The organism is Pseudomonas sp. TUM22785 (genome assembly GCF_028198105.1).
Classification (GTDB): domain Bacteria; phylum Pseudomonadota; class Gammaproteobacteria; order Pseudomonadales; family Pseudomonadaceae; genus Metapseudomonas; species Metapseudomonas solani.
On the sequence record NZ_CP116239.1, the window covers coordinates 3088475 to 3146145 of the forward strand.

A 57671-nucleotide genomic window follows, 5' to 3' on the forward strand; every position below is an offset into this window, starting at 1 on the left:
GGCGCAGCTGCGGGTGCAGCGGGTCGCTGCTGTCCATCTCCACCGTCACTTCGATGCCGCCCCGGCGGGCATGGCGCGCCGCTTCCTCGAACAGCGGCAGGGCCTGGCTGGCGACGGCCGTTTCGAAGTCGCGGAGAAACTCATGGGTCTTGCTGGGCGAGGGCAGCGAGGTCGGCTCGGGTGCGGCTGGGTTCATGGCAAGGCTCCATCGGGTTGCGAATACAGGGCCGACCACTCTTCCAGCAGCGCGGGCCCCAATTCGAATAGAGCCTCCTGGTTGCCATAGGTTGCACGGGTAATGCCCACCACCGTCAGCTGCCGTTCGCCATCGTGCAGGTGAATGGTCAGGGTGCCATCCGCCTCCATCACGCAGTGGCCATGGGTGCTGGGCCGCAGACGCTGGTTGAAGTGGATTTCGATATCGCGGGCACTGGGTTGGCTGCTGGGCACGGTGACTACCTCCGGTCGCAGGATAGGGGGCGGCAACTCCGCTCCGGTGTCTTGCCTGTTTTCACCTTAAACCCCTGCCGACACGCGTAAATACTGGCCAACGGCCCAGGTACGGCATGGACCCGGAATTGCCCGTGATTACATCAGCCTGCGCCCGCGAAATATGTCCCGGCAGTTAATTGACGACGATCTCTCTGATTGGCGCTCGCTATCGACGCCCCAGTCGTGGCCATAGCCGTACTCAATCGACAGCCCCGCAACCTGCGCCGAACGGGGCGCAAATAGTTAGAACCTCTGCGCAATGCTGCCCTCAGACCTACTAGGCGCCGGTTTGGCGCCTGCTCCACGACAACGTCAGATCAACGACCAGAGAGGACCTGTGCAATGGCTCAACATCGAGGCGGCAAAGGCAACTTCGCAGAAGACCCACAACGCGCATCCGAAGCCGGTAAGAAGGGCGGACATGTGAGTGGTGGCAATTTCAGGAACGACCCGGCACGCGCATCCGCAGCCGGCCGCAAGGGAGGACAGCGCAGCCACAGCAACAACAGTGACTGACGCCCAACGGGGGGCGGCGGCATGCGGCCGTCGCTCCCCACCCTTGCCGGATTACCTGCCACACCCGTGATTACCTGCGCACGCGCAATGCGTCGTCAGGCCCGGCGCCTGTCTGGGCGTCGATTCCAAGCCAGGAGAAAGCCCGATGCCCACCCAGAAGAAGACCGGCAGCCAACTCGCCGGTACCGACACCCCTGACCGTGAAAACAGCAACCGCAAGCTCGACCAACTGGAGGGCTTTCGCGAAGACGCCACCGACCAGGCCCTGACCACCAACACCGGCACGCGCATCGCCGACAACCAGAACAGCCTGAAGGCTGGCGAGCGCGGCCCCTCGTTGCTGGAAGACTTCATCCTGCGGGAGAAGATCACCCACTTCGACCACGAGCGTATTCCCGAGCGCATCGTCCATGCCCGTGGCGCTGCGGCCCATGGTTACTTCCAGGTCTACGAGCCGCTGGCCGAGCTGACCAAGGCCGACTTCCTCAACGAGCCGGCGAAGAAAACCCCGGTGTTCGTGCGCTTCTCCACCGTGCAGGGGCCGCGTGGCTCGGCCGATACCGTGCGCGATGTGCGCGGCTTCGCGGTGAAGTTCTACACCGACGAGGGCAACTTCGACCTGGTGGGCAACAACATGCCGGTGTTCTTCATCCAGGACGCCATCAAGTTCCCCGACTTCGTGCACGCGGTGAAGCCCGAGCCGCACAACGAGATCCCCACCGGTGCCTCGGCCCACGACACCTTCTGGGACTTCGTCTCCCTGGTGCCCGAGTCGGCGCACATGGTGCTCTGGACCATGTCCGACAGGGCCATACCGGTGGGCTACCGGGGCATGCAGGGCTTTGGCGTGCACACCTTCCGCCTGATCAACGCCGAGGGCCGCAGCGTCTTCGTCAAGTTCCACTGGCGGCCCCTGTCGGGCGTCTACTCGCTGGTCTGGGACGAGGCGCAGAAGCTCGCCGGCAAGGACCCGGACTTCCAGCGCCGCACCCTCTGGGAAGACATCGAAAAAGGCGACTACCCGGAATGGGAGCTGGGCCTGCAGGTGATCCCCGAGGAGGACGAGCATAAGTTCGACTTCGACCTGCTCGACCCCACCAAGCTGGTGCCCGAGGAACTGGTGCCGGTGCGCAAGGTGGGCAAGCTGGTGCTCAACCGCAACCCGGACAACTTCTTCGCCGAGACCGAGCAGGCCGCCTTCCACCCCGGCCACCTGGTGCCCGGTATCGACTTCAGCAACGATCCGCTGCTGCAGGGGCGGCTGTTCTCCTACACCGACACGCAGCTCTCGCGTCTTGGTGGGCCGAACTTCAACGAGATCCCCATCAACCGCCCGGTTTGCCCGTTCCACAACAACCAGCGCGACGCCCTGCACCGGCAGACGGTGAACAAGGGGCGTGCTGCCTACGAGCCCAACTCCATCGACGGCGGCTGGCCGAAGGAGACGCCGCCCGCTGCGCGCAGCGGTGGCTTCAGCAGCTACCACGAGCCGCTGTCGGGCACCAAGCTGCGTAAGCGCGCCGACTCCTTCGCCGACCACTTCTCCCAGGCGCGGCTGTTCTACAACAGCCTCAGCGAGACGGAGAAGGGCCACGTGGTGGCGGCCTACAGCTTCGAGCTGGGCAAGGTGGAGCGGGTGCACATCCGTGAGCGCCAGGTGAAGGAAATCCTCGCCAATATCGACCTCGACCTGGCCCGCCAGGTGGCCGAGAACCTCGGCCTCACACCGCCCCAGGCGCCCACGGTGCAGGTGCCGGAGATCGGCCTCAAGGCCTCGCCCGCACTGAGCCAGATGAACCTGCTGCCTGGCGATATCAAGTCGCGCAAGGTGGCCATCCTTATCGCCAATGGCGTGAAGGGCAGTGATGTGGAGTTCATCCAGGGCGAGCTGAAGAAGGCCGGCGCCAGCGCCAAGCTGCTGGCACCGAGTTCGGCACCGGTGAGCACCGCGGAGGGCAAGCAACTGGTGCCCGATGCCACCATCGCCGGGCTGCCTTCCATTGCGTTCGATGCGGTGTTCGTGCCCGGTGGCGACAGTGCGGTGAAAACCTTCGGCGGGGATGGCGATGTGCTGCACTACCTGCAGGAGGCCTACAAGCACCTCAAGGCCATCGCCCTGTGCGGCGCGGCGGGCGATCTGGCCAGCCAGCTGCACCTTGAGGCGGACGAAGGACTGCTCAGCGGTGCCTCCGCCAAGGACGTCGCCAAGCCGCTGTTCGATGCCATCGCCAAGCACCGGGTCTGGGCGCGGGAGCCCAAGGCCAGGAAGGTACCGGCCTAAGCCATGCGGGGCGCCAGGGAGGGCGCCCCGGTGTGGCCGATGTTTATGATGGCTGTCGACGTTTGCCAGCGCGGGTTCGAGAGAAGCTCTCAAAATAAGGCGCACATCGATCGATGAAAGCGGGCATCAATGTTGGAGCAGCTGCCAAACGCCCCTTTCAGGAGGCCGAGCGAATCGTCGTGTAAGGGGTTGAGCGACATGGATGTCGCGAGAGCCGCGATGGGCCAGGGATGGCCCTTCGCGGCGTGCCCCTGGAACGATGATAGAGCGAGGGAAGTCTGGCGAAGCCAGACCCGTATGCAGGGGCAAGCCCTTTTGGTTCCTTTTAAGTGGTTCGGCATTCCGACGATTGTTAAAAGGGACTCGCCCGGGTGGGCGAAACCAAAAGCACCAGCAACGCTCGGCAATCAGCTGAGCTCGAAACCTTCAGGCAACACCTATCGGAGACCTGGGCTGGCCGATCAGCCCTGGATGCGTACCCGCTGGTGCCGGTGGGCCGCCAACTGGCATTCATCCAGCACGGCCGCGGCGAAGCGGCGCAGGGCGGTCACGGCGTCTGGCTCGTTGCTGTGGGTAGGGGTGAGGAAGTCGTCCAGACCGAACAGGTCCTCACCGCCCACGCTCGGCGCGTCCACCAGGGTCCAGTCCAGGGTGCTGTCCAGCAGGCGCTGTTGCAATTGCACACCGGGTTCGGGCCGGTAGCCGACCTTCTCATCCAGCCAGCGGAAGTCACCGATCACCAGCAGGCGCTTGACCCTGGCCATCGCCAGGCCGTCGAGCAGGGCGGTGATGGCGCGGAACTCCACCTCGAACTCTGTCGTCGCCTGCTGCCGGGCGCTGGCCAGCAGCGGCTGGCTGCACAGGTTGCACAGCACGGCGTCCATGCCCGCCACCGCGTGGCTCACAGCCAGGGCATCGAAGGGCTCGCCGGGCTTGGCGCGGATGCCGGGGCGCGAAGGAATGGCGTTGAGGTCGTCGAGCAGTGCGGTGGCTTCCCATTGCCGGCTCAGGGCTTCCACCAGCGTGGCGCTGCCCAGGCTGCCGAGGGCGCCGAACAGGGCCAGTTTGTAGGCGGGTGATTCGAGGTTCTTCATGGGGGCTCCTTGGCAGCGTCGTGGGGCTTTCCCGCGTGGGGTTCTCCATCTAGACAGGGTGCGCGACGAAAATGGTTCAGCAAATGCTCCCGGTGGACGGAGCACCCGCCCGGCGCAAAAAACAGCAAACCTTTGGCGAAGTGCCACAGTCGAAAAACATGAGTCCGGTATTCATACGGCACCCGCCGGTGGAGGTGACATGACGCTCTTCTGTCTGATCGGTGGTTGTTCCTGGTCGCCCAGCACCTCGGTGCACATCGGCAAGGAAGACCTGCTCTGCCAGGTGTGCGCCCGCTGCGGTGCCTATCGCTACCTGCCCCTGACGGGCGCCCTGGAGCGCGGTGGATCGTGACCTGGTGGGACCAAGTCCTGGCGACCCTCGCCAGCGAGTTTTCCGACCTTGATGACCCCACCCAGGCGACCCGGGTGACCTTGCGCGTGCTGCTGGCCGCGTTGCTCGGCGGCCTGCTCGGCTTCGAGCGCGAGCAGCACGGCAAGGCGGCCGGCATCCGCACCCACATGCTGGTGGCCCTGGGCGCCGCGCTCTTCGTCCTGGTGCCGCAAATGGCCGGCGCCGAACACGATGCGATGAGCCGGGTGATCCAGGGCATAGTCGCGGGCATCGGCTTTCTCTGCGCCGGCACCATCCTCAAGCGCGACAGCGTGGCCGAGGTGAAGGGCCTGACCACCGCCGCCGGTCTCTGGCTGACCACCGCCATCGGCGTCACCGTCGGCCTCGGCCGCGAAGCCACGGCGGTTCTCGCGACCCTGGTGGCGCTGGTGATCCTCAATCTGGTGCCGCACCTGGTGTCCCGCCTGGAAAAGCTCGACAAGCGATAGGCGAAACTCTTTTCCGCCGACGCGACTCAGAACCTTGTGTGGCAGTCAGCAACAAGGAGCTTTTCGCCATGTTCAGAGACTTCAAACACTGCACCGCATGGACCGATGCCATGAGGGAAGGGCAGAACTACGTCGGCCTCATCGAGTACCAGCCCAAGCGCGAAGGCGCCGGCGTGCGCGTGCTCTGGGTGCTGACGCCGGGCTGTGTGTGCGAGAACGAGGCGGAGACCGCCGCCGACAACATGCTGCGACAGATCCGCGACATCACCGTGGAAGGCAGCGTGATCTACAGCGACGGCGTGGCGCTCTAGGCCCGCTCGTGAGGTGACCCGTGGCACGTGCGATCTGGAAGGGCGCCATCAGCTTTGGCCTGGTACACATCCCGGTGGGCCTGGTTTCGGCCACCTCGTCCCAGGGCGTGGACTTCGACTGGCTGGACAAGCGCAACATGGACCCGGTGGGCTACAAGCGGGTCAACAAGCGCACCGGCAAGGAAGTGACCAAGGACGACATCGTCAAGGGCGTGGAGTTGGAGAAGGGCCGCTACGTGGTGATCAGCGAGGAGGAAATTCGCGCCGCCCACCCCGAGGCGACCCAGACCATCGATATCTTCGCCTTCGTCGACAGCGCCGCCATCCCCCTGCAGAACATCGATACCCCCTACTACCTGACACCGGTCAAACGCGGCGAGAAGGTCTATGCCTTGCTGCGCGAGGCGCTCTCGGGCACCGCGAAAGTGGCCTTGGCCAATGTGGTGCTGCACACCCGCCAGCACCTGGCGGCGGTGATGCCGCTGGAGTCCGCGCTGGTGCTGGTGATGCTGCGCTGGCCCGCCGAGGTACGCGGGCTGGACAGCCTGGAGCTGGGCAGCGCGGTGACCGACGCCAAGCTGGCCAAGGCCGAGCTGGACATGGCCAAGCGGCTGATCAAGGACATGAGCGCCGACTGGCAGCCTGACGAGTACGTCGACAGCTTCACCGACCGCATCATGGAACTGGTGGAGCGCAAGGCCAGCCAGGGCCGCATCGAGGCGGTGGAGTCGCCAGCGGGCGAGGAGGAGCGGCGCAGCGCCGATGTCATCGACCTTACCGATCTGCTCAAGCGCAGCCTCGGCGGCAAGCCCGCCGGCAAGGCCAAGCCGGCCAAGGCCGCTGCCAAACCGGCGCGCAAGAGCAGCGCCAAGCCATCCCGGAGCAAGGCCAAGGCTGGCTGAATCCGCATCCACGCCGAGGTGATCCGCCATGGCCCGCCGTTCCAGCGAATACAACCGCAAGCGCAATTTCGAGGTCACCTCCGAGCCCCATGAGGCTGGGCGGCCCAAGAGCCGGTCCAGAGCCGGCGCGCTGGGTTTCGTGATCCAGAAGCACGACGCCCGCCATCTGCATTACGACTTCCGGCTCGAACTGGACGGCACCCTGAAGAGCTGGGCGGTGCCCAAGGGGCCGAGCCTGGACCCCAAGGACAAGCGCCTGGCCGTGCATGTGGAGGACCACCCGCTGGGCTACGCCGAGTTCGAGGGCAGCATCCCGGCCGGGCAATACGGCGCGGGCGATGTGATCGTCTGGGATCGCGGCATCTGGCAGCCCCATGGCGACCCGCGCGCCGCCTACGCCGCCGGCAAGCTGACCTTCACCCTGGTGGGCGAGAAGCTCAGCGGCGAATGGAGCCTGGTGCGTACCCGCCTGCGTGGCAGTGGCGACAAGGAGCAGTGGCTGCTGATCAAGCAGGACGACGAGGTGGCGCGCCCGGCGGACGAGTACGACATCGTCTCCGCCGAGCCGGCCAGCGTGATCAGTGGTGCCGATGTGGGCAGCGATGCGCCGGCCGCTCGGCCGCGTGCTTCCAGGGGGGCTGGCAAGGCGGCCAAGGCGCGCAAGGGCGAGGGTGCCGAACCGGGCATGCCCGACACCCTGGCGCCGCAGCTGGCGACCCTGGTGGATGCGCCACCCTCGGGCGACTGGCGCTACGAGATCAAGTTCGACGGCTACCGCATCCTCGCCCGCATCCGCGACGGCGAGGTGCGCCTCTACACCCGCAACGGCAACGACTGGACCGCGCGACTGCCGCTGCAGGCCCGCGACCTGGCGGCGCTGGACCTGGGCGACAGCTGGCTGGACGGCGAGGTGGTGGTGCTCGACGAGGACGGCCTGCCGAGCTTCCAGGGCCTGCAGAACGCCTTCGAGATCGGCCGCAGCCACAGCATCCTCTACTACCTGTTCGACGCGCCGTACCTCGACGGCCGCGACCTGCGCCAGCAGCCGCTGGAGGACCGCCGCGCCGCCCTGGAGCAGGTGCTCAAGGGCCACAAGCGCAGCCTGCTGCGTTTCTCCCAGGATTTTGCCGCCAGCCACGAATCGATCCTGGAAAGCGCCTGTTCCATGTCCCTGGAAGGGGTGATCGGCAAGCGCGCGGGCAGCCCCTATCGCTCGGCCCGCAGCCCGGACTGGATCAAGCTCAAATGCCGCCGGCGCCAGGAGTTCGTCATCGTCGGCTACACCGCGCCCAAGGGCAGCCGCAGCGGTTTCGGCGCCTTGCTGCTGGCGGTGCACGACGAGCCGGGCGGGGCGGAGCTGCGCTACGCCGGCCGGGTGGGCACCGGTTTCGACGAGGCACGGCTGGCCGACATTCTCGGCCGCCTGCAGGCCATCGCCCGCAAGGACAGCCCGCTGACCAAGGCCCTGACCGCCAGCCAGCGCCGGGGTGTGCACTGGGTGGAGCCGCAACTAGTGGCCGAGGTGGAATTCGCCGAGTGGACCGGTGACGCCATCGTGCGCCAGGCGGCGTTCATCGGCCTGCGCAGCGACAAGCCGGCGGAGCAGATCATCCGCGAGCAGCCACGTAGCGCCTCCAGCCTGAGGAAGGCGCCTGTGGCGGCCGCCGAGACGGCTGGGCAAGCCGGGGAGGGGGGGCGCCAGACCCTGGCCAAGGTGTCCATCAGCCATCCGCAGCGGGTGATCGACGACCAGAGCGGCACCCAGAAACTGGAACTGGCGCGCTACTACGCGGACGTGGCCGAGTGGGTGCTGCCGCATCTGAAGGGGCGCCCGGTGTCCCTGTTGCGGGCGCCGGAGGGCGTCGGCGGCGAGCTGTTCTTCCAGAAGCACGCCGAGCGCCTGGCGATTCCCAATATCCGTCACCTCGACCCGTCGCTGGACCCCGGGCACGCGCGGCTGATGGAGATCGACACGCTGGAGGCCCTGGTGGGCGCGGTGCAAATGGGTGCCATCGAACTGCACACCTGGGGCGCCACCAGCGACCGCATCGAGCGACCCGACCGCCTGATCCTCGATCTCGACCCGGACCCCAAGCTGCCCTGGAAGACCATGCAGGAGGCCACCCGCCTGACCCTTTCGGTGCTCGATGAACTGGGCCTGCAGGCCTGGCTGAAAACCAGCGGCGGCAAGGGCATGCACCTGGTCGTCCCGCTGGCGCGCCATGCCGGCTGGGACGAGGTGAAGGGGTTCGGCAAGGCCATCGCCAGCTTCCTTGCCCGCCAGTTGCCGGAGCGCTTCGTCGACAAGATGGGGCCGAAGAACCGTATCGGGCGCATCTTCGTCGACTACCTGCGCAACCAGCGTGGCGCCAGTACCGTGTGCGCCTACTCGGTGCGGGCACGGCCGGGGCTACCGGTGTCGGTGCCCATCGAGCGCGATGAGCTGGAGCGGCTCAAGGGCTCGGCGCAATGGACCCTGGGCAACCTGCGCCAGCGCCTGGACGGCCTGGATCGAGACCCCTGGCACGACTACGTCGCCCGCCAGCGCATCACCCGCGCCATGTGGGAGCGCCTGGAAGCGGTGCCGGAGGACTGAGGCCGCTGGGTGAATTTCCCTGAACCGGCCGCGCCAGGGCCAGTCCTGTTGAGTAACAGGCACTGATACGGGAGACGACCATGAGCGACGAACAGACCCTTCCGCCCCAGCACCAGGACCAGCAACCGGGCCAGGAAACCGAGATGCGCCCGCAGCCGCTGACCATTGGTGAGTACTACCAGGCCGCCGGCAAGCTCGACGGCATGACCGCCATCGTCACCGGGGCCGACAGTGGCATCGGCCGTGCCGTTGCGGTGCATTACGCCCGCGAGGGTGCCAACGTGGCGGTGCTTTATCTGAACGAGGTGGAAGATGCCGAGCGCACGCGCCTGGAGGTGCAGGCAGCCGGGCGCGAGGCGCTGCTGTTCGCCGGTGATGCGGCCGATGGCGAGTTCTGCCGCCGGGTCATCGACGCGGTGATCGAGAAGTGGGGCAGGGTGGACGTGCTGGTGAACAACGCCGGTGAGCAGCATCCTCAGGAACGCCTGGAAGACATCACCGAGGAGCAGTGGGAGCAGACCTTCCGCACCAACATCTTCGCCATGTTCCAGCTGACCAAGGCCGTGCTGCCACACCTGCGCCCGGGGGCCAGCATCATCAACACCAGCTCGGTGACCGCCTACAAGGGCAACCCGACGCTGCTGGACTATTCCTCAACCAAAGGCGCGATTACGTCCTTCACCCGCTCCCTGGCGCTGAACCTGGCCAAGCGCGCCATTCGCGTCAACGCCGTAGCCCCGGGGCCGATCTGGACGCCGCTGATCCCGTCCACCTTCGATGCCGAGAAGGTCAGCCACTTCGGCGCCGAAACACCCCTCGGCCACCCCGGCCAGCCGGCGGACGTAGCCCCGGCCTATGTCTACCTCGCCAGTGCCGATTCCGCCTATGTCAGCGGCCAAGTGCTGCACGTGAACGGCGGCATCGTGGTGAACGGCTAGGGCGTCACGCGGCGATGTTCGTGTGGGAGCGGCTTCAGCCGCGAAAGACCTGCAGCAGGCACGGTGCCGGATCCGAGCATCGCAATGTTGGGTTTCGTACCTCTACCCAACCTACAGACCGTGCACATGCAGAGGGCCGATGTAGGTCGGGTGAAACCCGGCGGTTTCTGGTGCTCGAAAATTGCGGGTTTCACCCGCCCTACGACTTGGCACCGACTCGCCCGTAGGTTGGCGCCGAGCGCAGCGAGGCCCAACGCAGCGATATCCGGCCCCGCTACAGGCCCTTCCCGTGGGAGCGGCTTGAGCCGCGAAAGAGCTGACGCAGGCACCGGGCCACGAGTTGGCCGGACACTCCATCGCGAATGAATTCGCTCCTACAACAAGTGGTGCCACACCCGACGGCACCAACCGTGGTAAATCGCAGGCAAGAAAAAGCCCCGCTTATGCGGGGCTTTGGGTCGACGTGCCTGGCGTCAGGCGGCGAGGGCGCGTTGGGCGCGATCGATCACCTGCTGAAGCTGGCTGGAGTTGCTGTACTGCTCCGGGTAGATGCGCTGGCTGTGGCAGGCGACACCGTACTCGCTGACGATGGTGAAGCTGAAGCCGCCCTTGCGGGAAGGCGCGGTGATCTGACACTGGAGCGGCGCAAATGCGCGGGTAAGGGTGGTAATGGCTTGTTCGGCCTGGTGGTGGATAGTCATATTGTTAGGTCCTGCAAAGTGCGGCAATCAGGCCGCGTAATAAAACTCCGAATCCGTCGCCCACCTTGGGCACACCGGATGATCCTTATCGGAGCGAATGAGCTGGCGGAAAGTTCCGCCTGTGAGCGGAGCGTGCCAGCCAAGTACTTTGGATGCCAGGTTGTAATCGTGGGCAAGGTTCCGGCCCGGTGATTGTCCTGATCAGACTTCTGGATGGGAGGCCAAGACGAATGCGCTGCCAGTGATTGGCGGGAGGCATGGGTCAGGTAACCATCGAGGAGACCGGCGTCGCGATGCGCATGAGAAGCGCTGGCTGCGACTGGCCGGATTGACTTACAGCTTGGTACTAGGTGCGCGATCATACGGCAAGCTCCGTTGATTGGATAGGGCCACCCGGGCCCAGATGTATCCGAATCTTTCCTTTTTCTACCCCTTCTTCATGACAATCCGTCGATTCTGCTTCCCGCTCCTGTGACCGCCCAGCGGACGCGTCCGATTCGCGGGCAAAAAAAAGCAGCTCGGGGGTGAGCTGCGTATTGGCCAAAGGGGGGGAGTGGCCATGGGAGGAGCATGCAATCTGGGGTGACTCAGCCCTTGCTCGGCTGCACGTCGCGGATGGCGTTGGACATCCGTTGATCCTGTTTCAGCAGCGCCCGGCGGACCTTGGCCAACTGCTCGGGCGGCAGGCCGCTCTTGCCGAACATCTCCAGGGCGAACTGGCGGACCTGCGCATCGGTGTAGGGTGTTTCCTCGCTGTGTTGCGGCGAGGTGCAGCCAGCGAGCGCGAGGGTGGCGAGCAGGGCGATGAGTGCGATCGACTTGTGCATCTGGCCCTCCTGTTCGGCTGTCTGCGTTGCGATGGGCGCAGATTAGCCAAGCGGCGGTCGGGGCAGAAATCATCAGGCTTGATAGTGATTATCGGGGCAGCGCATCGTGCGCCGCAGAGGGCGCCGCCAGGCTGGCGGCGCCAGGCTGGCGGCGCCCGGAAGGGTCAGCGGTTGACGTCCACCACCACGCGGCCACGCACGCGGCCTTCGAGCAGTTCGCTGGCGCTGAGCACGGCCTCGCCGAGGCCGATCTCGCTGGTGATCTCGTCCAGCAGCGCCAGGTCGAGGTCACGCACCAGGCGGTCCCAGGCCTCGATGCGGTCGGCGCGTGGGCGCATCACGCTGTCGATGCCCGCCAGGGTCACGCCGCGCAGGATGAAGGGCGCGACGCTGGCGGGGAAGTCCATGCCCTGGGCCAGGCCACAGGCGGCAACGGCGCCGCCGTAGCGGATGCCGGCGCAGACGTTGGCCAGGGTGTGGCTGCCCACCGAGTCGACGGCGCCGGCCCAGCGTTCCTTGCCCAGCGGCCGGCCGGGCTCGGAGAGGCTGGCACGGTCGATGATCTCAGCGGCGCCCAGGTGCTTGAGGTAATCCGCTTCCTGGGGCCGGCCGGTGGAGGCCGCCACCTGGTAGCCGAGGCGGGCGAGCAGGGCGATGGCGAAGCTGCCGACACCGCCGTTGGCGCCGGTCACCAGCACCGGGCCCTTGTCCGGGGTCACGCCGTTGCGCTCCAGGGCCAGCACCGAAAGCATCGCGGTGTAGCCGGCGGTGCCGATGGCCATCGCCTGGCGCGGGGTGAAGCCAGCAGGCAGGGGGATCAGCCAGTCGCCGTTGAGGCGCGCCTTCTGCGCCAGGCCGCCCCAGTGGGTCTCGCCCACGCCCCAGCCGTTGAGCAGCACGCGGTCACCGGCCTTGAAGGCGGGGTTGTCGCTGGCTTCCACGGTGCCGGCCAGGTCGATGCCGGCGACCATGGGGAATTTGCGTACCACCGGGCCCTTGCCGGTGATGGCCAGGCCGTCCTTGTAGTTCAGGGTGCTGTAGTCGACCTGCACGGTGACGTCGCCCTCGGGCAGTTGCGCCTCGTCCAGCTCGGCCAGCGTGGCGCGGTAGCCCGCGTCGTCCTTGTCGATCAGGATGCCTTTGAACATCGGTTGTCTCCTCATGGCAAGCAGTGGAAAGGGACGGGCTAGCGGGGCAGCCCGGCGATGAATCCTTGGATGAAGCAGTCCAGTGGCCCGTTGTCCCGCACCAGCCGGGCGCGCAGCACGGCGCCTTCCCAGCCGATCCAGAAGAACGCCGCCCAGTGCGCGCAATCCGTGTCCGGGGCCAGCTCGCCCTCGGCCTTGGCCGCCTCCAGGCACAGCGCCAGGCGTTGTTGCCAGCTGAGCAGGATGGCCTCCAGGGATTCGCGGAAGGCCTCCGGCAACTGGGTCACCTCCTGGCCCAGGTTGCCCACCAGGCAGCCACGGCGGTACTCGAAGCGCTGCATGCCGGCCTTGGCCTCCTCGACGAAGGCGGCGATGCGCGCCAGGGGCTGGCGCGACGCGTCCAGCAGGCAGCGGTCGAGCTTGCGCGCGAAGTAACCGGCGTAGTTCTCCAGCACCGCGTGGCCGAAGTCCTCCTTGCTCTGGAAGTAGTGATAGAACGAGCCCTTGGGCACGCCGACGCGGCTCAGCACCGCGTCGATGCCGGTGCTGAGAAAGCCCTGTTCGGTGAGGATCTCGGTGCCGCAACGCACCAGGGCGTCGCGGGTGTCGAGGTTGTCGCGGGCGACCTTGGGTGGCCGGCCGCGACGGGGCGGGGGAGTGGAATCGGTCATGGCGGAGGATATTAGACCGATCGTCTATAAAATCAATGGTGCTGCGCGAAGGCTTCTATTCCGCGGCAACGAGCTGGCGGATCGCCTGCTCGAAATACTCCGCCGGCTGGCCGCCGCTGATCAGGTGGCGACCATTGAGGATCACCGAGGGCACCGAGCGGATGCCGTGGCTGGTGTAGAAGTTCTCCTCCTCGCGCACCTCCTCGGCGAAGCGGCCGGATTCCAGCACCTCGCGCGCCGCCTCGGCGTCCAGCCCAGCGGCAGCGGCCACCTCAACCAGCACCGCGCGGTCGCTGGGGTTGCGCCCCTCGGTGAAGTAGGCGGCCAGCAGGCCCTGCTTGAGTTCCAGCTGGCGCCCCTCGAGCTCCGCCCAGTGCAGCAGGCGGTGGGCGTTGAAGGTGTTGTAGATGCGCCCGCGCGCCTGCATGTCGAAGCGGAAGCCCACCTCGGCGCCGCGTTGGCGGATGTGCTCACGGTTGGCGGCCACCTGTTCCGGCGTGCTGCCGTACTTCTGCTGGATGTGCTCGACGATGTCCTGGCCCTCGGGCGGCATATCCGGGTTCAGCTCGAAGGGCTTGAAGGCCAGCTCCACCCGCACCTCGTCGCCGAGGTTGGCGATGGCCTGCTGCAGCGCGCCCAGGCCCACCGCGCACCAGGGGCAGACCACGTCGGATACGAAGTCGATGCTGATGGTCTTGCTCATGGGAAATGCTCCGGTGATGGAAAGATGCCGCCCAGTCTATGCCTCGAACGCGTGCACGGCGACGCATCGCACGACTGTCATCGGCACGGGTTAAAAAAACACCGCTCCGGCAGCGCCTCACGGCTTGCGTCGGCGGCATCTTCAACCATGCTTGGTAATCCACCCCGGCTGCTCCGCCGCTCGTGTCCCCGAGCGGCCGTGCCGTTCCCGTCCGATCCCATCCCCGACCATTACGAGGTGTAGACAATGGCCCGCGCGACCCCCATCAACCGCTACCGCAACATCGGCATCGTGGCCCACGTGGATGCGGGCAAGACCACCACCACCGAGCGGATCCTGTTCTACACCGGGGTCAACCACAAGATGGGCGAAGTGCACGACGGCGCCGCCACCATGGACTGGATGGTGCAGGAGCAGGAGCGCGGCATCACCATCACCTCGGCCGCCACCACGGCCTTCTGGTCGGGCTCGGCCAAGCAGTTCGACAAGTACCGCTTCAACATCATCGACACCCCCGGGCACGTCGACTTCACCATCGAGGTGGAGCGCTCCCTGCGCGTGCTCGACGGCGCGGTGGTGGTGTTCAGCGGCGCAGATGGCGTCGAGCCGCAGTCGGAGACCGTGTGGCGCCAGGCCAACAAGTACGGCGTGCCGCGCATCGCCTACGTCAATAAGATGGACCGCGCCGGCGCCAACTTCCTCTGGGTGGTCGGGCAGATCAAGCAGCGCCTCGGCCACACCCCGGTGCCCATCCAGCTGCCCATCGGCGCCGAAGAGAACTTCGAAGGCCAGATCGACCTGCTGAAGATGAAGGCCATCTACTGGAACGACGCCGACCAGGGCACCAGCTTCCGCGAGGAAGAGATCCCTGCCAACCTCCTGGCCGAAGCCGAGGAGTGGCGCGAGAAGCTGGTGGAGGCCGCCGCCGAGGCCAGCGAAGAACTGATGAACAAATACCTCGAAGGCGAGGCGCTGAGCATCGAGGAGATCAAGGCCGGCCTGCGCCAACGCACCATCGCCTGCGAGATCGTCCCTGCCGTGCTCGGCTCCTCCTTCAAGAACAAGGGCGTGCCCCTGGTGCTGGATGCGGTGATCGAACTGCTGCCGGCACCCATCGAGATCCCCGCCATCAAGGGCACCCACCCGGACGACGAGGAGCGCCACGACGAGCGCCACGCCGACGACGACGAGCCGTTCTCGGCCCTGGCCTTCAAGATCGCCACCGACCCCTTCGTCGGCACCCTGACCTTCACCCGTGTGTACTCCGGCGTGCTCAGCTCCGGCGACTCGATCCTCAACTCGGTCAAGGGCAAGAAGGAACGCGTCGGCCGCATGGTGCAGATGCACGCCAACACCCGCGAGGAGATCAAGGAGGTACGCGCCGGCGACATCGCCGCACTGATCGGCATGAAGGACGTCACCACCGGCGACACCCTCTGCGACCTCGACAAGCCGATCATCCTCGAGCGCATGGACTTCCCCGAACCGGTGATCTCGGTGGCGGTGGAGCCCAAGACCAAGGCCGACCAGGAGAAGATGGGCATCGCCCTCGGCAAGCTGGCCCAGGAGGACCCTTCCTTCCGTGTGCGCTCGGATGAGGAATCCGGCCAGACCATCATCTCCGGCATGGGCGAGCTGCACCTGGACATCCTCATCGACCGCATGAAGCGCGAGTTCAACGTTGAGGCCAACATCGGCAAGCCCCAGGTGGCCTACCGCGAGAAGATCCGCAACAAGTGCGAGATCGAAGGCAAGTTCGTCCGCCAGTCCGGCGGTCGCGGCCAGTTCGGCCACTGCTGGATCCGCTTCGAACCGGGTGAGGACGGCAAGGACACCCTCGAGTTCGTCAACGAAGTGGTGGGTGGCGTGATCCCGCGCGAATACATCCCGGCGATCCAGAAGGGCATCGAGGAGCAGATGAAGAACGGCGTGCTAGCCGGCTACCCGCTGCTCGGCCTCAAGGCCACGGTGTTCGACGGCTCCTACCACGACGTCGACTCCAACGAGATGGCGTTCAAGATCGCCGCCTCCATGGCCACCAAGCAGCTGGCGCAGAAGGGCGGCGCGGTGCTGCTGGAGCCGATCATGAAGGTCGAGGTGGTCACCCCCGAGGACTACATGGGTGATGTCATGGGCGACCTCAATCGCCGTCGCGGCCTGATCCAGGGCATGGACGATGCCCCCGCCGGGCGCATCATCCGCGCCGAGGTACCGCTGGGCGAGATGTTCGGCTACGCCACCGACGTGCGCTCCATGTCCCAGGGCCGCGCCAGCTACTCCATGGAGTTCTCCAAGTACGCCGAAGCCCCCGCCAACATCGCCGAGACCATCGTCAAGAAACAGGGCTAGCCCCTGCGCACGGCCCTCTCTCCATGAGAGGGCCGCCGTAGCCCGGGCTTCAGCCCGGGAATTCCCCGCAACAATCCCCTAATTTTCCCTCGCGCCCCGACGTCATCTGTTGCACAGACCTCCCATTTCGCGAGCCGCCCATGCCCCAGCACAACCCCCTGTCGAACCTCCCGCTGCCCGATGGACGCAGCCTTGGTGCCGACGAAACCGACACCCGCCTGCACCTGACCCTCGATGGCCAGCCGCTGATCGACCTGGCGCTGCAGCACGGCGCCGAACCGCGCTTGCAGGTGCTCGGCGCCCAGCCTTCCGTGCAGGCCCTGCACGCCGCCTGCTACTGGTTGCTGGCCCGCGATCCGGTCTGCCAACGGCTGCACTGGCAACTGCCGCAAGCCCCCGCCGAAGCCCTGGCCAGCGGCCTGCTGGTGGCGGCCGGGGCAGGGGAGTACCGCTGCGAGCGCGGCCAGTTCTGGCAACTGCCGGCACCCTGGATCACTGCAGCCAGTCCTTACCCGGAGCGCATGGTCATCAGTGACGGCAAGCGCCACCCGCAGCGTCCGCCCAAGCCCACCGGCGAGCTTTACCGTCGTTTCGATGCGCGCCTGGGCAGCTGGATCTCCCTGCGCGCGCTGGATATCGACAGCGACCTGGAGCGCTTCAACCGCTGGCAGAACTCGCCCCGCGTGCTGGCGTTCTGGCAGGAGGGCGGCGACCTCGACCAGCACCGCGCCTACCTGCAGAAGCTGCACGACGACCCCCATACGCTGACCCTGATCGGCTGCTTCGACGACCAGCCCTTCGCCTACTTCGAAGCCTACTGGGCCAAGGAAGACCGCATCGCGCCCTTCTATGCGGTGGACGACTACGACCGGGGCATCCACATGCTGGTGGGCGAGGACAGCCACCGCGGCCCGCACAAGGTGGCCAGCTGGCTGTCGGCACTGACCCATTTCCTGTTCCTCGACGACCCGCGCACCCGCCGCGTGGTGGCCGAGCCCCGTGCCGACAACGCGCGGATGATCGGCCACATGCAGAACCTGGGTTACTACCGGGAGAAGGAATTCGACTTCCCGCACAAGCGCGCCGCGCTCATGGCCATCGGCCGCGAACGCTTCTTCGATCATTGCGTGCTGGTCTGAGGCCGAGCCGCGTTCTCAATGCGTAGCCCGGGCTTCAGCCCGGGATCGGCGTCGAAGGAATCCCCGGACTGAAGTCCGAGCTACCAGGTAGGGGTTCGCCCCAGGCGCGAGTCGCGCCCGGGGCGGAAAACGGGGGAGAGGTCAGGCGGATTTTTCGCTGCGTTCCTGGTCGTTGCCGGCGGCCTTCTCGGCTTCGGCACGGGTCACCTTGCGGCAGTGCACCAGGGCATCGCGGATCATGAAGTTGACCAGGGTCGGCGAGACGCCCAGCTCCTTGGCGATGTCCTTCTGCGGCACGCCGTGCAGGCGGTACATCTCGAAGGCATAGCGGGTACGCGCCGGCAGCTCAGCCAGGGCATCGGCGATGTGCTCGAGGGTCGCGTAGTTGATGTGCGAGGTCTCGGGCGAAGCACCCTGGGTGACCACCACGTTGAGCCCTTCCTCCTCGGTGCCGGAATACTTCTGCTCCAGCGCCTGCTTGCGGTAATGGTCGATGGCCAGGTTGCGCACGATCTGGAACAGGTAGCTGAGCTGCGCCTTGAACGACGAGGTGATCTGCGGAGCCGACTGCAGCCTGAAGAACGCATCCTGCACCACATCCTCGGCGCGGGAGCGGCATCCGGTGATACGCGCGGCGATCTTCACAAGGATCGTGCGGTTATCGATGAATGCCTGGAGTAAGGGTGAATCGCACCTGCTTGTGGACAGTTGATCCGTCATGGAAATCACCTTGCGCTTGGGTAGGCAAAGGGCGCCGGAAAAAGGGCGACCTGTTCAGCGGGGTAACAAATTATGTCCAATGATAATCATTGTCAAATGCGATGAATAATTAATATGCATATATTCGAAGAAGAGCACGGAAAGGCTTCAGGGCTGTTGCAGCCCCGCCCCGCGAAGACCCTTCCGATCGACGGTGAAAGCGCTCCCGGCCCCGGGAAATTCCGTTAATTATTTTCCGTCTCCATCCGTTCTCCTCTGTGAAAGCGCGGGCAGTTGGCCCCGCTGCAACGGTTTCGCAGACAGGAGAACGACATGGTTTTCGATCGTGACGATGTGATCTTCCAGGTGGTCATCAACCACGAGGAGCAGTACTCGATCTGGCCGGACTACAAGGCCATCCCCGCCGGCTGGCGCGCTGCCGGCAAGAGCGGGCTGAAGCAGGAGTGCCTGGCGTACATCGAGGAGCACTGGACCGACATGCGCCCCCTGAGCCTGCGCAAGCAGATGGAACAGGCCGAAGGGGTGGCCTGAGGTGAGCGCGCCGATCAGCCTGCGCCTGTTCTGCCTGCCGTATTCCGGCGCCAGCGCCATGGCCTACAACCGCTGGCGGCGCATCCTGCCCGCCTGGCTGGTGGTGCAGCCGCTGGAGCTGCCCGGGCGCGGCATGCGCATGGACGAGCCGCTGCACACCCGGCTCGACACGCTGGTGGCGCAGCTCGCCCGCGAAGTCGCGCCCCAGGTGCAGCAGCCCTACGCGCTGTTCGGCCACAGCCTCGGCGGGTTGCTCGCCTTCGAGCTGGCCCACGCCCTGCGTGACAAGGGGCTGCCCGAGCCCCTGGCGCTGTTCCCCTCGGCCACCGCCGGCCCAGCCCGGCGCAATGTCGATGACTACCGCGAAGCCAAGAGCGACGCCGAACTCATCGCCAAGCTGCGCAACCTCCAGGGCACCCCCGAGGAGGCCCTCGCCAACGAGGAGCTGCTGCGCCTGACGCTGCCCATCCTGCGCGCCGACTTCCTCGTTGCCGGCAGCTACGCCTACCGCCGGCGCGAGCCGTTGCGCTCGCCCATCCACGTGCTCGGCGGCAAGGCCGACGAACTGCGCGTGGACGAACTGCTGGACTGGCAGGAAGAGACCGCCACCGGCTTCTCCCTCGACATGTTCGAGGGGCACCACTTCTTCCTCCAGCAACAGGAAGCCGCCGTGCTGCGCACCCTCAAACGCTACGCCGAGCAGCACCTGTTGCGCCTGCGCACCCGCCCCCTGCGCCAGGTACCGCTGGCGGCCGGCTGAGCCGCCTGGCGTGGCCGTCTGCCGGCTGCGCCCCTTCGCTGTTCCGAACCCCGAATTCAAGCCGCACTAGGCAGGACGACAACATGATGGACGCCTTCGAACTCCCCAGCACCCTGGTCCAGGCCCTGCAGCGCCGCGCTGCCGAACAGCCGGAGCGCCTCGCCCTGCGCTTTCTCGAAGGCGAGGGCGACGGCGTGGTCATCAGCTACCGGGAGCTGGACCGGCGCGCCCGCGTGATCGCCGCTGCCCTGCAGGCGGAAGCGGAGTTCGGCGATCGCGCCGTGCTGCTGTTCGACAGCGGCCCCGATTACGTCGCGGCGTTCTTCGGCTGCCTCTATGCCGGCGTCATCGCCGTGCCGGCCTACCCGCCGGAGTCCGCGCGCCGCCATCACCAGCTGCGCCTGCTGTCGATCATCGACGACGCCGAGCCGGCCCTGGTGCTGACCAGCGCCGCCCTGCGCGAACCCCTGCAGCAGATGAACCAGGAGCTCGGCGCCGCCGGCCCGGCGCTGCTCTGTGTCGACGGCCTGCAATCCGAGCTGGCCGCTGCCTGGCGCGAGCCGGTGCTGGCCGCCGACGACATCGCCTTCCTGCAATACACCTCCGGCTCCACCTCGCTGCCCAAGGGCGTGCAGGTCAGCCACGGCAACCTGGTGGCCAACGAGCTGCTGATCCGTCGCGGCTTCGGCATCGGCGCCGACGATGTGATCGTCAGCTGGCTGCCGCTCTACCACGACATGGGCCTGATCGGCGGCCTGCTGCAACCCATCTTCAGCGGCGTGCCCTGCGTGCTCATGTCGCCGCGCTACTTCCTCGAACGCCCGGTGCGCTGGCTGGAAGCCATCGCCCAATACGGCGGCACCGTGAGCGGCGGTCCTGACTTCGCCTACCGCCTGTGCTGCGAGCGGGTCAGCGCGGCGGCCCTGGCGCGCCTCGACCTCAGCGGCTGGCGCGTGGCCTTCTCCGGCTCCGAGCCGATCCGCCAGGACAGCCTCGAACGCTTCGCCGGCCAGTTCGCCGCCTGCGGCTTCAACGCCGCCAGCTTCCTCGCCTGCTACGGCCTGGCCGAGGCCACCCTGTTCGTTACCGGCGGCGTGCGTGGCCAGGGCATTCCGGCCCTTGGCGTGGACGGCGCCGCGCTGGCGCAGAACCGCATCGAACCAGGCGCCGACAGCCTGCTGCTGAGCTGTGGCTTCGGCCAGCCCGAGCACGGCGTGATGATCGTCGAGCCGGCCACCGGCGCCGCGCTCGGCGAGAACCAGGTGGGCGAGATCTGGGCCAGCGGCCCGAGCATCGCCCACGGCTACTGGCGCAACCCGGAAGCCACCGCCAAGGCCTTCGTTGACCGCGATGGCGTGAGCTGGCTGCGCACCGGTGACCTGGGCTTTTTGCGCGACGGCGAGCTGTTCGTCAGCGGCCGTCTCAAGGACATGCTCATCGTCCGTGGCCACAACCTCTACCCGCAGGACATCGAGCGCACCGTCGAGACCGAGGTCGAGCTGGTGCGCAAGGGCCGCGTCGCCGCCTTCGCCGTCGAACAGGACGGCGAGGAGGGCATCGGCATCGCCGTGGAGATCGGCCGCAGCGTGCAGAAGGCCCACGCGCCGGAAACCCTGATCCGCATGATCCGCCAGGCCGTGGCCGAAGCCTGCCAGGAGGCGCCGCGCGTGGTGGTGCTGCTCAACCCCGGCGCGCTGCCCAAGACCTCCAGCGGCAAGCTGCAACGCTCCGCCTGCCGCAGCGGCCTGGAAGACGGCAGCCTCGACGCCTACGCCTGTTTCCCCGCCATCGACTCCACCACAGCATCCACTGCCCCGGCCGAAACCGCCGGCGAGCTGCAACAGCGCATCGCCGCCATCTGGGCCGAGCAGTTGCAGGTGCCGGCAGTGAATGCAGACGACAGCTTCTTCCTGCTGGGCGGCAACTCCATCGGCGCCGCCCAGGTGATGGCGCGCCTGCGTGATGAACTGGGCCTGGAGCTGGAACTACGCCAGCTCTTCGAAGCCCGCTCCCTGGCCGAATTCACCGCTGCCGTGCAGGCCCAGCAGGCCGCCGGTGTGCCGCGCCAGGGCGCCATCCCGCGCCTGCCGCGCAACCAGGACCTGCCGCAATCCCCGGCGCAGAACCGCCTCTGGTTCCTCTGGCAGCTGGACCCGCAAAGCGCCGCCTACAACATCCCCGGCGGCCTGCGCCTGCGCGGCGAGCTGGACGAAGGCGCCGTGCTGCGCAGCTTCCAGCAACTGGTGCAGCGCCATGAAGCGCTGCGCACGCGCTTCCGCGAACGGGACGGCGTCGCCCTGCAACGCATCCTGCCGTCCCTGGAGCTGGGCCTCTCGCGCCTCGACCTCGGCCACCTCGACGGCGCCGAGCGCGACGCCCGTGTCATCCAGCTGCGCGAAGAGGAGGCCCAGGTGCCCTTCGACCTGGAGCAGGGCCCGCTGCTGCGCCTGACCCTGGTACGCCTGGACGATGAACAACACCAGCTGTGGCTGACCCTGCACCACATCGTCGCAGACGGCTGGTCGCTGCACCTGCTGCTGGACGAATTCTCCCGCCTCTACGGCGCCGCCTGCGGTGGCCCGGCGGCGGACCTGGCGCCCTTGCCCCTGGGCTACGCCGACTTCGCCGCCTGGCAGCGCCAGTGGCTGGCCGACGGCGAGGCCGAGCGCCAGCTGGCCTGGTGGCGCGAGCGATTGGGCGACGAGGCCCCGGCCCTGCAACTGCCCACCGACCGCCCGCGCACCGCCCAGCGCAGCCACGCCGCCGCGCGCCACAGCCTGCGCCTGGACGACGACCTGGCCAAGGCCCTGCGCGCGCTGGCCCAGGCCGAGCATTCGACCCTGTTCATGGTCCTGCTGGCGGCCTTCCAGGGCCTGCTGTTCCGCCTCAGCGGGCAGGCGGACATCCGCGTCGGCGTGCCCGGCGCCAACCGCCAGCGCCTGGAAACCCAGGGCCTGGTCGGCTTCTTCATCAACACCCTGGTGCTGCGTGGCCAGCTCGACGGCCGCCGCACCTTCAGCGCACTGCTGGCCCAGGCCCGCGAAGCCACCCTCGGCGCCCAGGCGCACCAGGACCTGCCCTTCGACCGCCTGGTGGACGCCCTCGGCGGCGAGCCGTTCCAAGTCATGTTCAACCATCAGCAGCGCGACCTCTCCGCGCTGCGCCGCCTGCCGGGCCTGCTCGCCGACGAGCTGCCCTGGCACAGCCGCGAGGCCAAGTTCGACCTGCAATTGCACAGCGAGGAAGACGCCCGTGGCCGCCTGACCCTGGCCTTCGATTACGCCACCGAACTGTTCGACGCCGGCAGCGTGCGCCGCCTGGCCGAGCGCTTCGTCAGCCTGCTGCGCCAGGTGGTTGAGCAACCTGAGCGGGCCCTGGGCGATATCCAATTGCTGGACGAGGCCGAGCGCAGCCAGCTGGCCGGCTGGGCGCGTGCGCCACAGCCCGCCGCCAGCCGCTGGTTGCCTGAGCTGCTGGAACGGCAGGCTGCCGCCGACCCGCAGCGCATCGTCCTCAGGTGGGCCGAGGGGCAACTGGACAGCGCCACGCTGCACCGCCGCGCCAACCGTCTGGCCCACCGCTTGCAAGCCCTGGGCGTCGGCCCCGACGTGCCGGTGGCCATCGCCGCCGAGCGCTCGCCGGAGCTGCTGGTCGGCCTGCTGGCCATCATCAAGGCCGGCGGCGCCTATGTGCCGCTGGACGTGGACTACCCCCGCGAACGCCTCGCCTACATGCTGCAGGACTGCGGCGCGCGCCTGCTGCTGACCCAGTCTCACCAGATCGAGCGCCTGCCGATTCATGAGGGCGTGCGCGTCATCGAGCTGGACCGGGAGGAGGGCGACTGGCCCGACAGCCCGCCGACCGCCGCCGTGCATGGCGACAACCTCGCCTACGTCAACTACACCTCCGGCTCCACCGGCCAGCCCAAGGGCGTCGGCAACACCCATGCCGCCCTGGCCGAACGCCTGGCCTGGATGCAGGCGCAGTACCGACTGGATGCCAGTGACGTGCTGCTGCAGAAGGCGCCGGTAAGCTTCGATGTGTCCGTCTGGGAATGCTTCTGGCCGCTGATCACCGAGGCACGCCTGGTGCTGGCCGCGCCCGGTGAGCACCGCGACCCGCGCCGCCTGGTGCAGCTGGTGCGCGAACACGGCGTGACCACGCTGCACTTCGTGCCGCCGCTGCTGCAGCTGTTCATCGAGGAGGAGGGGGTTGGCGAATGCACTTCCCTGCGCCGCCTGTTCTCCGGTGGCGAGGCGCTGCCCGCAGCCCTGCGTGATCGGGTACTGGAACGCCTGCCGGCAGTGCGCCTGGACAACCGCTACGGCCCCACCGAAACCGCCATCAACGTCACCCACTGGCACTGCCGCATCGAAGACGGCGAGCGCTCGCCCATCGGCCAGCCCCTGGGCAACGTGCTCTGCCATGTGCTGGATGCCGAACTCTCGGCATTGCCGGTGGGCGTACCGGGCGAGCTGTGCATCGGCGGCTCGGGCCTGGCCCGTGGCTACCTGGGCCGCGCGGCGTTGACCGCCGAACGTTTCGTACCCGACCCATTCGGCGAACCCGGTGCGCGCCTGTACCGCACCGGTGACCGCGCCCGCTGGGGCACCGACGGTGCGCTGGAGTACCTCGGCCGCCTCGACAGCCAGGTCAAGCTGCGTGGCTTCCGTGTGGAGCCCGAAGAAATCCGCGCGCGCCTGCTGGCCCAGCCCGGCGTCGGCCAGGCCGTGGTGGTGCTGCGCGACGGCCCCGGAGGCCCACGCCTGGTGGGCTACTACTGCGCCAATGGCGCCATCGAGGATGAAACCCGGCAGACCGAGCGCCTGCTGCAGGCCCTGCGTGACGAGCTGCCGGACTATATGGTCCCCGCGCAGCTGATGCGCCTGGAGACGCTGCCCGTCGGCCCCAGCGGTAAGCTGGACCGCCGCGCACTGCCCGAGCCCGCCTGGCAGCAGGCCGAGCACCGCGAGCCCGCCAGCGCATTGGAACAACGGGTCGCCGCCATCTGGCGCGAGGTGCTGGGCATCCAGCGCATCGGCCTGGACGACGATTTCTTCGCCCTCGGCGGCCACTCGCTGCTGGCCACCCAGATCGTCTCCCGCACCCGCCAGGCCTGCGACGTCGAGCTGCCGCTGCGCGCGCTGTTCGAAGCCAGCACCCTGGAAGGCTTCTGCACCGAGGTGGCGCGCATCCAGGCCAGCGGCCAGGTGGACAGCCAGGGCGTGATCGCCCGCGTCGACCGCAGCCGCCCGGTGCCGCTGTCCTATTCCCAGCAGCGCATGTGGTTCCTCTGGCAGCTGGAGCCGGACAGCCCCGCCTACAACGTCGGTGGCCTGGCACGCCTCAGCGGCCCGCTGGATGTGGCCCGCTTCGAGGCCGCGTTGCAGGCCCTGGTACAGCGCCACGAGACCCTGCGCACCACCTTCCCCAGTGAGAACGGCGTGGCCCGCCAGCAGGTGGCCGAGCAATCGAACCTGATCATGGGCTGGGAGGATTTCTCCGCCCTCGATGCCGACACCCGCCAGGCCCGCCTGCAGGCCCTGGCCGATGACGAGGCCCATCGCCCGTTCGACCTGGAAACCGGCCCGCTGCTGCGGGTGGTGATGGTCAAGGGCGGCGAGCGTGAGCACCACCTGGTGGTGACCCTGCACCACATCGTCACCGAAGGCTGGGCGATGGACATCTTCGCCCGTGAACTGGGCGCGCTCTACGAAGCCTTCCTCGATGACCGCGAGTCGCCCCTGGCGCCGTTGCCGGTGCAGTACCTCGACTACAGCGCCTGGCAGCGCCAATGGCTGGAAGCCGGCGAACGCCAGCGCCAGCTGGACTACTGGACGGCCCAGCTGGGCCACGAGCACCCGCTGCTGGAACTGCCCTCGGATCGCCCACGCCCGCCGGCCCAGAGCCACCGGGGCGAGCTGTACCGCTTCGACCTGCCGGCTGCACTGGCCGAGCGTGTGCGCGCCTTCAACGCGGCCAACGGCCTGACCCTGTTCATGACCATGACCGCCACCCTGGCCGTGCTGCTGCACCGCTACAGCGGGCAGCAGGACCTGCGCATCGGCGCGCCTGTGGCCAACCGCATCCGCCCGGAAAGCGAAGGGCTGATCGGCGCCTTCCTCAACACCCAGGTGCTGCGTTGCCAGCTCGACGGGCAGATGAGCGTCGCCGCGCTGCTGGAGCAGGTGCGCCACACCGTGATCGAGGGCCAGTCGCACCAGGACCTGCCCTTCGACCAGCTCGTCGAGGCCCTGCAACCGCCGCGCAGCAGTGCCTACAACCCGCTGTTCCAGGTGATGTGCAACGTGCAGCGCTGGGAGTTCCAGCAGACCCGCGAGCTGGCGGGGATGAAGGTCGAGTACATCGCCAACGACGCCCGCGCCACCAAGTTCGACCTCAACCTGGAAGTCACCGACCTCGACCATCGCCTCGGCTGCTGCTTCACCTACAGCTCCGACCTGTTCGACGAGCCGCGCATCGCGCGCATGGCCACCCACCTGTGCAACCTGCTGGAGGCGCTGCTGGGCGATCCCGAACAGCGCCTGGCCGAGCTGCCACTGCTGGGTGAAGGCGAGCGCCTGGCGCAGCTCGCCAGCCTGGGCGAGGAGCCCGGCGAGCACCGCCTCGACGGCTGCATCCATCGGCTGTTCGCTGCGCAGGCCGCGCGCACGCCCACGGCACCGGCCCTGACATTCGCCGGCGAAACCCTCGACTACGCCACCCTGGACGCCCGCGCCAACCGCCTGGCCCATCTGCTGCGCGAGCGCGGCGTCGGCCCCGAGGTGCGCGTCGGCCTGGCCCTGGAGCGTTCGGCGGCGATGGTGGTCGGCCTGCTGGCCATCCTCAAGGCCGGCGGCGCCTACGTGCCGCTGGACCCGGAATACCCCACCGAGCGCCTGCACTACATGATCGAGGACAGCGGCATCGTCCTGCTGCTGGGCCAGGCTGCGCTGTTCGACACCCTCGGCGAGCTGCCGGCCGGCGTCGGCTGCTGGTGCCTGGAGGAGGACGAGGCCGCGCTGGCCGCTTACCCCGCCAGCGCGCCGGTCGACCTCGCACGGCCGCAGCACCAGGCGTACCTCATCTACACCTCCGGCTCCACCGGCAAGCCCAAGGGCGTGGCCGTGAGCCACGGCGAGATCGCCATGCACTGCCAGGCGGTGATCCGTCGCTTCGGCATGCGCGCCGACGACTGCGAGCTGCACTTCTATTCCATCAACTTCGACGCCGCCAGCGAACGCCTGCTGACGCCGCTGCTGTGTGGCGCGCGCCTGGTGCTGCGGGCCCAGGGCCAGTGGGGCGCCGAGGACATCTGCCAGCTCATCCGCGAGCAGGGCGTCACCATCCTCGGCTTCACCCCCAGCTACGGCAGCCAGCTGGCCCAGTGGCTCGGCGCGCGGGGCGAGACCCTGCCGGTGCGCCTGGTGATCACCGGGGGCGAGGCGCTGACCGCCGAGCACCTGCAACGCATCCGCGCGGGCTTCGCGCCCCAGGCCTTCTTCAACGCCTACGGCCCCACCGAGACGGTGGTCATGCCCCTGGCCGCCCTGGCCCCGGCGCAGCTGGAGGAGGGCGCCGCCAGCGTGCCCATCGGCCGCATGGTCGGTGCGCGGGTGGCCTGCATCCTCGACGCCGACCTGGCCCTGGTGCCCCCGGGTGCCATCGGCGAGCTCTATGTCGGCGGCGCCGGGCTCGCCCGTGGCTACCACCAGCGCCCGGGCCTCACCGCCGAGCGCTTCGTGCCCAACCCCTTCGCCACCGACGGCGGGCGCCTGTACCGCACGGGCGATCTGGTGCGCCAGCGCGACGATGGCCAGCTGGAATACCTCGGCCGCATCGACCAACAGGTGAAGGTGCGCGGCTTCCGCATCGAACTGGGCGAGATCGAAGCGCGCCTGCTGGAACACCCGACCGTGCGCGAAACCGTGGTGCTGGCCCTGGACAGTCCCAACGGCAAGCAACTGGCCGGCTACGTGGCCTGTGCCGCCGCAGAAGAGGGTGCCGATGCGCAGCAGGCGCTGCGCGAAACCCTCAAGGCGCACCTGCGCACCCAACTGCCGGAGCACATGGTGCCCGCGCACCTGGTGCTGCTCGCCAGCCTGCCGCTGACCCCCAACGGCAAGCTCGACCGCCGCGCGCTGCCCGCGCCGGACCCGGAGCACAACCGCCAGCAGTACCTGGCGCCGACCAGCGAGCTGGAGCAGAGCCTGGCGGCCATCTGGCGCGAGGTGCTCAACGTCGAGCAGGTCGGGCTCGCCGATAACTTCTTCGAGCTGGGTGGCGATTCCATCCTCTCGATCCAGGTGGTCAGCCGTGCGCGCCAGCAGGGCATCCACTTCAGCCCGCGCGACCTGTTCCAGCACCAGACGGTGCAGACCCTGGCCGCCGTCGCCCGCCGCGAGGCGCTGACCCAGGTGGACCAGGGCCCGGTGACCGGCAGCATGCCGCTGACGCCCATCCAGCACTGGTTCTTCCAGCAGGCGCCGGAGAACGTCGCCCACTGGAACCAGTCGCTGCTGCTGGAAGCGGGCGAGCGCCTGGAGGCGGGTCATCTGGAGCAGGCCCTGCAAGGCCTGGTGCAGCACCACGACGCCCTGCGCCTGTCCTTCACCCGTGAAGGCGACACCTGGCACGCCGAACACCGCGCAACCGCCAGCGAGGCCGATGGCCTGCTGTGGCAGGCGCGGGTGGGCGATTTCGCCGAGGCGGAAACCCTGCTGGCCGATGCCCAGCGCAGCCTCGATCTGGCCCACGGCCCGCTGCTGCGTGCCCTGCTGCTGGAAGGCCCGGACGGGCGCCAGAAGCTGCTGCTGGCCATCCACCACCTGGTGGTGGACGGTGTCTCCTGGCGCGTGCTGCTGGAAGACCTGCAAGCCGGCTATCGCCACCTGCAGGCCGGGCAGCCCCTGGCGTTGCCGGCGCGCACCAGCGCCTTCAAGGCCTGGGGCGAACGCCTGGCAGCCTACGCCGGTAGCGAACCGCTGCGCGAAGAGCTGGGCTGGTGGCAGGCGCAGCTCGGCGGTGAGGATGCGCCGCTGCCCTGCGACCGCGACGCCGAGCAGGACCTGGAACGCGACGCCCAGCGCATCACCCTGCGCCTGGACGCCGAGCGCACCCGCCAGCTGCTGCAACAGGCGCCCGCCGCCTACCGCACCCGCGTCGACAACCTGCTGCTCACCGCCCTGGCCCGCGTGCTGTGCCGCTGGGCCGCGCGTGATTCGGTGCTGGTGCAACTGGAAGGCCACGGCCGCGAGCCGCTGTTCGACGACATCGACCTCAGCCGCACCGTGGGCTGGTTCACCAGCGCCTATGCGCTGCGCCTGGCGCCCGCCGACGGGCTCGGTGCCTCCATCAAGGCGATCAAGGAGCAGCTGCGCCAGGTGCCCCACAAGGGCCTCGGCTTCGGCGTGCTGCGCCACCTGGCCGACCCGGCCACCCGCGCCACCATGGCGGCGCTGCCGCCGGCGCGCATCACCTTCAACTACCTGGGCCAGTTCGACGGCAGCTTCGCCGAGGGCGCGCTGCTGCGCCCGCTGGAAGAGAGCGCCGGCCCGGCCCACGACGCCGACGCCACGCTGCCCAACTGGCTGAGCGTGGACGGCCAGGTATTCGGCGGCGAGCTGCTGCTGAACTGGACCTTCAGCCAGGCGCGCTACGACCGCGCCACGGTGCAGGGCCTGGGCGAAGCCTTCATCGCCGAGCTGCAGGCGCTCATCGCCCATTGCCTGGAAGAGGGCGCCGGTGGCCCGACGCCGTCGGACTTCCCCCTGGCGCACCTGAGCCAGGAGCAGATCGACCAGCTGCCGGTGCCGGTCGCCGCCATCGACGACATCTACCCGCTGACGCCGATGCAGGAAGGCCTGCTGCTGCACACCCTGCTGGAGCCGGGCACCGGCATCTACTACATGCAGGACCGCTACCGCATCAACAGCGCGCTGGACGTGGAGCGCTTCACCCGCGCCTGGCGCGCCGTGGTGGCGCGGCACGAGGCGCTGCGCGCGTCCTTCGTATGGAACGCCGGGGAAACCATGCTACAGGTGATCCACAAGCCCGGCGCCACCGAGGTGGACCTGCTGGACTGGAGCGACCTGCCCGAGGACGGCCACGAGGAGCGCCTGCAGGCACTGCACCGCACCGAGCGTGAGGCGGGCTTCGACCTGCTGCACCAGCCGCCCTTCCACCTGCGGCTGATCCGCCTGGGCGAGGCGCGCTACTGGTTCATGATGAGCAACCACCACATCCTCATCGACGCCTGGTGCCGTGGCCTGCTGATGAGCGACTTCTTCGAGGTCTACGCCGCCCTGGGCGAGGGCCGCGAGCCGCAGCTGCCATTGGCGCCGCGCTACCGCGACTACATCGGCTGGCTGCAGCGCCAGGACCTGGGCCAGGCCCGTGCCTGGTGGCAGGGCAACCTGGCCGGCTTCGAGCGCACCACCCACCTGCCGAGCGACCGGCCGATCCTCCGCGAGCACGCCAACGACAGCGGCGGCATGCAGGTGGGCGACCGCATCACCCGCCTGGATGCCGCCGACGGCGCCCGCCTGCGGGAACTGGCGCAGCGTCACCAGCTCACCGTCAACACCCTGGCCCAGGCGGCCTGGGCCCTGGTGCTGGCGCGCTACAGCGGCGAGCGCGACCTGGTGTTCGGCGTCACCGTGGCCGGGCGCCCGGTGGGTATGCCGGAGATGCAGCGCACCGTCGGGCTGTTCATCAACAGCATCGCCTTGCGGGTGAAGCTGCCCGCACCGGGCCAGCGCCTGGGCGTGCGTGATTGGTTGCAAGGGCTGCTGGCCAGCAACCTGGAGCTGCGCGAGCACGAGTACCTGCCGCTGGTGGCCATCCAGGAATGCAGCGAGCTGCCCAAGGGCCAGCCGCTGTTCGACAGCCTCTTCGTGTTCGAGAACGCACCGGTGGAAGTCGCGGTGCTGGACCGGGCGCAGAGCCTCTCCGCCAGCTCGGATTCCGGCCGCACCCACACCAACTTCCCGCTCACCGTGGTCTGCTACCCGGGGGATGACCTGGGCTTGCACCTGTCCTATGACCAGCGCTACTTCGAGGAAGCGACCATCGACCGCCTGCTAGGCGAGTTCAAGCGCCTGCTGCTGGCCCTGGGCGAGCGCATCGAAGGCGACATGAGCGAGCTGCCGCTGCTGGGCGATGCCGAGCGCGAGCTGCTGCTCAAGGGCGTCAACCACAGTGCCCGCGACTACCCGCTGGAGCAGGGCTACGTGCGCCTGTTCGAGGCCCGCGTCGCCGCGCACCCAGCGCGCATCGCCGCCCGCTGCCTCGACCGCCAGTGGAGTTACGCCGAGCTGAACCGCCATGCCAACCGCCTGGGCCACGCCCTGGGCACCGCCGGCGTCAGCCTCGACCAGCCGGTGGCGCTGCTGGGTGAGCGTGGGCTCGACCTGCTGGGCATGATGGTCGGCACCTTCAAGGCCGGTGCCGGCTACCTGCCGCTGGACCCGGCGCTGCCCACCCCGCGCCTGACGCGCATCCTCGAACTCAGCCGTGCCCCGGCGCTGGTGGCCACCCGTGCCTGCCGCGAGCAGGCGATGGCGTTGCTGGAGGAGCTCGGCTGCGGCCAGCGTCCGCGCCTGCTGGTGTGGGAGGACGTGCTGCAGGGCGCCTGGCCTGAGCAGGACCTGGGCATCCATAGCGGCCCGGCCAACCTCGCCTACGTGATCTACACCTCCGGCTCCACCGGCCTGCCCAAGGGCGTGATGGTCGAGCAGGCCGGCATGCTCAACAACCAGCTGAGCAAGGTGCCGTACCTGGATCTCACCGAGGCGGACGTGATCGCCCAGACCGCCTCGCAGAGCTTCGACATCTCGGTCTGGCAGTTCCTCGCCGCACCGCTGTTCGGCGCCTGCACCGAGATCGTCCCCAACGTCATCGCCCACGATCCGCAGGCGTTGCTGGCCCATGTTCGCGAGCGCGGCATCACCGTGCTGGAGAGCGTGCCCTCGCTGATCCAGGGCATGCTCGCCGAGGACCGCGCCGTACTCGGCGCCCTGCGCTGGATGCTGCCCACCGGTGAAGCCATGCCGCCGGAGCTGGCGCGCCAGTGGCTGGAGCGCTACCCGGCGGTGGGACTGGTCAACGCCTACGGCCCGGCCGAGTGCTCCGATGACGTGGCCTTCTTCCGCGTCGACGCGGCCTCCACCGAGGGCACCTACCTGCCCATCGGCAGCCCCACCGACAACAACCGCCTGTACCTGCTGGACGACGCCTTCGAACTGGCCCCCCTGGGCGCCGTGGGCGAACTCTGCGTCGCCGGCACCGGCGTTGGCCGTGGCTACGTCGGCGACCCGCTGCGCACCGCCCAGGCCTTCGTGCCCAACCCCTTCGGCGCGCCGGGCGAACGCCTCTACCGCACCGGCGACCTGGCCCGGCGTCGCGCCGACGGCGTGCTGGAATACGTCGGCCGTGTCGACCACCAGGTGAAGATCCGTGGCTACCGCATCGAACTGGGCGAGATCGAAGCCCGCCTGTTCGAACGCCCCGACGTGCGCGACGCCGCCGTCAGCGTGCAGGAAGGCCCCACCGGCAAATACCTGGTGGGCTATCTGGTGCCACGCGAGGCCGAGCGCTTCGCCAGCGCCAGCTCGCCGGCCAGCCGCCTGGCGGAAGAGGGCGCCTGGTTCGAAGCCATCAAGCAGCAGCTGCGCAGCGACCTGCCGGACTACATGGTGCCGCTGCACTGGCTGCTGCTCGACCGCCTGCCGCTGAACGCCAACGGCAAGCTCGACCGTAAGGCCCTGCCTCCCCTGGAGTTCGGCCCGCTGCAGGCTCAGGACTACCTGGCCCCGCGCAACGAGCTGGAAACCACCCTGGCCGGCATCTGGGCCGAGGTGCTCAAGGTCGAACGGGTCGGCGTGCGCGACAACTTCTTCGAACTCGGCGGCCACTCCCTGCTCGCCACCCAGATCGCCTCCCGCGTGCAGAAGACCCTGCAACGCAACGTGCCCCTGCGGGCCATGTTCGAGTGCAGCACGGTGGAGGAGCTGGCGAGCTATATCGAGTCGCTGGAAGGCAGCGTCGTCACCGAGGAGAAGGCTGCGCGCCTGGAAGACCTGATGGCCAAGCTGGAGATGCTGTAACGGCAGCAGGGCACGCGGAGCGGGGAGGGCTCCGCGTGCCCCGGCTGCAGGGGGTGGCGCAGCGGCATTTCACCCAATCCCTGAACGCACGCACATAAAGGCCTGAAAAACCTACTTAAGTAGAACCCGCCGCCGCCGATACCAGAGGACGGCCCAGCGTTCGTGTCCGGTCCATTGCCGACCGGGCCGACAACGCCTGTGGCCACCTCATGTATCTGCACCTTTTTGAGCGAGTTCCTCCATGCGAACCCTGAAATTCAGCCACAAGATCATGGTGGCAGCCTCCCTGGTGGTGATCGCTGCCTTCGCGTCCTTCGCGCTGTACAACGACTACCTGCAGCGGAACGCCATCCGCCAGAACCTTGCCAACTACCTCAACGATGTCGGCCAGGTCTCCACGGGCAACATCCAGCACTGGCTGGTGGGCCGCATGCAATTGCTGGAGAACCTGGCCGAATCCATCGAGGACGACGCCAGCGAGGCGGCGTTGGCCAAGAGCCTGCAGCACCGCAGCATCGCCGCCGCCTTCCTCTATGCGTACTACGGCCAGGCGAGCGGCACCTACACCCAGTTCCCGCCCAGTGAACTGCCCGCCGGCTACGACCCGCGCCAGCGGCCCTGGTACATAAAGGCGGCGCAGACCAGCGGCCCCGGCCTGACCGAGCCCTACCTGGCCGCCGACCCGCGCGACGGCCTGCTGATCACCATCACCCGCCCGGTGAACGCCTCGGGCGCCCTGCAGGGCGTCGTCGGCGGTGACCTCAAGCTGAAGACGGTCGACGAGATCCTCAACTCCTTCGACCTGGGCGGCATGGGCTACGCCTTCCTGGTGGACGACAAGGGCACGGTGCTGGTCCACCCCGACCAGCAGCTGGTCCTGAAGAAGCTGCCGGACCTGTTCGCCGGCACTGCGCCGCGCCTGGAGTCTGCCCTGCAGAGCGTGAGCGACCGCAACGGCGAGGCGCGGATCGTGACCTTCCTGCCGGTGGAAGGGCTGACCGGGGTGCGCTGGTACGTGGGCCTGTCCGTCGATGAGTCCAAGGCCTTCGCCGCCCTGCAGGAGTTCCGCGTTTCCGCGCTGATGTCGACCATCATCGGCGTGGTCGCCATCCTCCTGCTGCTGGGCGGGTTGATCCGCATCCTGCTGCGCCCGCTGCACGTGATGAGCCACGCCATGAGCGGCATCGCCGAGGGCGAGGGCGACCTGACCCAGCGCCTGTCGATCGACTCCCGTGACGAGTTCGGCGAGCTGGCCGATGCCTTCAACCGCTTCGTCGAGCGCATCCACAAATCCATCCGCGAGGTGGCGTCCGCCACACGCGAGGTGCACGAGCGGGTGAGCACCGTGGTGCAGGCGTCGAACGCCTCCATGACTAACTCCAGCGAGCAGGCCGCCCGCACCGACAGCGTGGCCGCCGCCATCAACGAACTGGGCGCTGCCGCCCAGGAGATCGCCCGCAACGCCGCCGATGCCTCGGAACAGGCCAGCGACGCACGCCGCGATGCCGAGGAAGGGCAGGGCATGGTCGAGCGCACCCTGGTGGCGATGGGCGAGCTGTCGGAGAAGATCCAGGCGTCCAGCAACCACATCGAAGTGCTCAGCCAGAAGAGCAACGACATCGGCCAGATCCTTGACGTCATCAAGGGCATCTCCGAGCAGACCAACCTGTTGGCACTCAACGCCGCCATCGAAGCCGCCCGCGCCGGCGAGGCGGGACGCGGCTTCGCCGTGGTGGCCGACGAAGTGCGCAACCTGGCCCAGCGCACCCAGAGCTCGGCGCTGGAGATCCAGCAGATGATCGAACAGCTGCAGACCGGCGCCCGCGACGCCGTGGCGACCATGGGCGAAAGCCGCCACTTCAGCGACGACAGCGTGCGCATCGGCGGCCAGGCCGGCGAAAACCTGCGCGGCGTCACCCGCCGCATCGGCGAGATCGACGGCATGAACCAGTCCGTGGCCACCGCCACCGAGGAACAGACCTCGGTGATCGAAAGCCTGAACATGGACATCACCGAGATCAACGTCCTCAACCAGGACGGCGTGCACAACCTGCAGGCCAGCCTGAAGGCCTGTACCGAGCTGGATCAGCAGGTCAGCCGGCTCAAGCAACTGGTGGATACGTTCAGGATTTGATGGGGCGGTACCGTTCTTTCCTGGCCTGAGTGGATGCCGACTCAACGCGGATAGACATCTGCCTCGATGGGGTCATGGCCCAGGCCAGAGAACCCTTGCCTGAACCCGTAGGGCGTGACGTGACAGACCGGCTGGGTGCCGGTCTGCCGCTTCGCTGATAAAGGCGGAACGCTCGGTGTTCCGCAGCCCTCTGTATCTAAAAGCCCCTGCAATACCGAAGAAAAAGCCGTGTGCCCTGGCGACCCTAGATGACCTGTTCCAGCGTCTCTTCCGCCTGGGTCAGCCCCCGTGCCAGCAGTGACAGCAGGCAATGCAGGTTTGCGCAGTCTGGCCCGTGGGTATCGGCGTCGAGGAGCAACCCCAGCAGCAGTTCCAGGGCGCCGCTCACCCGAGCCAGTTCGTGTCCGACACCGGGCAGGCGTGCCAGCTCCACGCGGATGGCATGCAGTTCATCGAGCCGTGTATCGAAATCATTGGATCGGAGCAGGGCGCTGTCGGCACCGCGCAAGGGTTCGAGGTGGTCTTGCAGATCGTCCAGACGCCTAAGCGTGCAGCTGAGCATGGTGAGACTCCTGTGAAACGGTGCGTTCTCCGCTACCCAAACGCCAATTTGGGTGGGCGAAGCCGTGCGGGTTGGCGTACCGGTACACAGGAAACCGGCGTGCCCGAAGGCACCCACGCACGGCCCGCCCATTGAGAGCCAACCATGCCGGGGACACAAAAAACCGCCGAGTGGCGGTTTGAGTGTCCGCCTGTGTTCCGGGACGCCAATCCCAGGCCGCTGGCTAGCAGCGGCGGGCGAACGATAACGAGGGTGAGGAGAGGGGTCAACTACGTGGGGGCCAGGTGTATCTGCTGCTAGCCCCCTGGGCATGACCTAGTGCGAAGCATGCTTGAAAGGCTCTGGAATGGGGTTTTCAAGTAGAATTTGTGGGATTTCAGGGTTCCCTGAACGGCTTCACAAAATCTTCATCGGGCCAATTGACGCTGATCTGTCAAAGGCGTTTTCTACGTCATCTCCCCGGAAGCCGACAGGATCGTCGGCGAACATTCCGCTTCAAGGATGAGCATGCCAACCCAAACGCTGTCTCCAGTAAATATCAATACCTGCATCGGCTCAATTAAGTTGATGTGCTCCGTCTCGTTATTCTTTGTGATGGCTGAGATGTGCTCTGGCGTCGGGTCTATATATCTTTAGTTTTTCACGGAGTTATTCCATGGGCTGGTATGTCGGTGTTGCTTGTGATTTGAGATAAGGCGACTCATCTGTTTTATATGTTGTGCTCCGAGCTAGACATGATTGGGTGATTATTTGGGGGTTGTATGTGCTGCGTAAAATTGCTGCGAATGAGCTTTTCTGTCTTCTTCTTTTTCGTACTTGGAGGGGCAGGTTCTGCGTTCTCAAAGGAAGATGCCGTACTGGCTGAGAAATTCCCCGTATGCGAAAAGAATGTCCCGGTAGAGTGGGTAAGCCGGGAAAGAGCTATTGGTTTGACTGCGTATTCATTAGTAAACGGTTCTGGAGAAAAAAGAGATGTTGAGGCCATGGTCTATTTGGATAGAAATTATCCAAAAATTGATTATGGTGGGATTGATCGTAATGAAAATCCACTGACCAAATGGGAAGAAGTTTCAGAGGAAATATCCATTTTGAGAAAAGAGCAGGATGGGATAGATATCTCGAGTGATCAGAAAGACTCTATTCGCTTCTGGGGTTTTTTACCTTTTGAGCGAAATGATGGTGCTCTCACTTTTAAAAAAGATGGGCGCACTCTTTTGATTTATCGAAATATCTGGGAATTTGATGAAAGCCTGGCTAATCATTCTAAGGTAGTGTGTTTGGCTTACCCTGGAGGTCTCAAAGCTCTTCTCTTGGAAATGCCGCGAACAGTCAATGTATATGGAGAAAAAGAGCTATTGGGCCATTACAGGGATGTTGTTGAGTCGCTGTCGGAAAGCTCAGAGAAGATCTGGGAGAGCGACTTTAGAAAATCATCTGTTATGGATTTAAATGATGATGGGGTCGATGATTATCCATCTTTGGGCATTTATTCCACTAAGGAGGGTTATCGTTCTGCAGCATATTTTTTAAGAAAGGCTGATGTGGCCGAAGGATGTATTGATCTTGTTGAAGATTCATTTTTTATAACTACTGATGGTGGTGATTATTTTCTTAATGGGACTTGCAGCTTGAAAGAGCTTACACGGAGAGGTAACTAATATGGTAGCAGTAAAGTTATTGTGCGAACTAATAAAACTAGGGTCGGCCTGCTATTGATTTTTCACGTTTTTGGCTGCTTTTTTGTGATGTGTATGTTGCCCGGCTGGCTTGGTGCAAGGAGAGCTAATTGTCTTGATTTAAATGTCGGTTGTTTTCTTTGAGGATGGTTTGAATGTATAGATCTTTCATTGGGGAATGCCGTGCTTAAAAGAATTCTGCAGCGGAATGGGCGATTATCAGTGGTCAGGGTAGTTGTTTTTCTTGTTCTGCTTGTTGTGTTTGGCAGAGTTCTGGTTGGTGTTGGTTTGGAGGGTTATAAGGGCTATTGGAATTATTTGGGCTACTGCTCTGTTGATGGGGGTAAGTTGACTGATCAGCGTCGACTTGACTCTGCTGTTGATCACTATTTGTTGAATCAGAAAAATATTGACTATCTGGAGATTGCGGATGTTGAACGACCTGATAGGCCACCCTTGGATGATGTCATCAATGGTTTCAAAAGAGTGCCCTATGAGAGTAGGTCGGAGTTTTTGAAAGAAAATCCTGCTTGTTGCGAACTAACTGAAAGCATGCCTGACGGACAGCGCTTAGATTTTTGGGATCGTGTGGCGGGTGCGGGCGAGGGGCAATTCTTCTTCTCATACAAGGTTAGATATTTTGATGGGCTTGGGAGGTTGAAGGAAATTGTTGCCGATGGAGTCTTCTATCAGGTGGGCAATTGTGGGGAGGCTTTTTTTACTCATTATTATTGATTGGGTTTTAAAGGTGCTGATATTGTTTTTATAGGGAAATAGAAATGGCGTTGCCGACAGCGGAAGAAATTAAAAATCTTTATCTTTATGGGGTTAGCAAAAGACTACAGAATCTATTGGATCCCAGTCTGTCACAACCAAGGGCTGGTGTTGTGCTCTCCGTAGATGTTAATGACTATATGTCCAACGGTACTGGGCGGTATGCGGATGTTGCGGGTTTTGATTTTATAGCGGACTTCTTTGGGTGGGGTAATAGTATGCCGCCCGAAATATATACCAAGAGCGCCGCTCACCCGGGCCAGCTCGTGGCTGACATCGGGCCGGCGGCGGATGGCCTCCAGCTCATAGAGCCGTGTATCGAAGTCATTGGATCGGAGCAGGGCGCTGTCGGCGCGCGCAACGGTTCGAGGTGGTCTTGCAGGTTGTCCGGATGCATAAGCGTACAGCTGAGCATGGTGAAACTCCTGAGTTGCAGCGTGCTCCCCGACACTCAAACGCCATTGGGGTGACAGTCCCCTGGAATGGCCCCTGCCAGGCATGCTTGAAAGGCTTTGGGATGGGGTTTTCAAGTAGAGTTTGTGGAATTTCAGGGTTCCCTGAACGGCTTCACAAAATCCTCATCGGGCTGATTGACGCTGATCTGCCAAAGGCGTTTTCTACGTCATCTCCCCGGAAGCCGACAGGATCGTCGGCGAACATTCTGCTTCAAGGATGAACATGCCCTCGCTTCCCTCTGCTGCTTCTCTACATAGTCATTTTTTATTAACAGTGCTGGCAGGTTTTCAAGTGCCGGTGCACGGGTGCTTTTATATTAAGTCTTGAGTGGGTTGCCTCTTGGGTATTTCTCTCATTTCGATAATTTTCTGGAGTGGTAGTGCAACTTAAAAATTATTTTTGGAGGTGGTATGAACGGGGTTTCTGGTAAGCGTCGCTGGCTCTTATTGGGGGGTGGAGTACTTGCTCTCGGGGTCGCGTGCTCATTGCATTTTTGGTATCGGCTCTATCAGAACGACAAAGGTATTTGTCATGTCGATGGCCGAGTACTGGCCGAAGAGGAACATCGTAAGAGAACCTTGCAAAGCCTTGTGAGTTTGGAGGTTGAAAATATATGGACTAATGAGAGCAAGTATAACGATGGGGCTGCGGTTGTAGGGGTGATTCCAGGAGGGTTGAAGTCTGATGTTCCAAGCATAATGGCTTTGTCTGTTCAGAACGAAGAATCTTTTGAAGCTAATTTCGGTATTGAGGTTGTTCCTTTCCAAGAAAGTGGTCCGGCTATAGTGGCTCCTGAAGAGCCATATACTCTGGTGGTCTATGACCGTGGTGTTGGAGGGCGGGCTGGTTTTACTGATTCAAAGAGTGTTGTTCGCGCTCTTGTGCACGTTGTAGGGGAGGATGAGGTTGGCCTTTTAGATCGCTATAGAGGGTATGGAAATTATTTTTATCGAGTAAATAATGTGCTGATTTCGCGTGAGTGTTGCGATGCCAGGAAGGGAAGCATGACGCGAGAAGAATATATAAGTAGAAAATATAGATTTTATAAGGAGTCGCTCGAGACATTTAGGCTCGGTTGGGCGGATTTTTATCAGATTGCGGTTGTTTCGAATTGTGGGGAGTTGTTGCTTGTCGATAGCGAAAATGGAATTAATGATAAAAGCGTAAAATGGCTAAAGGGAGTTTACTAAATGACGATGCCTACGATCGAGAAAGTGGTTTCAAGATTTCTTTTTGATTCGGATGCTCCTCCTTCTGATTTGAAGGATGATGCTCTTATTCGAGGGGCTGGGGTAAAGGGAAGCGTGCTTCAGGTTGATATGAACGATTACATGACGAACGGTGGGGGGCGCTTCGTTGGTCTTGAACAATTCAGATATTTGAGAAATTTTTTGGCGGGTAATGACTCGGCGTATGTGGGTGGCCTGACTTTACCTCCGGGTGCATATAGCACTGCTCAAATTTTAGCTTTTTACAGGATACCTGCGAATAAGGAAATTTTGGCAGCGGCTCAGTACTATTTTGGTATTGATGAGGCCGACTACGCTGAGAGAGCGTATGTCTTTGGGTCAGGGAAGTATCGTATAAATGATGATGCCGTTTTTTTGGTGAATGCAGATGGCTCTCGTGAGGTACATAATGCTTATGTAAGGCCTGAGAATGACGATTTTGACTACGAAGGAGATGGTATCTATGCAGATGTGACTAATTTTTTAACTAAAGAGCAAATTGATCCTTCTGGAATTGGCAGGACAGTGCCCATTGAGTTTACTGGTACTATCCCTCTTGCATCGCGGCAAACACTGACGGGTTCAGATTGGGCCAGGCTTGAGAGTCTGAACGAGAAAGTACAGGAAAAAATAACTGCCAATCAAATTTATTTGGCGGCAAATATTTTAGATTATTCTGCCCTTTTTGCGGGTGTAATGAAGCGTCTTGTTGATGCTGGGTTGGTGACATATAAGGATGCGGATGGGCGTTTTGTTATTTATGATGGGAAAGATATTTTTCATAATGGGGTTATTGATGCGGAGGAGATAGGTAATGTAACTGACTTCTTTAATGGTGCTGCCATTATTGCAGGGAAAGGCAATGATACTCTTTTGGGTACAAGTTACTCTGATGAAGAGTTATACGGTGGGGAAGGTGACGATCGTCTCGATGGGCGCCAAGGTGCGGACCGGATGGAGGGGGGCATAGGCGATGACACCTATGTTGTCGACGATGAAGGGGATGTCGCTTTTGAAAAGCCAGGAGAAGGTAGGGACAAGGTTGAGTCCAGTGTCTCGTTTACCTTGGGCGCTGAGGTTGAAGAGCTGACGCTCACAGGAAGTGCGAAGATTAATGGTACGGGTAACTCACTAGGAAATCTAATTGAGGGTAACGGCGCTGCTAACCTGCTTAAAGGAGAGGGTGGGGCCGATACAATAATTGGTGGTGGCGGTAATGACACCATTTATGGCGGCGATGATGCGGATACTATAAAGGGCGGAGCCGATGATGATGAAATTTATGGTGAGGCCGGAAAAAATCATCTACTTGGTGAGGGAGGTTCGGACAAGCTCTACGGCGGTATCGATGCAGATTATCTAGATGGTGGGAAGGGGGGCGACTATCTGTATGGCTCTGCTGGTTTTGATGTCTATGTGGCTGACGCTAGCGACGTCATTGAGGATGACGCAAATGGGTTCGGCAAGGTTTTGCTGAATAACAAGTTGCTCACTGGCGGCACCAGAAAAGAAGATGATCCCGAAAACGAATACAAGGGCGGCGGGAACATCTATGTTCTGAATGGCAACACTCTGGTCATCAATGGCGGCCTTACGATCAATAAGTTCAAGAACGGTGACCTAGGCATCAATCTTGAGACTAAGCCAGAAGAAGAGGAAGAGGAGGAAGAAGAGGAAGAGGTCCCCGAGACCAATGACGCCGAGACTAGAACCTCGCCTATCGTCATCGACCTGGACGGTGACGGGATCGAGACCAAGAAAGTAGGCTCGGCCTATTTCGACCTGAACAACGATGGCCTGAGTGAACGAAGCGGTTGGGTCAGCCCTGATGATGGATTGCTGGTACATGACCGCAATGGGGATGGGCGCATCAGCAATGGCGCAGAGCTGTTCGGCAACCACAGCATCCTCAACAATGGCAAGACTGCCGAAAACGGCTTCCAGGCGCTTGCCGAATACGACAATAACGGCGACGGGCTGATCAACGCCGATGACGCCTCGTATTCGTCGCTGCAGGTGTGGCGCGATCTGAACGGCAATGGCGTCAGCGATGAAGGTGAATTGCAGAGCCTGGCCGATGCGGGTGTCGTTTCTATCAGCACCGGATATACGACCTCCAATCAGAAAGACGCGAACGGTCATGAGTACCGGCAGATCGGCAGCGTAAACCTGGCAAATGGAACGACCTCCGTTGCGGCGGATGTCTGGTTCAAGGTCGATGGGGCCCGTCGTATCAACAGCGGCGATATCGTGCTGACGCCCGATATCCATTTCCTCGCCAACGCGAAAGGCTTCGGCAACGTCCATGACCTGCATCAGGCCATTGCACTGGATCCCGCGCTCAAGGGGCTGCTTGCCCAATACGTATCGGCGACAGATGCAACCAGTCGCGATGCGCTGCTCGATAACCTTATTTACCGTTGGGCTGGTGCTGCTGATGTCGACCCTTACAGCCGTGACCCCAAGAAGGTCTACAGCCATGTGATGGATGCGCGTCAGCTCGTCACCCTGGAGAACCTAGTGGGGCGCCCCTACCTGGGTACTTGGTGCTGGGGTGAGCGTGACCCGAACCCCCACGGGCAGGCGGCGCCGATCCTGGTGGCCGAGTACCTGGAGTTCAAACGCTTCACCGCTGCGCAGATTCTCGCGCAGACCGAATACGCAAAAGAGCTGGACATCATCAAGTCGGCGTTCGGCTCCGATGCGCAGAGCATCGTGGTCGATTGGAACTCGTTGCAGGGCAAGCTCAACGGGCTGCTGGCCAATGGTGAACAGGAGCGCATTCGTGGCGTTGTAGCCATCCTTACCGATCTCGGTACCTACTCGCCCAGCTATCGCGCCAAGCGCGACGCGGCCTTCCAAGCCATCGCCGCATCCAACGTAAACCTGGCGACGTATTTCGATTTTTCCAAACGTATCGGCACTGCGGGTAATGACACGCTTTACGGTGTCGAGGCCGGGACCATCTTCTACGGGCAGGAAGGTGACGATCGCCTGTATGGCTATTCCGGCGTCGACAGCTATCACTTCGCTCGTGGTCAAGGTAACGATGCCGTTCTCGACCGTGGCGGTCTGGACCAACTGGTGTTCGGTTCGGGTATCGGCCAGAGCGACCTGGTGTTTTCTCGGAACACCACCACCGTCTGGATCAACGTCAAGAACGCGGACGGCAGCGATGCCGGCTCGGTGCGCATCGACAACTTCTTCGACTTCGATGGTTCGCTGGCCTATGGCGCCATCGAGGCGATCCGTTTCGTCGATGGCGGCGGCCTGAGCCAGCAGCAGATGCTCGACCTGCTGACCGCATCGTCGCTGACCGCTGGCAATGATCTGGTGTTCGGCACTGCCGCTGGTGACAGCATCGATGCTCTGGCCGGTAACGACAGCATTCACGGCCTGGGTGGCCACGATCAACTCTCCGGCGGTGCCGGCGATGACGTGCTGATGGGCGACGATGGCAATGATTCCCTGATCGGCGGTGCCGGCAACGATTCGCTTGTCGGTGGACGCGGCAACGACACCTACCTGTTCGATGTCGGCCATGGCAACGATGTGATCGATAACGCGGCCGATGCAGCCGGCGGCAAGATCGACCGGGTGGTGTTCGGCGCAGGGATCGATCCCGCCGCCGTTGGCGTGAAGCGCAATGGCAGTGACCTGCTGCTGCAAACCTCGGCCACTGACAGCGTGCGGCTCACCAATTACTTCAGCGCCGAAGGTACCAATGGCATCGCTGTCGACCGCATCGAGTTCCACAACGGTACGGTCTGGAGCATCGCGGACGTCAAGGGCCTAGTGTTGCAGGCCACTGCTGGTAACGACCTGATCGAGGGCTACGTGACCAACGATCAGCTCTCCGGTCTGGCGGGGGACGATCGACTGTTCGGTTATGCCGGCAACGACACCCTGCTGGGCGGCGAGGGGCGCGACACCCTTGACGGTGGCATCGGCGATGACCGGCTGTTCGGCGAGGCCGGTGACGACGTGCTGGAGGGTGGCGAGGGCAACGACTACCTGGATGGGGGAGAAGGCAACGATCGCATCGACGCGGGTGTCGGTGACGATACGCTGGTCGGCGGTGCCGGCAACGACTACCTCAATGGCAGCGCCGGCCGCGACACCCTGCAAGGTGGCGACGGCGACGACACTCTGGTGGGGGGCGCCGGTGATGACTTCCTGGGCGGTGGCAAGGGTAACGATCGCCTTGATGGTGGCAATGGCACCAACAACTACCTGTTCGCCCGGGGTGATGGCCAGGATGTGATCGTGGACGCCTACGAGGGGATCGTAACCATCTATCTCGCGGACCTGCCCCTGGAAACCCTGGTCTTCCGCCGTAATGGCACCAGCCTCGAGGTTTCGTTCCCGGACAGCCCGGCCGACCTGATCTCGCTTTCCGCGTTCTTCCGCGAAGAGGTGCCGCTGAGCGGTATTCGCCTGCGCTACGGCGATGGGCTGGAAACCTTCATCGCCGCTACGCAATTGCGCCAGCTCACCCTGGACGGTACTGCAGCGGGTGACCTGATCAACGCCTATTCCACCGACGACCTGATCGACGCACTTGCTGGTAACGATACGGTCTACGCGGGCGCTGGCAATGACACTCTGCGAGGCGGTGAAGGGGACGACCTCCTGGACGCCGGGGTCGGCAACGATCTCGTCGAAGGCGGCCTTGGCAATGACACCCTGTTGGCCGGTGAGGGCGATGACCTGCTGGACGGTGGGGCGGGCGACGACCAACTGGAAGGCGCCGCAGGCAATGACCAGTACCGGCTCGCGGCGCATTGGGGTCATGACCTCATCATCGACCGGAGCGGTACCGACAGCGTTCGTTTCGACGGTATTGCGGCGGAGGACCTGCTGCTGCGCCGTGACGGCGAAGACCTGGTGGTGACCCATAAGGTCTCAGGCGACAGCGTGCGGATCCAAGGGCAGTTCTCCTATCAGGCCGGGCAGGCTGGCGTGTACGCCATCGAGCAATTCATCTTCGACGGCGGCCTCACCTGGGACTTCGACACCATCAAGCTCAAGGCCCTGGAAGGCACCGCCCAGGACGACGCCATCTATGGCCATGCCGACGACGATGTGATCGATGCGGGCCTAGGCAACGACCTCGTCCAGGCCGGCTTCGGCAACGACCAGGTGCTGGGTGGCGAAGGCAATGACACCCTGCATGGCGAAGCGGGCAACGACACGCTCTCCGGCGGCGCAGGCGACGACCAGCTGTACGGCGAAGAGGGTGAGAACCAGCTCTCCGGTGGCGACGGCAACGATGCCCTCTACGGGGGCTACCAGGCCGATTTGCTGGCTGGTGACGCGGGCGATGACCTGCTCGACGGCGGCGATGGCAACGACACCCTGCGCGGTGGCGAAGGCCATGACTCGCTGATCGGTGGCGGCGGCAATGACCAGCTGTTCGGCGATGCCGGTAACGACACCCTGCAGGGCAATGGCCTGCTCGATGGTGGCAGCGGCGATGACCTGCTGGAAGGCTACGGCGAACTGCTGGGCGGCGATGGCAACGACACGCTCCATGGCCAGGGCTCCGACACACTGGTGGGCGGCGCGGGCAATGACCTGATCGTCGCGCGCAACGATGCCTGGAGCGGCAACGCCAGCGTTATCGAAGGCGGCACCGGCAACGACACGATCTACGGCTCCTTCGGCGACGACACCTACCGCTTCAACCTCGGTGACGGCCAGGATCTGCTGATCGAACGTCGCGCCAACGAAGCCTTCAGCAACATCACCCCGAGCGTCGACACCCTGAGCTTCGGCGAGGGCATCAGCGCGGCGGACCTGAGCTTCCACCGTCGTGGCCTGGACCTGATCATCGAACACGCCAACGGCACTGACCGCATCACCGTGCAGAACTGGTTCAAGGAGCCCACCGACCACTTCAAGCTGGACAGCCTGACCTTCGCCGATGGCAGCTCGCTGAGCCAGGCGGATGTCGAAAACCGTGTCATCCACCACGGCACCGACAACGCCGACAGCATCCTCGGTTACCGCAACCTCGCCGACACCATCCACCTGGGTGCCGGTGACGACAAGGCCTGGGGGCGTGCCGGCAACGACACCATTCTCGGGGAGGGTGGCAACGACTACCTCGAGGGTGAGGACGGCGATGACCTGATCCTCGGCGGTTCCGGCAACGACCAGCTTGACGGCGGTGCAGGCGCCGACCGCCTCATCGGCGGCACTGGCGACGACAAGTACGTCTACAGCCTGGGCGACGGTGCGGACGTTATCGACAATACCGGCGGCGGCAACGACGGCGTGTTCTTCTCCGGCGGCATCACCCAGGACCGGCTGAGCTTCCGCCGCGACAGCGACGATCTGCTGATCCTGGTGGACGGCGATGCGCAGCAGTCGGTGCGCGTGCTGGGGCACTTCCTCGGTGGCGACAAGGCCATCAGCTACGTCCAGCCGGATGGCGGCTTCATGCTCACTGCCACGCGCATCGGCCATATGGCCGCGGCCAACGGCGTGGCCGGTGGCTACGAGGCGGTGATCGACGGCGGTACGGCGGCGGATCGCCTCTCCGGCTACGACGGTCGCGACCTGCTGCGCGGCCTGGCCGGCAACGACACCCTGTTCGGCATGGCCGGCAACGACCAGCTGGAGGGCGGTGACGGCAACGACTACCTCTCCGGCGGCAACGGCGGCAATGCGGGTTCCGGCGACGATGTGATCATCGGCGGCGCGGGCAACGACGTGCTGGACGGTGAAGACGGCAACGACCGTCTGGTGGGTGGCACCGGTGACGACAAGTACTACTACCGCGCCGGTGGCGGCAAGGACGTCATCGACAACACCGGTGGCGGCTTCGACGGCGTCTTCGTGCTCAATGGCGTGGCCCGTGCGCGCCTGAGCTTCCACCGCGACGGCAATGACCTGGTCATCCTCGTCGACAAGGACATGGCCCATCAGCTGCGCATCACCAACCACTTCCTGGGCGGCGACTCGGCCATCGACTACGTACAACCGGACGACGGCGGCAGCTACCTCACCACCGCGCAGATCGCCGGCATGATCACCGCCTTCCCGGACGGCACCGGCACCCCCGGCCCGGTGGACCCGGAACCGACCGACCCGGGCACGCCCACCGACCCTGGCACCGGGCAACCGCCGGTTCCCGGCCTGGGCGGTGCCGACTCGCTCACCGGCACCGCTGGCAACGACGTGCTGATCGGCGGTGCCGGCAACGACACCCTGGCCGGCGCGGCGGGCAACGACCGCTTGCTGGGCGGCGTGGGTGACGACACCTACGTCTACACCGCCGGGCTGGATGTGATCGAGGAAGCGGGCGGCGCGGCGGACACCCTGCGCTTCGCCGGTGGCATCACCTACAACCAGGTGGGCTCGGGCCTGTCCAAGTCGGGCAACGACCTGATTCTCAAGGTCAATGGCAGCACCACCAACCAGGTGACGCTGAAGGACTTCTTCCTGGGTGGCGACAACCTGGTCGAGACCTTCACCTTCGAGACCGGTGGCCAGCTCACCGCCGCGCAGATCTTCGGCGCGTTCGGTATCGCCATGCCGACACCGGTGGCGGCCTTCGACAACACCGTGCAAGGCACGGCGGGCAACGACGGCGCCCTCAACGGCACCGCCCAGCGCGACCTGCTGCTCGGCTACAACGGCAACGACTCGCTGTCCGGCGGTGCCGGCAACGACCGCCTGGAAGGGGGTAACGGCAACGACACCCTCGTCGGTGGCCAGGGCAACGACACCCTGCTCGGCGGTCGTGGCGACGACACCTACGTCTTCAGCGCCGGCAGCGGGCAGGACGTCATCGACAACACCGGTGGCGGCTACGACACACTGCGCTTCGAAGGCATCGCCTTCAATCAAGTCTCCAGTGGCTTGATGAAGAGCGGTAACGATCTGGTGCTCAAGGTTAGCGGTGGCAGCGATCAGGTCACCCTGAAGAACTGGTTCCTGGGCGGCGACGCCGTCGTCGACGTGATCACCTTCGCAGCCGGCGGGCAACTGACCGCTGCCCAGGTGTTCAGCGCCTTCGGGCTCACCAACCCCGACACTGTCGGTTCGCCGAACTACCTGAACGTCCCGGACGACCGCAGCTTCGGCACCGTCCTGGCCGGCCAGGCGGGCGATCAGAACATCCTCGGCTCCTCGGACGCGGACCTGATCGACGGTGGCGCAGGCAACGACACGCTGCGCGGCGGCAAGGGCAATGACTACCTGATCGGCGGGGACGGCAACGACACCTACCGCTTCGCCGCCGGCGACGGCCAGGACGTCATCAACAACCTGTCGAACAAGCCCGCCGACAACGATGTGCTGAGCATCGAAGGCATCACCCGCGAGAACCTCTGGCTGTCGCGCCAGGGCAACAACCTGGTGATCGACGTGCTGGGTTCGGCCGATGCCATCACCGTGCAGGACTGGTACGCGGGTGCGGCGCAGAAACTGGACGCGGTGCAAGCCGGCAGCTCCACGCTCTACGCCAACCAGATGGACAACCTGGTCAACGCCATGGCCGCCTTCGGCGCGCCCACGGGCGGGGAGATGAACCTGTCCCAGGCCCAGCGGGATCAGCTCAATGTGGTGATCGCCGCCAACTGGCAGTGAGTGTGAAGATGTAGCCAACTGAAGCAGCCCGCCTTATGGCGGGCTGTTTCCATGTGGTTTTCCCGCTTATGCGGTGTGTTGTTTGATGCAGATAGCATATTTTCACTTTTTCATTGAGTCGATGCTGTAGGTAGGTTTATGCGCTATCGGTTTTTCTTGGTGCTACTGCTTTTAGGGGCGTTCTCTGAATGCTCTATTGCAAACCAAAATTCGCGCTGGGGAGTTTGCAATGATTTGCATGAGTACTCTAAGGACGGAGGGATAACCGAAGAGAAACTCTCTCAGTGGGTGCATGGGCTGGATAGGCCTGATTCAGTTGAAATGTCTGCTGGGAGAGCGGTTCGTATTCAGGTCGAGGCATCGACTATTGGCTTGGCAGAAATTGATGAGCTTACTTGGAGTGGGGTTGATCGCTCTGTGGATAACCTATATTCCGGGGTTTGGCGGGCTTTTTTTATGTCCGTGGATATAGATAACGATGGAGAAAATGAACGGGTGGCGATATATCGCAAATCCGGAATTTTTGGGCAGGCTTATGCGTATGTGTTGGCTGATGGGGATGAAATAAGTCGGAGCTATTTAGGGTCGGATGGTCGCCCTCTTGCGGTGGGTGGGGAGCTGTTTTTTTATGAGGGTAAGGTCTACTGGCTTCAGATTGATCCTCGTCTAGACAAAAAATATAAAGCTCATGTGAGTGGTTGGAAGAGATTCATAAGGGTTTATCGCGCGGAGAGAGGAACAGGGTTGCCGATTTTAGTTTATGGGGTTCATGGTGAGTTGTGCGAAATTAGCATTAAAGAGAGTGGGTGAGTTTGGGGTGTCAGAATATTAATAGGAAAGAAGGTGTGTCGGTGCTGGGCGGTACGGCTGCTTTCTGCCGGTTCTCCAGTTTCATGGAGTAAATTTATGCCTTGTGTTTTCGAGAAAATGAGTAGTGCTGATTGGGAGAAAGTGCATCTCTGATGCACGCTGTAATCCTGTAAATAAAGTATGGCTTGAGATAAATGGTTTTTCTAATTGGGAGAGGTTGTTCTGGGTTGTCGATAGGCATAACGATTATTACGTTTTCCCTTGCGCGAGTGGCAGGGATAGCTCGTGTGGTGCGTCATTTTACGTTTATTTGAATGGGTTGATTCAAGAGGTTTATGTTGACGGTTTGTTTGGGGATTTGGTTGAGTTCAGAGGTGGGCAGTTGCTCGCAGCAGATAAAGTAAGGTTTTCAGCTTTTCTGAAGACTGCCTTACCTGTTTTAGCTAGGTATGGAGTGGGTGCGGATAATGAATTGGATAAGATCAATCCGGTGTTCAAAGACGTATAAAACCACCCTGGGTGTCGTATGTGGGAGGATGCCTGTCTTGATGTTGATTGTTTTGCTGAGGTGCTGAATTGTCTGTTCTGCTTTTGGGAGTGAGGTTGACCAGATTTAGGGTGAGCCTGATTGCCCTCTCGGTCATCGCTGTATTGACTGTTTTATGGGGGCGATACAATCCGCTTCCCAATGATGAATTCTACATCCGGCACTTCGAATTGAATCGTGCGGAGATTGAGGCACTGGTCTACGAATATAGGCATCGAACTGAGCGTGGTCGTGGTCCGTGGGTGCGACAGGATGAGAATCGCAAGCGCCTTGTTGCTGCTGGGTTAAGGCAGATTGGTGAGACATTTCCAATGTGGACCAGTAGGCCCTATTCAAGGCTGTTTTACCGGAGGTTACTTCAGGATGATGCGTTTCGCGAGGCGGAGTGCGGTCAGTTACTGCAGCGGTGTCACTCTATAATTGTGGATGTCGGTGCTGAAGGGAATGAGAAAGAAGGTTTCGCTTTGATTCTCTTGGGTTCAGGTTTTTCTCTTGTTCAGAAAACGCTTGTGTACTTCCCAGTTGTGCCCAGGGTTGAGGAAGGACGCCTCCTGCTGCCCGTTCATACTTACCCTGTTGATGATAGTTCTCGGCTATTTGAATCTCTTGATGATACGCCTCCAGACTGGAGTCGGGGGGAATGTGTTTACAGGATGATAGAGCAAAATTGGTTTATTAGATTTTGTAGCGTTGGGGTTTGAAGTCGGAAGGTGCAACCCGATTGGATTTGGCTGACGCCAGTGTGTCTTTTTGAGGCCGAGCACGTAGGAGGCGCATGTTTATTGGTTTTGGACGTCCCAGGCTTACCGCTCCTCCACGGCTTCTTCTTCCTTTGATGGGGCTGGTGTTTTTCTTGCCATTTTCAGGCGTTCTGTTTGCAGCGAAAGCTCACCTGGATAAGGCGTCGATCACTGAAGAAGTGCCCCACAGAAATGCCTTCTATTCGGACATCAGGAAAACGGTCCTGGTGAAGGGCGGGGCGAAGATCAAGACCCTTTTGTCAACGAAGCGGCCAGCGGGTTTTTATCAACTGGCGGGTGTTCGGGACGAAGCGCTTTGTGCCGAGTTCCTGGAGGACATGAACAAAGAGGGTGTATCGGCGGGCAATCTCTTTGAGTGGCTCTCCAGCTCCAGTCGCAGGTTGGCGTTCCAGCCACTGGAAGAGTCCAGGGCGATGCCTGAATGGACGGGGGTGGAGCGCGCCTTGGAGTACGTGTCGATGGACGTGGATGGCGATGGGTCGATTGAGCAGATCTACAGGAGGACTGGAATTATCCGGGAGCATGGCACTCAGCAGTTGATGATCACGGATGAGGCCCTTCATGAGAGGCCTGACAAGCTGCTCCCATATGGTCCTGATTGCTTGAAGTGGCAAGGCAAGAGAGGCAGGTGTGGCACCGCAGCCGGGCTTATTCAGCATGTAATGAATCTACCGGCGAACAGCAGGCTGGCGGAGGAATGGGTTTCCACCCGGCAGGATCCGATTGGACAGGCCACGGGTGATGCGCAGTCCGGGCAGTCGATATATGGGCGGCAGAGGAATCGCCTGATTAGAAATGTCGGGCTGGGGTCCAGCGCCTATTGGGCGGTGTACAGGCTCCACAAGGGGCCGGTCTTTGTGTCTGTCCCGACGCGTACCTTTGCTCCGCCTGAGGTTTTCGTATTTTCAATGCACCGAAACGGCCCGCCTGAGTTGCAGTGCATTGTCATGCCTGTTGCCTGGGAGAAGTGAAGTGGCTATGACGACAGCGTCGCGTGCCCGGAATGTTGGAAGTGGAGAGCGTGGCACCTGCCTGCTCATGCTTTTATTGGCTTCGCATTGGTTGCATGCGGAAAGGAAAGGCCTGCGACCCATACTCCCGAGTACCGGGCGGCGCATGGGATCGTCGAGGGGGCGGCCAATACCATTGAAGTCAGCGGAGTGTCATTCCGAATACCGAACGACGTGGAGTTTGACGTGTATTCGTCTGAGGACATCCGCCCTGGCAAGGCCGATGAGTTGAGCTTGCTGCTCTTCATCGACCAGGCGGGCATTCACAAGGGAAATCCCGTTCCAACCGCTCGGAACAGCAGGGTCATGGTCGATATCCTGAAAATGGGTGATCCCAACGGAAAGACCTATTTCGAGGCCGAGAAGGAGGAAGCCGAGACACCAGTTGCCCGTCCAGCGCTGGGCCTTATCGAATATCCCCTGAAAGGGCCTGCCGCAGAGGCTGAATACTCAGGAGCCTATGTCTATGTGCCAGCGGATGGGTCGCGCGGAAATGGCAGGGAGTTCTTTTGCAGTGTGGCCCGGCCGAAGGACCCAGTCCTGAGAAACGGTGATTGCAACGCGTACTACTACCTGGGTTCAGGGCTGCAGGTTCGGGTTCTCTTCGAGTACAGCGCACTGGTGAGTTGGCAAGTCATCATGGAAACGGTCCGCAGGGAAGTGGATGGCATCCAGATTTGAAGGGGGCACGAATCGTGAGTAGGGATTACACGCTGAGGGAGACGGGTCGAATGCCGCCACGCATGGCGTTGCTCACCCTTGCATGGGCGCTTTGTGGAGCGAGTCAGGCCCGAGACGCTGAAGGCGAGATCGAGGGCTGCTTCAACCTGAGCAATGATCAGGTCGTGGCGTGCATCGAACCGCTTCATCAACGCTCGGAAGACGAACTCGATGCAACGGTGCAAGGCATTCGCGCTCGTTTGAAGGTGGACCTTCAACTATTTGACGCGGCCCAACGTGCCTGGCTGGAGTTCCGCAGCCGCGAATGTGCCGTTCAGTCAGTTGCGGCACGGGGTTATCGCGACCCGGAGAGGCAGAAGGCAGTGTTTCTCAAGGCTTGCCAGGTGGAATTGAATAATGCGCGTATTCAGGGGCTCAGGCGGCTCCAGTTGTACTGTGACAGTTGCCTGCACTAGATCGATGAACCCTGCATTCACGCCCGGTTCGTCAGGAAGTGAAAAGCATGTTCTGCAAGGCTGGCTGGAGCCAGCGCTGTACCTTTGATCAAGGATGACCGATGTCAGCATCAACTCTCCGATTCGAAAAACGACTGCTTGCTGCCGTACTGGCTGTCGTATTTGTCCTGCTCCTGTCCCTCGCCGCTTACGCCTTGAACCGGGTCCATCGCCTCGATGAGGGCATCTGCATGGCGCTGGATCGTGCCCTCAGCCCCGCGGAGCATCGCCAGGCCTTGCTGCGCAACCTGGTGCGCCTCGCAATGGAGAACAGCCGCACCCATGACGAGTACCTGGGCGGGCAGAAGCTCAAGACCGGTGTCATCCGCAATCCGCCGCGCTATGACTTCCCGGCGCTCATGGAGGCGTTCTCGCACAACGACCGCTCGTTCGAGGCGAATTTTTCCATCGAGCCGATTGCGCCGCGGCGCCCCGGCTTCGACCCGCGTAGCCTGCATGAGCCCTACGTGCTGGTGAGCTACCGGACAGATGACTCAGGCGGCGCCAGCCTCCTGGATACCCGCCGCGTAGAAAGGCTCGACCCGGTCGCCGCGGCGAAGCTGGACTACAGCCCGAGCCTTTATGAACGGTTCCGTGGCTTCGGTCGGCACTTCTATCGCGTGAGCTACACCTTCCTCGATACGGATTGCTGCGACAGTGCGCATGCCGGCGAGCCGCACCCGGACTACCTCGCAAGAAAACGCCGCGAATACTGGGAATGGCAGGAGTCCTTCGACCGTGGCCTGGTCGACCACCAGTGGAGTGTCGCAGCCTCGAACTGCGGTGAGGTACTGACCGAGGAGGATGAGACGGGAGCCGGGACGCGTGATGCCAGACGGCTGTTCTGATTCATTGCCGGCCCGGGGTTTAAAGCGCTATACAGCGGCCCTGATTTACTTCTGCACTCGAACTCTCGATACAAGGATGTTCCATGCGCTTTACGCCGTTGCTTTGTCTTCCCCTGATGCTTTTGCTCGGCGCCACACAGGCCGCCGAAGAGCCAGCACGCCCGGCGCTGGTAAGGCCCTGGTTCACCCCGGTGCTGGCCGAAGGCAAGGGTGCTCTCTGCGATGAGGCCATCAAGGCTGCCAAGGCCCATTTCCTGTCGCCGAAGCGCTGGGCGTCGTTCGAGCTGCCTGGGGCGGAGCACGTGCAGCCTTGGGGCGATGATCTTGCCGATGCGAAGGGGCCGATCCACGTTCAGGTGTATACCCATAGCGGTTTTGGCAGCGCATGCGAACGCTATCAGTACGTGGCAAGCCGAGGGCCTGAGCCGAGCCGGGAGCATCTGGAAGCGATGGCCAAGGGCCCACCCGCCCCAGCTGCCGACATCGCGCTGTTCAAGGGCGCGGATAAGCAACTGTTCAGCATTGCCAGCGGTATCGATGGAGAGCCCGATACGGTCGAGATCAACCGGCTCAACGATGACCTGACCTGGACGGCTTGCCGGATCAGCACAGCTCCAGCGGCGGACAGGGTGGCGGATATCGTTCCTGCCGAACTGCGTGCGTCGGTCTACGCGCTGAGCGCCCGCACATCGAATATGAGGCAAGGGGCGGGAAGCTGGTGCGGCAGCATGCGGACCCACGAGCGCTGGAGCGAGCGTATCGGGACCAGGCTGCAGGAGGTCTATTACCGGCCCTGGGCAGTGCGGGATGATGCCGATGACAGCTATGGCTCCTACGAGCAGGACCTGAGCAACCTGCAGCTCTGGGCGGCCACGGGTGTTGCCGAGTACAAGGCGTACCGGGTCTTTCTACAGCAGATGACCAGCAGTCAGGCGGCAATGGCGGCGTTCTACCAGCGGCGCTTCGGCTGGAACGATGGACAGGCCCGTACCATGGCTCGCCAGGCACTGGAGGGAGCGATCAGCAGCGGCATCCGCTTCTACATGTACGAACCCTTTCCCAAGGACGAAACCGCCCTGCGCAACGCCATCCTCGCCCATCGCCCTATGGACGAGATCCGCGCCATCGAAGGCCAGGTCCGTGACCTGTCCATCGCCATCGAATACCCCGCGGCGCTCGAGTACCTGATCGAGCGGGGCACCGACGTCAACCAGGCCAACGCCTTCGGCAAGACGGCGCTGATGTACGCCGCGCACTACGATCAGCCCGAATCCGCGCGCATCCTGCTGGAGCAGGGTGCCAACCCCAATGCGGTGACCGTCATCCCAGAGGACGACTGCTACTACAGCATCACCACCCGCAACATGACCGCACTGCACTATGCGGCACGCTACGCCTCGCCAGCATTGGTGAGGCTGCTGGTGAACAACGGGGCCGAGCCCTTCATCCAGGCCCATCGCGAGGGGGAGGAGGGGAGTACGCCGCTGGACTGGCTCAACCGATACACCGCGGCGAATGCCGAGGAGCCAAACCCGAACATCGCCCCAGCCCAGGTGGCGGAGGTCGAAGCATTGCTGCAGCCGCCTACGGACGAGGCCTTGCAGGCGCGTGCCAAGCGGCTGGTGCTGGAGGGCGAGAAGGCCTATGGCGCAGGCGACCTGAAGCTGGCGCTGCGCAAGCTGACCCTGGCGATCAATATCCAGCCTCACAACGAGCGGGCCTTGAGCGACCTGTCACTGGTGGCGCTGCGCGATGGCGATCTCGGCGTGTCCTTGCAGGCCGGGCAGGCGCTGATCGACAGCAGCAAGGACGCCAAGCTGTTGGCCAATGCCTGGTTCAACCAGGCATTGGCCTGTGACGCGTCGGGCAGTTCCTGGCCGTTCTACAACGGGACTTATTACTGCCGGGCGGGCGCGGTGTATGCCTATTACCAGGCATTGAAAGCCCACAGGACGGAAGCACGGGCGGCCAAGCTGTTGCAGGCGGTGCAAGCCGTGCCGGGCGCGACGGTGCACGGGTTGCAGTTTGATGGCGCCGAGGTGCGCATGGTGCAGAAGGACGGGCCGGATTACGCGTCCCGCTACCTCTACCTGCTGCATCCCCGCAGCCTGGTGATACCCGCCGAACGTATCGGCTGGACGCTTTCCAGCCAGAACGAGGGGACAAGGACTATCACCCCGTCACCCGCCGGGCGTGAGGAGCTGGAGGGTGATTGGACGCTGACGGTGCTGCAGAGCAAGGAGAGCGTCGATTTCAAGACCCTGTTCATCCGCCCGGCACAGACCGGCACCGCAACCCCGTAGGAGGGCTACCTCGGCCCACCCAGCCACTTCCGCTCCAGCTTCACCAGCCGCCCATCCGCGCGCACCTTCTCCAGCGCCTGCTGCCAGCGGGCGACGAGGTGGGCGTCGGTCTGCCGGGAGAAGGCGATGTAGCTGCCCTGGTGCATCACCGGCGCCACGTAGCGCAGTTGCTCGGGGGTGAGGCCTTCCTCGCGGGCCAGAGTGGCGACGCTGAGGGTGTCGGCGGCCACCAGGTCGGTACGGCCGAGGCGCAGCAGGCGCATCATCTGCTCGGGGGTGTCGACGCCGTAGAGGTTGGTGAAGCCCGCTTCCTGCAGGCGGCGGTAGACCAGCCATTTGCGCGGGGCGGCGATGCGCTGCACCTTGTGCGCCTCATCCAGGCTGGTGATGGCGGGTGTGTGGTCAGCGTGGGCGTAGAGTGCGGTCTCGACCTCCAGCAGCGGGCCCACCAGTCGGTAGTCGGCCTCGCGTTCCGGGGTGCGCAGGAGGGTGAAGACGGCCACGTCCGGGCCCTCGCGGGTGATCACCAGGGCACGCAGCAGTGGCAGGCGCTCCAGCTGGATGCTGTCACCGGTCTCCCGGGCGAGCTCGCGCACAAGGTCCACGGCGAAGCCCATCAGCTCGCCATCGCGCTCGAAATGCAGGGGCGGGTGGTTGTCGGTGAGCATGCGCAGCTCGGTGGCGCCAGCGGCCTGGATGGCAAGCGCGGCGCCGAGCAGCAAGCGGGTGAAAAAACCTTTCATGACACGGTCTCGAAAACGCTCGGGTTCAGCGTAGCCGGGCGATGCGCTACCTGACGCGATAGAGCACCACGGAGCCGAAGTCGATCAGCCGGCCAGGCTCGTAGCGCTCGATCACGACCTTCTCTTCCCAGCGCTTATTGCGGAAGGAATCGGGCTCATGAATGTAGGTCAGCAGATTGCCCTTGAGCCTGAAGCGGACGGTGATCTTCACGCGATCACGGATTTCCATGCCCTTGCGGTCCATGCGCACGGTACTGGAGCCGAACACCCAGTAGCCACGCAGGGGCGAGTCGAAGTCCAGGTCCGACCAGGTGCCCTGCAGGTCGGCCAGGGTCAGCAGCGGCGGGTTGGCCTGCTCGGCCGCCGCGTAGCTCGCCTGGATATCGTCCAGCGGCAAGGTGGCCTTGCCGGTTTGCTCCGTGCTGCTGGGAGGTGGCGGTGCGGGGTTCTCGTGGGCGATCTCTTCCTGGTTCTCCGCCGTGCCGCAGGGGCGGTCGGAGAACTGGGTGGCGCCGTTGGCGGCCTGGCATTTGTAGATGGCGGCGGAGGCCGGGGCCAGGGGCGCGAGGAGCAGGGCACAGGCGAGCAGGGCCAGGGTGAGGCTGAGGGGGGAGCGCATCGAACATCCTTGTGCTGGGGCCGCAATGGGGGGAGGAGTCTATCCACTGGCCCGGGGCAGTGACAGCCCCGGCTGCGACACTCGCACCGCTGCGCTTGCGGTGGCCTCTTGATGCAAATCAAGAAGCGCGGTGGCTGGCTGAAATCTCCTGAGGCAAGCCAGAAGAAAGCCTGAGGAGTCACCCGTATGCGTCCTATACAGATGTTAGTGCTCGGTGGTCTTACGTTCGCAGCGGCATTGCCCTGGGAGGCCACGGCGGATCCCCTGCGCGACAGGGCCGCTGCGCTGTTCAAGCCGGTACCGGCCACGGTCTCGCAGACCCAGGGGCGCACGCTCACCGAGGCGCAGATCGCCCTCGGCAAGCAACTGTTCTTCGAACCGCGCCTCTCCCGCAGCCACATCATCAGCTGCAACACCTGCCACAACATCGGCACCGGCGGGGCGGACAACGTGCCCACCTCGGTCGGCCACGGCTGGCAGAAAGGGCCGCGGAACTCACCGACGGTGTTCAACGCGGTGTTCAACGCCGCGCAGTTCTGGGACGGCCGCGCCGAAGACCTGCAAGCCCAGGCCAAGGGCCCGATCCAGGCCAGCGTGGAAATGAACAACACCCCCGAGCGCGTGGAGCGGACCCTGGCCAGCATCCCCGAGTACGTCGCGGCCTTCTCCGCAGCCTTCCCCAAGGCGGAGAAACCGGTGAGCTTCGACAACATGGCCCTGGCCATCGAGGCCTTCGAGGCGACCCTGACCACGCCCGACTCGCCCTTCGACCGCTACCTGGCGGGGGATGACAAGGCCCTG

The 57671-nt window shown here is 64.0% G+C and carries 38 protein-coding genes and 1 pseudogene (2 of these 39 running past the window's edge); 27 read left to right on the forward strand and 12 right to left on the reverse strand.

The features are described 5' to 3' along the window. Both PI990_RS14380 and PI990_RS14385 read right to left on the reverse strand, forming a co-directional pair. On the reverse strand, window positions 1-196 hold the beginning of the coding sequence (locus PI990_RS14380) for a hypothetical protein (protein ID WP_271661048.1). 239 nt of this gene lie to the left of the window's left edge; 196 of the gene's 435 nt are visible here — the first part of the coding sequence; the start codon lies at window positions 194-196; its stop codon lies off the left edge, out of view. Continuing rightward, complete coding sequence (locus PI990_RS14385; protein WP_271661049.1) at window positions 193-450, reverse strand: hypothetical protein; 258 nt, start codon at window positions 448-450, stop codon at window positions 193-195. The genes PI990_RS14380 and PI990_RS14385 overlap by 4 nt, the downstream gene beginning before the upstream one ends. A 384-nt stretch (window positions 451-834) precedes the next feature. On the opposite strand from PI990_RS14385, the gene PI990_RS14390 reads away from it, so the two are divergent. Continuing rightward, on the forward strand, window positions 835-1008 hold the full coding sequence (locus PI990_RS14390) for a general stress protein (RefSeq protein ID WP_081672301.1): 174 nt from the start codon (window positions 835-837) through the stop codon (window positions 1006-1008). A gap of 145 nt (window positions 1009-1153) precedes the next feature. Then, on the forward strand, window positions 1154-3289 hold the full coding sequence (gene katE / locus PI990_RS14395) for a catalase HPII (protein ID WP_271661050.1): 2136 nt from the start codon (window positions 1154-1156) through the stop codon (window positions 3287-3289). A 461-nt stretch (window positions 3290-3750) separates the two neighbouring features. Here the strand turns inward: katE and PI990_RS14400 are convergent, their stop codons facing one another. After that, on the reverse strand, window positions 3751-4383 hold the full coding sequence (locus tag PI990_RS14400) for an NAD(P)-dependent oxidoreductase (RefSeq protein WP_271661051.1): 633 nt from the start codon (window positions 4381-4383) through the stop codon (window positions 3751-3753). Between the two features lie 199 nt (window positions 4384-4582). On the opposite strand from PI990_RS14400, the gene PI990_RS14405 reads away from it, so the two are divergent. From PI990_RS14405 to PI990_RS14430, 6 genes are all read left to right on the forward strand, one after another. After that, window positions 4583-4735 carry a PSPA7_2676 family Cys-rich small protein gene (locus PI990_RS14405; protein WP_021220762.1) on the forward strand — a complete coding sequence of 51 codons (153 nt, stop codon included), beginning with the start codon at window positions 4583-4585 and terminating at the stop codon, window positions 4733-4735. After that, on the forward strand, window positions 4729-5223 hold the full coding sequence (locus PI990_RS14410) for an MgtC/SapB family protein (RefSeq protein WP_184489191.1): 495 nt from the start codon (window positions 4729-4731) through the stop codon (window positions 5221-5223). Before PI990_RS14405 ends, PI990_RS14410 begins: the two co-directional genes overlap by 7 nt. Window positions 5224-5291: 68 nt before the next feature. Continuing rightward, window positions 5292-5534, forward strand: a complete 243-nt coding sequence (locus PI990_RS14415) for a hypothetical protein (protein WP_271661052.1) — start codon at window positions 5292-5294, stop codon at window positions 5532-5534. Window positions 5535-5554: 20 nt separating this feature from the next. Beyond that, window positions 5555-6436, forward strand: a complete 882-nt coding sequence (gene ku / locus PI990_RS14420) for a non-homologous end joining protein Ku (RefSeq protein ID WP_271661053.1) — start codon at window positions 5555-5557, stop codon at window positions 6434-6436. 28 nt (window positions 6437-6464) lie between these two features. After that, a complete protein-coding gene (gene ligD / locus PI990_RS14425) occupies window positions 6465-9032 on the forward strand; it encodes a DNA ligase D (protein ID WP_271661054.1) in 2568 nt (855 codons plus the stop codon). Window positions 9033-9112: 80 nt separating this feature from the next. Next, entirely contained in the window at window positions 9113-9970 is an 858-nt protein-coding gene (locus tag PI990_RS14430; protein ID WP_271661055.1) for an SDR family oxidoreductase, read from the forward strand. Between the two features lie 473 nt (window positions 9971-10443). Here PI990_RS14430 and PI990_RS14435 read toward each other — a convergent pair whose 3' ends face one another. The 5 genes from PI990_RS14435 to PI990_RS14455 form a co-directional block, all read right to left on the reverse strand. Then, window positions 10444-10671 carry a hypothetical protein gene (locus PI990_RS14435; RefSeq protein WP_263403738.1) on the reverse strand — a complete coding sequence of 76 codons (228 nt, stop codon included), beginning with the start codon at window positions 10669-10671 and terminating at the stop codon, window positions 10444-10446. A 587-nt stretch (window positions 10672-11258) separates the two neighbouring features. Next, on the reverse strand, window positions 11259-11498 hold the full coding sequence (locus tag PI990_RS14440) for a hypothetical protein (RefSeq protein ID WP_271661056.1): 240 nt from the start codon (window positions 11496-11498) through the stop codon (window positions 11259-11261). A 164-nt stretch (window positions 11499-11662) separates the two neighbouring features. Beyond that, window positions 11663-12646: an acrylyl-CoA reductase (NADPH) gene (gene acuI / locus PI990_RS14445; RefSeq protein ID WP_271661057.1), complete on the reverse strand. Its 984-nt coding sequence runs from the start codon at window positions 12644-12646 to the stop codon at window positions 11663-11665. Between the two features lie 38 nt (window positions 12647-12684). Beyond that, complete coding sequence (gene acuR, locus PI990_RS14450) at window positions 12685-13317, reverse strand: acrylate utilization transcriptional regulator AcuR (RefSeq protein ID WP_271661058.1); 633 nt, start codon at window positions 13315-13317, stop codon at window positions 12685-12687. 55 nt (window positions 13318-13372) lie between these two features. Further along, window positions 13373-14020, reverse strand: a complete 648-nt coding sequence (locus PI990_RS14455) for a DsbA family oxidoreductase (protein ID WP_271661059.1) — start codon at window positions 14018-14020, stop codon at window positions 13373-13375. A gap of 246 nt (window positions 14021-14266) precedes the next feature. Here PI990_RS14455 and fusA point away from each other — a divergent pair, with 246 nt between their 5' ends. Further along, entirely contained in the window at window positions 14267-16369 is a 2103-nt protein-coding gene (fusA, locus tag PI990_RS14460; RefSeq protein ID WP_271661060.1) for an elongation factor G, read from the forward strand. A 140-nt stretch (window positions 16370-16509) separates the two neighbouring features. Next, a complete protein-coding gene (locus PI990_RS14465) occupies window positions 16510-17508 on the forward strand; it encodes a GNAT family N-acetyltransferase (protein WP_271661061.1) in 999 nt (332 codons plus the stop codon). 141 nt (window positions 17509-17649) lie between these two features. On the opposite strand, the gene PI990_RS14470 is transcribed toward PI990_RS14465, so the two are convergent. After that, window positions 17650-18228, reverse strand: coding sequence for an RNA polymerase factor sigma-70 (locus PI990_RS14470; protein WP_043244691.1), 579 nt, complete (start codon window positions 18226-18228; stop codon window positions 17650-17652). Between the two features lie 312 nt (window positions 18229-18540). Between PI990_RS14470 and PI990_RS14475 the strand changes: the two genes are divergently transcribed. From PI990_RS14475 to PI990_RS31585, 5 genes and pseudogenes are all read left to right on the forward strand, one after another. Beyond that, complete coding sequence (locus PI990_RS14475) at window positions 18541-18759, forward strand: MbtH family protein (protein ID WP_184489176.1); 219 nt, start codon at window positions 18541-18543, stop codon at window positions 18757-18759. A gap of 1 nt (window position 18760) precedes the next feature. Further along, complete coding sequence (locus PI990_RS14480; RefSeq protein WP_271661062.1) at window positions 18761-19519, forward strand: thioesterase II family protein; 759 nt, start codon at window positions 18761-18763, stop codon at window positions 19517-19519. 83 nt (window positions 19520-19602) lie between these two features. After that, a complete protein-coding gene (locus PI990_RS14485) occupies window positions 19603-32625 on the forward strand; it encodes a non-ribosomal peptide synthase/polyketide synthase (RefSeq protein WP_271661063.1) in 13023 nt (4340 codons plus the stop codon). A gap of 271 nt (window positions 32626-32896) precedes the next feature. After that, window positions 32897-33853, forward strand: a pseudogene (locus tag PI990_RS31580) (cache domain-containing protein); the annotation flags it as partial. 141 nt (window positions 33854-33994) lie between these two features. Then, window positions 33995-34759: a methyl-accepting chemotaxis protein gene (locus tag PI990_RS31585; RefSeq protein WP_371850563.1), complete on the forward strand. Its 765-nt coding sequence runs from the start codon at window positions 33995-33997 to the stop codon at window positions 34757-34759. Between the two features lie 244 nt (window positions 34760-35003). Here the strand turns inward: PI990_RS31585 and PI990_RS14495 are convergent, their stop codons facing one another. Further along, on the reverse strand, window positions 35004-35321 hold the full coding sequence (locus PI990_RS14495; RefSeq protein WP_021220744.1) for a DUF1484 family protein: 318 nt from the start codon (window positions 35319-35321) through the stop codon (window positions 35004-35006). Window positions 35322-36106: 785 nt separating this feature from the next. Between PI990_RS14495 and PI990_RS14500 the strand changes: the two genes are divergently transcribed. The 11 genes from PI990_RS14500 (at window position 36107) to PI990_RS14560 (ending at window position 55508) form a co-directional block, all read left to right on the forward strand. Then, window positions 36107-36979 carry a hypothetical protein gene (locus PI990_RS14500; RefSeq protein WP_271661065.1) on the forward strand — a complete coding sequence of 291 codons (873 nt, stop codon included), beginning with the start codon at window positions 36107-36109 and terminating at the stop codon, window positions 36977-36979. 201 nt (window positions 36980-37180) lie between these two features. Continuing rightward, the gene (locus PI990_RS14505; protein ID WP_271661066.1) at window positions 37181-37732 is read left to right on the forward strand and encodes a hypothetical protein; all 552 of its coding nucleotides are present in this window, start codon (window positions 37181-37183) and stop codon (window positions 37730-37732) included. A gap of 905 nt (window positions 37733-38637) precedes the next feature. Beyond that, window positions 38638-39417 carry a hypothetical protein gene (locus PI990_RS14510; protein WP_271661067.1) on the forward strand — a complete coding sequence of 260 codons (780 nt, stop codon included), beginning with the start codon at window positions 38638-38640 and terminating at the stop codon, window positions 39415-39417. 510 nt (window positions 39418-39927) lie between these two features. Continuing rightward, complete coding sequence (locus PI990_RS14525; RefSeq protein ID WP_442969335.1) at window positions 39928-48054, forward strand: calcium-binding protein; 8127 nt, start codon at window positions 39928-39930, stop codon at window positions 48052-48054. Between the two features lie 138 nt (window positions 48055-48192). Continuing rightward, complete coding sequence (locus PI990_RS14530) at window positions 48193-48864, forward strand: hypothetical protein (protein ID WP_236232475.1); 672 nt, start codon at window positions 48193-48195, stop codon at window positions 48862-48864. Window positions 48865-49482: 618 nt separating this feature from the next. Continuing rightward, a complete protein-coding gene (locus PI990_RS14535; RefSeq protein ID WP_236232474.1) occupies window positions 49483-50112 on the forward strand; it encodes a hypothetical protein in 630 nt (209 codons plus the stop codon). Window positions 50113-50186: 74 nt separating this feature from the next. Next, entirely contained in the window at window positions 50187-51143 is a 957-nt protein-coding gene (locus tag PI990_RS14540) for a hypothetical protein (RefSeq protein ID WP_271661068.1), read from the forward strand. Between the two features lie 225 nt (window positions 51144-51368). After that, window positions 51369-51863 (forward strand): hypothetical protein, encoded by a 495-nt coding sequence (locus tag PI990_RS14545; protein ID WP_271661069.1) that lies wholly within the window; start codon window positions 51369-51371, stop codon window positions 51861-51863. Window positions 51864-51913: 50 nt separating this feature from the next. Next, window positions 51914-52318, forward strand: a complete 405-nt coding sequence (locus PI990_RS14550; RefSeq protein ID WP_271661070.1) for a lysozyme inhibitor LprI family protein — start codon at window positions 51914-51916, stop codon at window positions 52316-52318. Window positions 52319-52419: 101 nt separating this feature from the next. Next, window positions 52420-53205: a hypothetical protein gene (locus PI990_RS14555; protein ID WP_271661071.1), complete on the forward strand. Its 786-nt coding sequence runs from the start codon at window positions 52420-52422 to the stop codon at window positions 53203-53205. Between the two features lie 83 nt (window positions 53206-53288). Continuing rightward, complete coding sequence (locus PI990_RS14560) at window positions 53289-55508, forward strand: ankyrin repeat domain-containing protein (RefSeq protein ID WP_271661072.1); 2220 nt, start codon at window positions 53289-53291, stop codon at window positions 55506-55508. A gap of 5 nt (window positions 55509-55513) precedes the next feature. On the opposite strand, the gene PI990_RS14565 is transcribed toward PI990_RS14560, so the two are convergent. Both PI990_RS14565 and PI990_RS14570 read right to left on the reverse strand, forming a co-directional pair. Continuing rightward, window positions 55514-56251 (reverse strand): substrate-binding periplasmic protein, encoded by a 738-nt coding sequence (locus PI990_RS14565; protein WP_271661073.1) that lies wholly within the window; start codon window positions 56249-56251, stop codon window positions 55514-55516. Between the two features lie 46 nt (window positions 56252-56297). After that, the gene (locus PI990_RS14570; RefSeq protein WP_271661074.1) at window positions 56298-56870 is read right to left on the reverse strand and encodes a DUF4124 domain-containing protein; all 573 of its coding nucleotides are present in this window, start codon (window positions 56868-56870) and stop codon (window positions 56298-56300) included. A 186-nt stretch (window positions 56871-57056) separates the two neighbouring features. Here PI990_RS14570 and PI990_RS14575 point away from each other — a divergent pair, with 186 nt between their 5' ends. After that, window positions 57057-57671, forward strand: the 5' portion of a protein-coding gene (locus PI990_RS14575; RefSeq protein ID WP_271661075.1) for a cytochrome-c peroxidase. Its footprint extends 426 nt past the window's final position; the window shows 615 of its 1041 coding nt (coding positions 1-615); it begins with the start codon at window positions 57057-57059; its stop codon lies beyond the right edge, outside the window.

Coding starts and splice junctions, on each gene's coding strand:
- PI990_RS14405 (WP_021220762.1), top strand. CDS start 4,583: ATGACGCTCTTCTGTCTGATCGGTGGTTGTTCCTGGTCGCCCAGCACC.
- PI990_RS14560 (WP_271661072.1), top strand. CDS start 53,289: ATGCGCTTTACGCCGTTGCTTTGTCTTCCCCTGATGCTTTTGCTCGGC.
- PI990_RS14550 (WP_271661070.1), top strand. CDS start 51,914: ATGCCGCCACGCATGGCGTTGCTCACCCTTGCATGGGCGCTTTGTGGA.
- PI990_RS14430 (WP_271661055.1), top strand. CDS start 9,113: ATGAGCGACGAACAGACCCTTCCGCCCCAGCACCAGGACCAGCAACCG.
- PI990_RS14390 (WP_081672301.1), top strand. CDS start 835: ATGGCTCAACATCGAGGCGGCAAAGGCAACTTCGCAGAAGACCCACAA.
- PI990_RS14570 (WP_271661074.1), bottom strand. CDS start 56,870: ATGCGCTCCCCCCTCAGCCTCACCCTGGCCCTGCTCGCCTGTGCCCTG.
- acuI (WP_271661057.1), bottom strand. CDS start 12,646: ATGTTCAAAGGCATCCTGATCGACAAGGACGACGCGGGCTACCGCGCC.
- PI990_RS14470 (WP_043244691.1), bottom strand. CDS start 18,228: ATGACGGATCAACTGTCCACAAGCAGGTGCGATTCACCCTTACTCCAG.
- PI990_RS14475 (WP_184489176.1), top strand. CDS start 18,541: ATGGTTTTCGATCGTGACGATGTGATCTTCCAGGTGGTCATCAACCAC.
- PI990_RS14485 (WP_271661063.1), top strand. CDS start 19,603: ATGATGGACGCCTTCGAACTCCCCAGCACCCTGGTCCAGGCCCTGCAG.
- PI990_RS14415 (WP_271661052.1), top strand. CDS start 5,292: ATGTTCAGAGACTTCAAACACTGCACCGCATGGACCGATGCCATGAGG.
- PI990_RS14500 (WP_271661065.1), top strand. CDS start 36,107: ATGAGCTTTTCTGTCTTCTTCTTTTTCGTACTTGGAGGGGCAGGTTCT.
- acuR (WP_271661058.1), bottom strand. CDS start 13,317: ATGACCGATTCCACTCCCCCGCCCCGTCGCGGCCGGCCACCCAAGGTC.
- PI990_RS14495 (WP_021220744.1), bottom strand. CDS start 35,321: ATGCTCAGCTGCACGCTTAGGCGTCTGGACGATCTGCAAGACCACCTC.
- ligD (WP_271661054.1), top strand. CDS start 6,465: ATGGCCCGCCGTTCCAGCGAATACAACCGCAAGCGCAATTTCGAGGTC.
- PI990_RS14540 (WP_271661068.1), top strand. CDS start 50,187: ATGTTTATTGGTTTTGGACGTCCCAGGCTTACCGCTCCTCCACGGCTT.
- PI990_RS14455 (WP_271661059.1), bottom strand. CDS start 14,020: ATGAGCAAGACCATCAGCATCGACTTCGTATCCGACGTGGTCTGCCCC.
- fusA (WP_271661060.1), top strand. CDS start 14,267: ATGGCCCGCGCGACCCCCATCAACCGCTACCGCAACATCGGCATCGTG.
- PI990_RS14530 (WP_236232475.1), top strand. CDS start 48,193: ATGCGCTATCGGTTTTTCTTGGTGCTACTGCTTTTAGGGGCGTTCTCT.
- PI990_RS31585 (WP_371850563.1), top strand. CDS start 33,995: ATGACTAACTCCAGCGAGCAGGCCGCCCGCACCGACAGCGTGGCCGCC.
- PI990_RS14440 (WP_271661056.1), bottom strand. CDS start 11,498: ATGCACAAGTCGATCGCACTCATCGCCCTGCTCGCCACCCTCGCGCTC.
- PI990_RS14465 (WP_271661061.1), top strand. CDS start 16,510: ATGCCCCAGCACAACCCCCTGTCGAACCTCCCGCTGCCCGATGGACGC.
- PI990_RS14400 (WP_271661051.1), bottom strand. CDS start 4,383: ATGAAGAACCTCGAATCACCCGCCTACAAACTGGCCCTGTTCGGCGCC.
- PI990_RS14510 (WP_271661067.1), top strand. CDS start 38,638: ATGAACGGGGTTTCTGGTAAGCGTCGCTGGCTCTTATTGGGGGGTGGA.
- katE (WP_271661050.1), top strand. CDS start 1,154: ATGCCCACCCAGAAGAAGACCGGCAGCCAACTCGCCGGTACCGACACC.
- PI990_RS14435 (WP_263403738.1), bottom strand. CDS start 10,671: ATGACTATCCACCACCAGGCCGAACAAGCCATTACCACCCTTACCCGC.
- PI990_RS14555 (WP_271661071.1), top strand. CDS start 52,420: ATGTCAGCATCAACTCTCCGATTCGAAAAACGACTGCTTGCTGCCGTA.
- PI990_RS14565 (WP_271661073.1), bottom strand. CDS start 56,251: ATGAAAGGTTTTTTCACCCGCTTGCTGCTCGGCGCCGCGCTTGCCATC.